Source organism: Pseudomonas sp. HMSC067G02, from assembly GCF_001813485.1.
Lineage (GTDB): Bacteria > Pseudomonadota > Gammaproteobacteria > Pseudomonadales > Pseudomonadaceae > Pseudomonas > Pseudomonas aeruginosa.
The window spans coordinates 421,121-474,012 of sequence record NZ_KV812632.1 but is presented as its reverse complement, the minus strand read 5'-3'; the positions used below and the strand labels follow the sequence as shown (position 1 = coordinate 474,012).

The 52,892-nt window shown below is 65.1% G+C and carries 63 protein-coding genes, 1 tRNA gene and 1 pseudogene (1 of these 65 cut by a window edge); 30 read left to right on the top strand and 35 right to left on the bottom strand.

The genetic code is table 11. The annotated features are described in order from the left end of the window. The 7 genes from HMPREF2914_RS06280 to HMPREF2914_RS06250 form a co-directional block, all read left to right on the top strand. Nucleotides 1-958: the 3' portion of a putative porin gene (locus HMPREF2914_RS06280; protein WP_003110840.1), read on the top strand. 749 nt of this gene lie to the left of the window's left edge; only the last 958 of its 1,707 coding nucleotides appear in the window; its start codon lies off the left edge, out of view; its stop codon occupies nt 956-958. Nucleotides 959-992: 34 nt separating this feature from the next. After that, nucleotides 993-1,655: a hypothetical protein gene (locus tag HMPREF2914_RS06275; RefSeq protein ID WP_004348169.1), complete on the top strand. Its 663-nt coding sequence runs from the start codon at nt 993-995 to the stop codon at nt 1,653-1,655. Nucleotides 1,656-1,683: 28 nt separating this feature from the next. After that, the gene (locus tag HMPREF2914_RS06270; RefSeq protein ID WP_003098446.1) at nt 1,684-2,163 is read left to right on the top strand and encodes a YbjN domain-containing protein; all 480 of its coding nucleotides are present in this window, start codon (nt 1,684-1,686) and stop codon (nt 2,161-2,163) included. A gap of 4 nt (nt 2,164-2,167) precedes the next feature. After that, nucleotides 2,168-3,112 carry a peptidylprolyl isomerase gene (locus tag HMPREF2914_RS06265; protein WP_023092210.1) on the top strand — a complete coding sequence of 315 codons (945 nt, stop codon included), beginning with the start codon at nt 2,168-2,170 and terminating at the stop codon, nt 3,110-3,112. After that, the gene (locus HMPREF2914_RS06260) at nt 3,112-3,537 is read left to right on the top strand and encodes a hypothetical protein (protein ID WP_003110838.1); all 426 of its coding nucleotides are present in this window, start codon (nt 3,112-3,114) and stop codon (nt 3,535-3,537) included. Before HMPREF2914_RS06265 ends, HMPREF2914_RS06260 begins: the two co-directional genes overlap by 1 nt. A 9-nt stretch (nt 3,538-3,546) precedes the next feature. Next, nucleotides 3,547-4,533 (top strand): LysR family transcriptional regulator, encoded by a 987-nt coding sequence (locus tag HMPREF2914_RS06255; protein ID WP_023092209.1) that lies wholly within the window; start codon nt 3,547-3,549, stop codon nt 4,531-4,533. A gap of 71 nt (nt 4,534-4,604) precedes the next feature. After that, entirely contained in the window at nt 4,605-5,270 is a 666-nt protein-coding gene (locus HMPREF2914_RS06250; protein ID WP_003085387.1) for a helix-turn-helix transcriptional regulator, read from the top strand. Here HMPREF2914_RS06250 and HMPREF2914_RS06245 read toward each other — a convergent pair. The 7 genes from HMPREF2914_RS06245 to HMPREF2914_RS06215 all read right to left on the bottom strand — a co-directional run bounded on the left by HMPREF2914_RS06245 (nt 5,253) and on the right by HMPREF2914_RS06215 (nt 12,938). Beyond that, the gene (locus tag HMPREF2914_RS06245) at nt 5,253-6,158 is read right to left on the bottom strand and encodes a sterol desaturase family protein (protein WP_023092208.1); all 906 of its coding nucleotides are present in this window, start codon (nt 6,156-6,158) and stop codon (nt 5,253-5,255) included. The genes HMPREF2914_RS06250 and HMPREF2914_RS06245 overlap by 18 nt on opposite strands. A 78-nt stretch (nt 6,159-6,236) precedes the next feature. Beyond that, nucleotides 6,237-7,553, bottom strand: coding sequence for an MFS transporter (locus HMPREF2914_RS06240; protein ID WP_003110802.1), 1,317 nt, complete (start codon nt 7,551-7,553; stop codon nt 6,237-6,239). Between the two features lie 70 nt (nt 7,554-7,623). Then, nucleotides 7,624-9,018 carry an amidase gene (locus HMPREF2914_RS06235; protein ID WP_023092207.1) on the bottom strand — a complete coding sequence of 465 codons (1,395 nt, stop codon included), beginning with the start codon at nt 9,016-9,018 and terminating at the stop codon, nt 7,624-7,626. Between the two features lie 127 nt (nt 9,019-9,145). Next, nucleotides 9,146-10,045, bottom strand: a complete 900-nt coding sequence (gene migA, locus HMPREF2914_RS06230; RefSeq protein WP_023092206.1) for an alpha-1,6-rhamnosyltransferase — start codon at nt 10,043-10,045, stop codon at nt 9,146-9,148. A gap of 242 nt (nt 10,046-10,287) precedes the next feature. Beyond that, nucleotides 10,288-10,926, bottom strand: coding sequence for a type B chloramphenicol O-acetyltransferase (gene catB, locus HMPREF2914_RS06225; protein ID WP_014603252.1), 639 nt, complete (start codon nt 10,924-10,926; stop codon nt 10,288-10,290). A gap of 92 nt (nt 10,927-11,018) precedes the next feature. Next, a complete protein-coding gene (gene toxR, locus HMPREF2914_RS06220) occupies nt 11,019-11,798 on the bottom strand; it encodes a toxA transcriptional regulator ToxR (protein WP_023092205.1) in 780 nt (259 codons plus the stop codon). Between the two features lie 285 nt (nt 11,799-12,083). Continuing rightward, nucleotides 12,084-12,938 (bottom strand): LysR family transcriptional regulator, encoded by an 855-nt coding sequence (locus HMPREF2914_RS06215; RefSeq protein WP_009315224.1) that lies wholly within the window; start codon nt 12,936-12,938, stop codon nt 12,084-12,086. A 115-nt stretch (nt 12,939-13,053) separates the two neighbouring features. Here HMPREF2914_RS06215 and HMPREF2914_RS06210 point away from each other — a divergent pair, with 115 nt between their 5' ends. Both HMPREF2914_RS06210 and gloA read left to right on the top strand, forming a co-directional pair. Next, a complete protein-coding gene (locus HMPREF2914_RS06210) occupies nt 13,054-13,350 on the top strand; it encodes a heme-binding protein (protein WP_003085421.1) in 297 nt (98 codons plus the stop codon). Nucleotides 13,351-13,394: 44 nt separating this feature from the next. Next, nucleotides 13,395-13,790, top strand: a complete 396-nt coding sequence (gloA, locus tag HMPREF2914_RS06205) for a lactoylglutathione lyase (protein WP_009315225.1) — start codon at nt 13,395-13,397, stop codon at nt 13,788-13,790. A 43-nt stretch (nt 13,791-13,833) separates the two neighbouring features. On the opposite strand, the gene HMPREF2914_RS06200 is transcribed toward gloA, so the two are convergent. Then, nucleotides 13,834-14,340 carry a GNAT family N-acetyltransferase gene (locus HMPREF2914_RS06200; RefSeq protein WP_009315226.1) on the bottom strand — a complete coding sequence of 169 codons (507 nt, stop codon included), beginning with the start codon at nt 14,338-14,340 and terminating at the stop codon, nt 13,834-13,836. 59 nt (nt 14,341-14,399) lie between these two features. Beyond that, nucleotides 14,400-14,657, bottom strand: a complete 258-nt coding sequence (locus tag HMPREF2914_RS06195; protein WP_003085431.1) for a YjhX family toxin — start codon at nt 14,655-14,657, stop codon at nt 14,400-14,402. Nucleotides 14,658-14,996: 339 nt separating this feature from the next. On the opposite strand from HMPREF2914_RS06195, the gene HMPREF2914_RS06190 reads away from it, so the two are divergent. Both HMPREF2914_RS06190 and HMPREF2914_RS06185 read left to right on the top strand, forming a co-directional pair. Then, a complete protein-coding gene (locus HMPREF2914_RS06190; RefSeq protein WP_003141121.1) occupies nt 14,997-15,290 on the top strand; it encodes a DUF2845 domain-containing protein in 294 nt (97 codons plus the stop codon). Between the two features lie 231 nt (nt 15,291-15,521). Beyond that, nucleotides 15,522-15,998 (top strand): hypothetical protein, encoded by a 477-nt coding sequence (locus HMPREF2914_RS06185; protein ID WP_023434603.1) that lies wholly within the window; start codon nt 15,522-15,524, stop codon nt 15,996-15,998. A 367-nt stretch (nt 15,999-16,365) separates the two neighbouring features. Here HMPREF2914_RS06185 and HMPREF2914_RS31235 read toward each other — a convergent pair whose 3' ends face one another. From HMPREF2914_RS31235 to HMPREF2914_RS32905, 4 genes are read right to left on the bottom strand one after another with little or no spacing between them, the layout of a single operon-like run. After that, on the bottom strand, nt 16,366-16,926 hold the full coding sequence (locus tag HMPREF2914_RS31235; RefSeq protein WP_071537913.1) for a DUF4276 family protein: 561 nt from the start codon (nt 16,924-16,926) through the stop codon (nt 16,366-16,368). Next, complete coding sequence (locus tag HMPREF2914_RS31230) at nt 16,926-18,149, bottom strand: AAA family ATPase (protein WP_023092204.1); 1,224 nt, start codon at nt 18,147-18,149, stop codon at nt 16,926-16,928. The genes HMPREF2914_RS31235 and HMPREF2914_RS31230 overlap by 1 nt, the downstream gene beginning before the upstream one ends. A 36-nt stretch (nt 18,150-18,185) precedes the next feature. After that, nucleotides 18,186-18,884 (bottom strand): hypothetical protein, encoded by a 699-nt coding sequence (locus HMPREF2914_RS31225; RefSeq protein ID WP_023092203.1) that lies wholly within the window; start codon nt 18,882-18,884, stop codon nt 18,186-18,188. A 54-nt stretch (nt 18,885-18,938) separates the two neighbouring features. Then, nucleotides 18,939-19,208: a hypothetical protein gene (locus tag HMPREF2914_RS32905; RefSeq protein WP_047925767.1), complete on the bottom strand. Its 270-nt coding sequence runs from the start codon at nt 19,206-19,208 to the stop codon at nt 18,939-18,941. Between the two features lie 130 nt (nt 19,209-19,338). On the opposite strand from HMPREF2914_RS32905, the gene HMPREF2914_RS06180 reads away from it, so the two are divergent. The 11 genes and pseudogenes from HMPREF2914_RS06180 (at nt 19,339) to HMPREF2914_RS06125 (ending at nt 27,154) form a co-directional block, all read left to right on the top strand. After that, a complete protein-coding gene (locus HMPREF2914_RS06180; protein WP_016852068.1) occupies nt 19,339-19,554 on the top strand; it encodes a hypothetical protein in 216 nt (71 codons plus the stop codon). Then, nucleotides 19,551-19,682, top strand: a pseudogene (locus HMPREF2914_RS32605) (Arc family DNA-binding protein); the annotation flags it as partial. The gene HMPREF2914_RS06180 and the pseudogene HMPREF2914_RS32605, both read left to right, overlap by 4 nt. 16 nt (nt 19,683-19,698) lie before the next feature. Next, complete coding sequence (locus HMPREF2914_RS32600) at nt 19,699-19,986, top strand: lysogeny maintenance protein PflM (protein WP_023092202.1); 288 nt, start codon at nt 19,699-19,701, stop codon at nt 19,984-19,986. Nucleotides 19,987-20,501: 515 nt separating this feature from the next. Further along, nucleotides 20,502-20,936 carry a hypothetical protein gene (locus tag HMPREF2914_RS06165; RefSeq protein WP_003115097.1) on the top strand — a complete coding sequence of 145 codons (435 nt, stop codon included), beginning with the start codon at nt 20,502-20,504 and terminating at the stop codon, nt 20,934-20,936. Between the two features lie 121 nt (nt 20,937-21,057). Beyond that, nucleotides 21,058-21,309: a hypothetical protein gene (locus HMPREF2914_RS06155; protein WP_003115979.1), complete on the top strand. Its 252-nt coding sequence runs from the start codon at nt 21,058-21,060 to the stop codon at nt 21,307-21,309. A gap of 12 nt (nt 21,310-21,321) precedes the next feature. Continuing rightward, nucleotides 21,322-21,570 (top strand): major capsid protein, encoded by a 249-nt coding sequence (locus HMPREF2914_RS06150; RefSeq protein ID WP_003125072.1) that lies wholly within the window; start codon nt 21,322-21,324, stop codon nt 21,568-21,570. Between the two features lie 135 nt (nt 21,571-21,705). Further along, entirely contained in the window at nt 21,706-22,998 is a 1,293-nt protein-coding gene (locus tag HMPREF2914_RS06145; protein WP_023092201.1) for a hypothetical protein, read from the top strand. A gap of 4 nt (nt 22,999-23,002) precedes the next feature. Beyond that, on the top strand, nt 23,003-23,359 hold the full coding sequence (locus HMPREF2914_RS06140; protein ID WP_003114150.1) for a DUF2523 family protein: 357 nt from the start codon (nt 23,003-23,005) through the stop codon (nt 23,357-23,359). Between the two features lie 3 nt (nt 23,360-23,362). Next, a complete protein-coding gene (locus tag HMPREF2914_RS06135) occupies nt 23,363-24,637 on the top strand; it encodes a zonular occludens toxin domain-containing protein (protein WP_023092200.1) in 1,275 nt (424 codons plus the stop codon). A gap of 229 nt (nt 24,638-24,866) precedes the next feature. Further along, nucleotides 24,867-26,159, top strand: a complete 1,293-nt coding sequence (locus HMPREF2914_RS06130; protein ID WP_003115206.1) for a hypothetical protein — start codon at nt 24,867-24,869, stop codon at nt 26,157-26,159. Then, nucleotides 26,159-27,154, top strand: coding sequence for a phage integrase (locus HMPREF2914_RS06125; RefSeq protein WP_023090792.1), 996 nt, complete (start codon nt 26,159-26,161; stop codon nt 27,152-27,154). The genes HMPREF2914_RS06130 and HMPREF2914_RS06125 overlap by 1 nt, the downstream gene beginning before the upstream one ends. Here the strand turns inward: HMPREF2914_RS06125 and HMPREF2914_RS32290 are convergent. From HMPREF2914_RS32290 to HMPREF2914_RS06085, 9 genes are all read right to left on the bottom strand, one after another. Next, complete coding sequence (locus tag HMPREF2914_RS32290) at nt 27,138-27,362, bottom strand: hypothetical protein (RefSeq protein WP_073675491.1); 225 nt, start codon at nt 27,360-27,362, stop codon at nt 27,138-27,140. The genes HMPREF2914_RS06125 and HMPREF2914_RS32290 overlap by 17 nt on opposite strands. A gap of 122 nt (nt 27,363-27,484) precedes the next feature. Then, a tRNA-Gly gene (locus HMPREF2914_RS06120) sits at nt 27,485-27,558 on the bottom strand. A 130-nt stretch (nt 27,559-27,688) separates the two neighbouring features. Next, complete coding sequence (gene phaG / locus HMPREF2914_RS06115; RefSeq protein ID WP_003085447.1) at nt 27,689-28,591, bottom strand: (R)-3-hydroxydecanoyl-ACP:CoA transacylase; 903 nt, start codon at nt 28,589-28,591, stop codon at nt 27,689-27,691. Between the two features lie 451 nt (nt 28,592-29,042). Beyond that, the gene (locus HMPREF2914_RS06110; protein WP_023092198.1) at nt 29,043-29,780 is read right to left on the bottom strand and encodes a murein L,D-transpeptidase catalytic domain family protein; all 738 of its coding nucleotides are present in this window, start codon (nt 29,778-29,780) and stop codon (nt 29,043-29,045) included. A gap of 79 nt (nt 29,781-29,859) precedes the next feature. After that, nucleotides 29,860-30,903, bottom strand: a complete 1,044-nt coding sequence (locus tag HMPREF2914_RS06105) for a L,D-transpeptidase (RefSeq protein WP_003134392.1) — start codon at nt 30,901-30,903, stop codon at nt 29,860-29,862. 135 nt (nt 30,904-31,038) lie between these two features. Then, entirely contained in the window at nt 31,039-31,731 is a 693-nt protein-coding gene (locus HMPREF2914_RS06100) for a pseudouridine synthase (RefSeq protein WP_015503463.1), read from the bottom strand. After that, entirely contained in the window at nt 31,731-31,943 is a 213-nt protein-coding gene (locus tag HMPREF2914_RS06095; protein WP_015503462.1) for a cysteine-rich CWC family protein, read from the bottom strand. Before HMPREF2914_RS06095 ends, HMPREF2914_RS06100 begins: the two co-directional genes overlap by 1 nt. A gap of 85 nt (nt 31,944-32,028) precedes the next feature. Further along, nucleotides 32,029-32,844, bottom strand: coding sequence for a DUF4824 family protein (locus tag HMPREF2914_RS06090; RefSeq protein ID WP_023092197.1), 816 nt, complete (start codon nt 32,842-32,844; stop codon nt 32,029-32,031). Further along, entirely contained in the window at nt 32,841-33,917 is a 1,077-nt protein-coding gene (locus tag HMPREF2914_RS06085) for a DUF2157 domain-containing protein (RefSeq protein ID WP_009315241.1), read from the bottom strand. Before HMPREF2914_RS06085 ends, HMPREF2914_RS06090 begins: the two co-directional genes overlap by 4 nt. 232 nt (nt 33,918-34,149) lie before the next feature. Between HMPREF2914_RS06085 and HMPREF2914_RS06080 the strand changes: the two genes are divergently transcribed. The 4 genes from HMPREF2914_RS06080 (at nt 34,150) to HMPREF2914_RS06065 (ending at nt 35,539) form a co-directional block, all read left to right on the top strand. Beyond that, nucleotides 34,150-34,323, top strand: a complete 174-nt coding sequence (locus tag HMPREF2914_RS06080) for a hypothetical protein (protein ID WP_073668223.1) — start codon at nt 34,150-34,152, stop codon at nt 34,321-34,323. Nucleotides 34,324-34,414: 91 nt separating this feature from the next. After that, entirely contained in the window at nt 34,415-34,864 is a 450-nt protein-coding gene (locus HMPREF2914_RS06075; RefSeq protein ID WP_023980567.1) for a hypothetical protein, read from the top strand. A gap of 118 nt (nt 34,865-34,982) precedes the next feature. Next, the gene (locus tag HMPREF2914_RS06070; protein ID WP_003085479.1) at nt 34,983-35,228 is read left to right on the top strand and encodes a DUF1145 domain-containing protein; all 246 of its coding nucleotides are present in this window, start codon (nt 34,983-34,985) and stop codon (nt 35,226-35,228) included. 122 nt (nt 35,229-35,350) lie between these two features. After that, nucleotides 35,351-35,539 (top strand): hypothetical protein, encoded by a 189-nt coding sequence (locus tag HMPREF2914_RS06065; protein ID WP_009315243.1) that lies wholly within the window; start codon nt 35,351-35,353, stop codon nt 35,537-35,539. Nucleotides 35,540-35,542: 3 nt separating this feature from the next. Here the strand turns inward: HMPREF2914_RS06065 and HMPREF2914_RS06060 are convergent, their stop codons facing one another. Continuing rightward, nucleotides 35,543-36,457, bottom strand: a complete 915-nt coding sequence (locus HMPREF2914_RS06060) for a LysR family transcriptional regulator (protein ID WP_023092195.1) — start codon at nt 36,455-36,457, stop codon at nt 35,543-35,545. Between the two features lie 102 nt (nt 36,458-36,559). On the opposite strand from HMPREF2914_RS06060, the gene HMPREF2914_RS06055 reads away from it, so the two are divergent. Then, nucleotides 36,560-38,536, top strand: a complete 1,977-nt coding sequence (locus HMPREF2914_RS06055; protein ID WP_003085484.1) for an alkyl/aryl-sulfatase — start codon at nt 36,560-36,562, stop codon at nt 38,534-38,536. 34 nt (nt 38,537-38,570) lie between these two features. On the opposite strand, the gene HMPREF2914_RS06050 is transcribed toward HMPREF2914_RS06055, so the two are convergent. From HMPREF2914_RS06050 to HMPREF2914_RS06020, 7 genes are all read right to left on the bottom strand, one after another. After that, nucleotides 38,571-39,212 (bottom strand): NAD(P)-dependent oxidoreductase, encoded by a 642-nt coding sequence (locus tag HMPREF2914_RS06050; protein WP_003098346.1) that lies wholly within the window; start codon nt 39,210-39,212, stop codon nt 38,571-38,573. 115 nt (nt 39,213-39,327) lie between these two features. After that, on the bottom strand, nt 39,328-39,972 hold the full coding sequence (locus HMPREF2914_RS06045) for a potassium channel family protein (protein ID WP_003085490.1): 645 nt from the start codon (nt 39,970-39,972) through the stop codon (nt 39,328-39,330). 56 nt (nt 39,973-40,028) lie between these two features. Next, entirely contained in the window at nt 40,029-40,925 is an 897-nt protein-coding gene (gene mmsB, locus HMPREF2914_RS06040) for a 3-hydroxyisobutyrate dehydrogenase (protein ID WP_003116513.1), read from the bottom strand. Nucleotides 40,926-41,036: 111 nt separating this feature from the next. Further along, nucleotides 41,037-42,140: an enoyl-CoA hydratase/isomerase family protein gene (locus tag HMPREF2914_RS06035; RefSeq protein ID WP_003114169.1), complete on the bottom strand. Its 1,104-nt coding sequence runs from the start codon at nt 42,138-42,140 to the stop codon at nt 41,037-41,039. A 58-nt stretch (nt 42,141-42,198) separates the two neighbouring features. After that, the gene (locus tag HMPREF2914_RS06030) at nt 42,199-43,017 is read right to left on the bottom strand and encodes an enoyl-CoA hydratase (RefSeq protein ID WP_003085498.1); all 819 of its coding nucleotides are present in this window, start codon (nt 43,015-43,017) and stop codon (nt 42,199-42,201) included. A gap of 65 nt (nt 43,018-43,082) precedes the next feature. Continuing rightward, nucleotides 43,083-44,246, bottom strand: a complete 1,164-nt coding sequence (locus HMPREF2914_RS06025) for an isobutyryl-CoA dehydrogenase (protein ID WP_070702809.1) — start codon at nt 44,244-44,246, stop codon at nt 43,083-43,085. Between the two features lie 11 nt (nt 44,247-44,257). Then, nucleotides 44,258-45,766, bottom strand: coding sequence for a CoA-acylating methylmalonate-semialdehyde dehydrogenase (locus tag HMPREF2914_RS06020; protein ID WP_003085501.1), 1,509 nt, complete (start codon nt 45,764-45,766; stop codon nt 44,258-44,260). Between the two features lie 132 nt (nt 45,767-45,898). On the opposite strand from HMPREF2914_RS06020, the gene HMPREF2914_RS06015 reads away from it, so the two are divergent. The 3 genes from HMPREF2914_RS06015 to ung all read left to right on the top strand — a co-directional run bounded on the left by HMPREF2914_RS06015 (nt 45,899) and on the right by ung (nt 48,453). Beyond that, the gene (locus HMPREF2914_RS06015) at nt 45,899-46,780 is read left to right on the top strand and encodes an AraC family transcriptional regulator (protein WP_010793852.1); all 882 of its coding nucleotides are present in this window, start codon (nt 45,899-45,901) and stop codon (nt 46,778-46,780) included. A 56-nt stretch (nt 46,781-46,836) separates the two neighbouring features. Next, nucleotides 46,837-47,658: a VanW family protein gene (locus HMPREF2914_RS06010; protein ID WP_023092194.1), complete on the top strand. Its 822-nt coding sequence runs from the start codon at nt 46,837-46,839 to the stop codon at nt 47,656-47,658. Nucleotides 47,659-47,757: 99 nt separating this feature from the next. After that, nucleotides 47,758-48,453 (top strand): uracil-DNA glycosylase, encoded by a 696-nt coding sequence (gene ung / locus HMPREF2914_RS06005; protein WP_003085510.1) that lies wholly within the window; start codon nt 47,758-47,760, stop codon nt 48,451-48,453. Nucleotides 48,454-48,578: 125 nt separating this feature from the next. Here ung and HMPREF2914_RS06000 read toward each other — a convergent pair whose 3' ends face one another. From HMPREF2914_RS06000 to HMPREF2914_RS05980, 5 genes are all read right to left on the bottom strand, one after another. Next, nucleotides 48,579-49,616 (bottom strand): AbrB family transcriptional regulator, encoded by a 1,038-nt coding sequence (locus HMPREF2914_RS06000; protein ID WP_003134364.1) that lies wholly within the window; start codon nt 49,614-49,616, stop codon nt 48,579-48,581. Beyond that, nucleotides 49,609-51,126 (bottom strand): tripartite tricarboxylate transporter permease, encoded by a 1,518-nt coding sequence (locus HMPREF2914_RS05995; protein ID WP_003110251.1) that lies wholly within the window; start codon nt 51,124-51,126, stop codon nt 49,609-49,611. The genes HMPREF2914_RS06000 and HMPREF2914_RS05995 overlap by 8 nt, the downstream gene beginning before the upstream one ends. Nucleotides 51,127-51,136: 10 nt before the next feature. Then, a complete protein-coding gene (locus tag HMPREF2914_RS05990) occupies nt 51,137-51,607 on the bottom strand; it encodes a tripartite tricarboxylate transporter TctB family protein (protein WP_003085516.1) in 471 nt (156 codons plus the stop codon). A 48-nt stretch (nt 51,608-51,655) separates the two neighbouring features. Then, nucleotides 51,656-52,639 (bottom strand): tripartite tricarboxylate transporter substrate binding protein, encoded by a 984-nt coding sequence (locus HMPREF2914_RS05985; RefSeq protein ID WP_003085519.1) that lies wholly within the window; start codon nt 52,637-52,639, stop codon nt 51,656-51,658. Nucleotides 52,640-52,668: 29 nt separating this feature from the next. Further along, nucleotides 52,669-52,892 (bottom strand): OprD family outer membrane porin (locus HMPREF2914_RS05980; protein ID WP_049262889.1); only part of this gene is annotated, 224 nt, incomplete at its 5' end.

The window sequence follows — 52,892 nt, the reverse complement described above, 5'->3', positions numbered from 1 at the left end:
GAGCCTGACCGGCGGGCGGATCGCCAATCCGTTCCTGTCCACCGACCTGTTGTATTCCAACGACCTCAACTTCGACGGCGTGGCGGCGATCTTCAACCAGCCGCTGAGCCGCGATGTCTCGCTGTTCGGCACGGTCGGCGCGTTCCCCGTGGAGTACAGCTCGGACACCGCCTCGTCGAACGGTTTCGACAAGGAAGACAGCGACAACAAGTGGATGTACGGCGCGCAATTGGGCGCCACCTGGAAGATCAACCCGCAGCACAGCCTTACCGGCGCGCTGGCCTACTACCGCTTCGACGATATCGAAGGGCGGCGTTCCAGCCCCTGCCGGCCCTGGGCGGGAGATCCGGAGTGCGACACCGACGGCAGCCGACCGACCTTCATGCAGAAGGGCAACACGGTGTTCCTCCTGCGCGACATCGTGCCCAACCCGGCCGACCCGGCGAACACGCCGAACCCGCAGTACGTCGGCCTGGCCTCGGAGTTCAACCTGCTCGACCTGAACCTCGGCTGGGATGCCGAGCTGCCCAACGACTTCAAGCTGCGGGTGGCCGGCAACTACGTGCACAACCTGGGCTACGACGAGGGCGACATGCGCAAGCGCGCCGGCGGTGTGGCGCAGATCGCCAACAACCTCGGCTCCGATGGCGACATCAAGAGCGGGGCGAACGCCTGGATGCTCCAGTTCACCCTGGGCAACGCCCTGGACATGCGCGACGCCGGCGACTGGCAGGTCTTCGCCGCCTACAAGTACATCCAGCCGGATGCCCTGCCGGACGGTTTCAACGATTCCACCTTCCACCTTGGCGGGACCAACGCCAAGGGCTACATCCTCGGCGCCAGCTATGGCTTCGACAAGCGCGTCTACGGTACCGCGCGCTGGCTCAGCTCCGACGAGGTCTACGGCGCACCGTTCTCCATCGACGTCCTGCAACTCGAGGTCAACACGCGCTTCTGAGCGCTCCTCGAGGCAGACCATGAAGAGGCAGACCATGAACACGCGACCTTTCTCATTACCGATCTGGGCCCAGGCGCTGCTCGCCGGGGCCGCCTTCGCCGCCTACGCCAGCCAGGCGGCCTACGCCGACAGCCTGGAGGAACGCCTGCGCACCCAGTTGCGCAGCACCACCCAGCAACTCCAGGCGCTGCAGACCGAACAGGCCCAGGCCACCGCGGCGAAAGCCGCGCTGGAAAGCCAGCGCGATGCGGCGCTGGCCCAGGTCAAGCAACTGAGCGCCGAGCTGGCCCGGGCCAAGGGCCAGGCCGAGCAGCTCTCGGCCCAGCAACAGGGCTTGCACGACCGGGCGCGGCAGATGGTCGAGGCGAGCAACGAGCAACTGGGCAAGTACAAGCAGGCCTACGACGAGTTGCTGGTCATGGCGCGAGCCAAGGAGGCCGAGCGGCAGAAGCTCGACCTGGCGTTCCGCGAGCACGACCAGCAGTTGCAGCAGTGCACCGCGAAGAATCGGGAGATGTATGGCGTGGCCAAGGAGATCCTCGGCGCCTACGAGAACGTCAGCGTCGCCGAGGTGATGAAGATCCGCCAACCGTTCGCCAGCGGTGCGCGGGTGAAATTCGAAGAGATGGCGCAGAAGCTCGGCGACGACCTCTACAAGACCCAGGTCGAGAACCGCCAGGCGGCGCTCGCCCAGTGAAATCCGATAGCAAACCAGGAACCCGGACATGAACGACATCACCCTGATCGAACACCTTTCCGTCGACAGCCTGACCGAGGCCTTGCAGGAGGCCGGCTATCGGGTCAACCGCAGCGAGCAGAACGGCGTCGTGCAACTGCTCAGCGCCAGCCAGGGAATCGGCTACGCGGTGCGCTTCGGCAATCCGGCGGCGACGCCGGCGAGCTACCTCGACTTCACCTTCAGCTGCGCCCTGCGCGTGCAGGGCGAATTGCCCGCCGGGCTGACCGAGCGCTGGAATCTCAGCCGGCGCTTCGGCCGCCTGTCGCAGCAGGGCGAGTTCCTGGTGATGGAAATGGACGTGATCGTCGCCGGCGGCGTCAGCCCGGCCAACCTGCGTAGCCATATCGAACTGTGGGATCGCCTGCTGCAGGAGTTCATCGCCTATCTGCGCGACTACAGCCGCCTGGCCGCGGAGCAGCAGGGCATGGCGCAGGATGCCGGTCAACCCGTCGATGGCGAGGCCTGAGCCGATGCGGCCGGCATTTCGTTGCGGCATCCTGGCGTTCGCGCTTGCCGTTCTCGCCGGCTGTGGCCAGCGCGAGGACGGCGGCGCGGGCCAGGCCCAGGCCGCGCTTGCCAAGCCATCTGCCAGCGCCGCCGCGGAGCCCGCGGTGGCCCGCCTCGGCGCCTTGCAGGTGGCGCCGGACGAACTGAAGGCGCTGCTGGCCGAGGTGCCGGCGGAAACCCGCGTGCAGTTGAGCGAGAACCGCGACGCGCTGGAGCGCTGGATGCGTGCGCGACTGGCCGAGAAGGCGCTCTACGAGCAGGCCAGCGCCCAGGACTGGCAACAGCGTCCGCAGGTGAAGACGCTGATCGATGCGGCGGCGCGGCAGATCGTCCTGCGTACCTACCTGGAGTCGGTGAGCACGGTGCCCGAGGACTACCCCAGCGATGCCGAACTGCAGGCCGCCTACCAGGCGAACAAGGCGCAACTGGCTGTACCGGCGCTGTACCGGGTCAGCCAGATCTTCATCGCCGCCTCTGCGGCCGGCGGGCTTGCCGAAGCGCGCAAGCGCGCCCAGGAACTCTACCGGCAGGCCGCGGACGGCGACTTTGCCGAACTGGCGCGCAAGCATTCCGACGACCCGCAGACCGCCCGCAACGGCGGCGACATCGGTGGGTTGCTGGCGCAGGCGCAACTGCTGCCGGCGATCCGTCCGGCGCTGGAACGGCTGAAGGTCGGCGCGGTGTCCGAGCCGATCCAGGGCGCCAACGGTTTCCACCTGGTCAAGCTGACCGAGCGTCGCGACGCCCGCCTCGCCACCCTCGACGAGGTCCGTGGTCGCCTGCGCGAAAGCCTGCGCGCGCAACGCCAGGAGCAGATCGCCAAGGCCTACCTGGATGGCCTGGTGAACAACGCTACCCTGAGCATCGACGGCGCGTTGCTCGGCAAGACCCTGGCGGAACTGCACTGATGGACGGCATCCCGGAGGCCAGGCGTGGGCCGCGGGCGAGCCGCTGGCGGCACCTGCGCAGTTGGCTGTTCGGCGAGCCCGAGCGGTTCCGCGACGAACGCCAGCGGCTCTGGGGCGCCTATGCCGCATGGCTCGGCGAGCAGGTCCAGCAGCGCCTGGGCGAAGACGCCGAAACCGCGCCGCGGCTGCTGGCCTTCCTGGAGTCGCGGCGTGCGGCGGGGCAGTTGCCGAATACCGACATCGACCTGCGGGTCTGGCTCGACGAACGCGGCTGGATCGTCCGTCTCGCCTGCCTGCGCAGCGACGCCGAGCCGATCGAGAATGAACTGCGGCGCGCGCTGATGGACCGTTCGTTGCGCCTGCCGCCGCCGGAACACATGCCGCAGCCGATCGAACTGCGGATTCGCCTCATGCCTGGACGCTAGCGAGGAAGCATGGCCCTATCGGAGTCCGCCGGGCAGCGCCCGGCACTGCTCAGGCCCGCGCAGGGACGCGACGACCGTGCCTATTGGCACGAGCTGTTCGGTTCTCTGGAGGTGGTGCATTTCTTCCTGGTCACCGCCCGTTGCGGCTGTTTCATGCAGGCTGCGCGCAGCCTGGACGTCAAGCCGACGCTGCTGCGCAAGACCCTGGCCCGGCTCGAGGAGCGCCTCGGCCTGCATCTGTTCGTGCATGAGGGCAACGCCCTCTCGCTGACCCGCGAGGGCCGCATCGTCCAGGCCGCCGGGCAGCGCCTGGTCGAGGACAGCCAGAGCCACGCCGATCTTCACCGGCAACAGCCGCTGGTGCGCCTGGCGGTGGCCGAAAGCGTCCTGCACGATGTGCTCAGTCGCGAGCTGTGGGGCTACCTGCGCAAGAACGCCAACCTGCGCGTAGCCCTCGCCGAGTTGCGCGAGGGTTGGCCGGAAAGCGCAGGGCCGGCGGAGATCGCCATCTGGATCGCCGATCCGGGGCAGCCGCATCCGCCGATGGAAGGCCACTTCGCCGCACCGGCGCGCATCGCCGAGCTGGAGTACCAGCCGCACATCGGCAAGCGCTATTCGCGCGAGCGCACGCGGCCGGCCAGCGAGGACGAGCTGGACGACTACCTGCTGGCGCAGCTCCACGGCCAGGCCACCAGCGCCGCCCTGGCGCCCTGGAACCGGCGGGTGGCGGCTCGCCAGTCGGGAGTGATCGAGGTACAGAGCCACGACCTGCTGCTACAGGCGATCCTCTGGGGCGCCTGCATCGGCCTGCTGCCGCATTACGCCGGACGCCTGGAGCGCAACCTGGCGGCGTTGCCGCAGGTCTTCGACGAGCCGATGCGGCGGGAAGTCTGGATGAGCGTGCAGCCGGAAGCGGAGAACCGCGTGGAGGTGCGTGCCTTGCTCGATCTGATCGAGCACGCCTTCGACGACCGGCGCGACTGGTTCGGACGCTGACCTTGCGGGCTTGACGGCGGTCGCCATAGCCGACACCGTTTCGCCACGGAACGGTTGACGGAAGGTACGCGATGACGGAGCGGCATTGGCAGGGCGAGGTCTGGCTGGCGCGGGACCACGCGCTGTTCGCCGGGGTCAACGGCGATACCCGCGAGCACGCTCACTATGCCCACCAGTTGCTGCTGGCGGAGACGCCGCTGCGGGTGCGCGTCGCTGGCCAGGTACTGGAGGCCCGGCGCTTGCTGGTGCCCTCGCTGCAAGCCCATCGCGTCGACGCGTCGCAGCCGTTGCTGGCGCTGTACGCCGAGCCGCTGGCGTTCGACAGCGACGACCTGCGTCAGCTTCTCGAGGACGCTCCCGGCGAGCCCGAGGCGTTGCTGGGGCGGCTTGCGCGGCTGCCTCGTCGACGGCTCGACCGCCGCGTCGAAAAGGCCCTGGCGGCGCTCGACGAGCAACTCGCGGCGCGGGTCGAGGCGGAAAGACTGGCGCGCAGCGCCAGTCTTTCGCTGAGCCAACTAGAGCGGCTGTTCGCCGTCCAGGTCGGCCTGTCGGTACGCCGCCTGGTGCTCTGGCGCCGCCTGTACCTGGCCTTCGCCCTGGCTTTGCAGGGGCGCAGCCTGACCGAGGCGGCCCATCACGCCGGCTTCGCCGACGCCGCGCACCTGTCGCGCAGCGTACGCAGCCTGCTCGGTATCCGCGCCGGCCTGTCGCTGCCGCACCTACGCCTGGCCGGCTGAACGCCCCAATCCTTCCGGCGGCTGTGGGACGTGCCTGCTGCGTGGCAGGTCGCGGAATGGCGCGAGCAACTGGCCGGCATAGTCGCGGGGATAGTCAGGCTGGTCGCCGATGCCCATGTCGGTGCTGTCCAGGCGGTAGTCGGGACGATGGAGGGCGGTGCCGAGCAGGCGGTCCCAGACGCTGAAGAACAGCGCGAAGTTGACGTCGCCGGCGCGCCCGTAGCGGATGTGGTGCAGGCGATGCAGCGGTGCCCAGGCGAACACATGGCGTAACCCGCCGATGCACATGTCGACGTTGCTGTGTTGCAGCAGCAACTGGATGCCGATGGCGAAGGCGAGCAGCGCGGCGACCGTCTGCGGCACGCCGAGCAGCAACAGCGGCAGGGTGCCGCCGAGCGCTTCCAGGCCCAGGTGCAGGGGATGTTTCATCAGACCGTTGAAACCGTACAGGCGCTGCACGCTATGGTGCACCGCGTGCAGCCGCCAAAGCAGCGCCGAACGGTGGCTGGTGTAGTGCATCAGGGTGATGCCGAGATCGGCCAGGACGATCGCCAGCAGCAGTTGCAGCCACAGCGGCCAGGCCTGCGGCCATACCGGCCAGAAGCCCAGGACTCCGGCCAGCAGTGGCAGGGCGAGGATGCCAAGTGCGTTCAGGCTTTCGTTGACCGACGCGTGCAGGACATCGCGCAGGCGGTCGGCGTGCGGCCGGTTCCAGCGTGGCTGGTAGGGCAGTCGTCGTTCGGCGAGAAAGGACAGGCCGAGCGCCCCGAGGAACAGGGCGACCAGCCAGGCGTGGGAAGCCTGGCGATAGCCGACCTGCCAGGTCGCCAGGCCGATGAAGCCGGACCAGAAGAGGGGCGCGTAGGCGTAGCGCAGGAAGAACTGCATGGTGGGACCTCCGGATGAATGAGGTCCCCAGCGTCGCTCGCGACAGGCCGGCGGCGCTTGAACGAACCGCGCAAGTTCTCAGTCGCGCAGCACCAGCGGCGCGCCTCCCATGTCCCCGCGACCCGGCCAGGTCTCGCGGGCCAGCCAGGCCCCACCCAGGCAGACCAGGTTGGCCAGCAGCAGGTAGCCCAGCGGCGACAGCGGATTGCCGGTGACGCCGATCAGCCAGGTCACCACGATCTGCGCGGTGCCGCCGAACGCGGCGACGCCGGTCGCATAGACCAGGGAAAAACCGGTGGAGCGCAGCGCCCGCGGGAAGCTTTCTACCAGCAGCACGATCAGCGCCGCGCCGCTCATGCCATGCAGGGCCGAGAGCAGGGCGAGGACGGCGAGGAAGACTGCCGGCTCGGGGTGACGGGTCATTGCCTGCAGTGCCGGGAACAGCACCGCGAGCAGCGCCAGGCGCGGCAGGATCAGCACGGCGCGGCGCCCGTAGCGGTCGCAGAGCACGCCGCCGAGCAACGCCGAGAGCGCCAGTGCGGCGCCGGCGACCAGCGTCGAGAGCATCGCGATGCCCGCCGGCAGGTGTAGCTCGGTAAGGGCGAAGGTGGTCATGTAGTTGAGGAAGTACTGGGTGATGGTGCTTCCGGAGAGGATCAGCAGGCCGAGCAGCAGGGCCCGCCGATGATTGCCGAACAACTCGCCGAGCAGGCTCCGGGTGCTGGCCTGGCGGCCGCGTCCGGAAAAGGTCTCGGCCAGGTTGAGGCGGATGTACAGGCCGATCGGCAGGACCAGCAGGCCGGCCGCGAAGGGAATCCGCCAGCCCCATTCCTGCAGTTGGCGCTCGTCGAGCCAGAGGGTGAGCAGGTAGCCCATCAGCCCGGCGGCGACCGCCGCGATGCCTTGCGCCACGACCTGCCAGCAGGCGTAGGTGCCGCGCTTGTGCGGCGGTGCCGCCTCGAGGATGTAGGTGGTCGCCGGCCCGGCCTCGCCGCCCCAGGCCAGGCCTTGCAGCAGGCGGGTCAACACCAGCAGCAGCGGCGCGGCCGGGCCGATGCTGTCGTAGCCGGGGAGCACCGCGATGCCGCCGGTGCCCAGCGCCATCAGGAACAGGGTAAGGAGCATCGCCGGCTTGCGCCCGGCGCGGTCGGCGTAGGCGCCGATAAGGATCGCGCCGAGGGGGCGGATGACGAAGCCGACGCCGAACGCGGTGACCGACAGGAGCAGGCTGACGAAGGCGCTGTCGGAGGGGAAGAAAGTCCGTCCGATCATCACCGCGAAGGTGGCATAGACCCCGAAGTCGAAGAATTCCACGGCGTTGCCGAGGACCACGGCAAAGACGCTGCGGCGGCTGGCCGGATCGGCGGCCGCCGGGGGACGGGTGGGGGAGCGCATGGCGAAGGCCCTCTCGGAGTGACGACTGAAACACTCAGGCCTGGAGCCGAGCGACGAGCGGCTGCCGGCTTCAGTCAGCCGGCGGCCGTGGCCAGCCGTGGATCGGACCGCGCCAGCCTTCGTAGGTCTTGCCGATGCGCAACAGCCAGGTATCGGCGAAGCGCGGCGCGACCAGTTGCAGGCCGATCGGCATGCCGGCGGCCGTGAAGCCGCAGTTTATCGAGAGCGCGGGCTGTTCGCCCATATTCCACGGCACGGTGAAGACGATGTGCTCGAACGGCCGCTGCGGATCGTTCAGCGACGAGGCCCAGTCGGCGGGGAAGGCCTCGACCTGGTTGGTCGGCGTCAGCAGCAGGTCGATCTCGCCGAACAGCCGGGCGGCGCGCCGGCGCATCTCGAAGGTCTGGTTGAAACCGCGCACCGCATCGACCCCGCTGACCCGTGCGCCGCCCTCGGCCCAGGCGTGGACATAGGGCAGCACCCTGGCCCGCCGCGTCTCGTCGAGGAGCAGCAGTTCGCTCCACAGGCGGGCGCGCCAGAAGTCGTTCAGGCCGTCGAGCAGGCTCCGGTCCATCAGCGGTTCGACGATCCTGAGCTGGGCGCCGTGCTCCTCGAACAGCCGCGCCGCGACCTCGATCGCGGCGCGGATTTCCGCGTCGGGCTGCAGGCCGCAGCCGGGGTCGAGTTGCAGGCCGACCCTCAGGCCGCGCACCGACAGCGGCTCGGCGCTCCAGTCCAGCACTTCCGGCGGCAGGCTGGTGGCGTCGCGGGCGTCGGGCTGCGCGAGGTAGCGCATCAGCAGCAGGCAGTCGTCCATGCAGCGGGTCATCGGACCGGCGCAGCGACCGGTGTAGTAAGGGTCGATGGGGATCCGCCCGAGGCTTGGCTTGAAGCCCACCAGGCCGCACCAGCCCGCCGGCAGTCGCACCGAGCCGCCGATGTCGGTGCCCAGGTGCAGCGGTCCGTAGCCGGCGGCGGCCGCCGCTGCCGCGCCCGAACTGGAGCCGCCGGTATTGTTGGCCAGGTTCCAGGGATTGCGGGTGACTCCGTGGAAGCTGGAGAGGCCGGATGAAAGCATGCCGAAGTCTGGAACCGTAGTCTTGGCCAGGACGATCGCGCCGGCTTCGCGCAGCCGAGCGGCCGGCGGCGCGTCGCAGGGCGCGGGTTGCAGGGCGGTGGCGGCGCTGCCCAATGGGATAGGTTCGCCAGCGGTGGCGATCAGCTCCTTGATGGTTACCGGCAGCCCGTCCAGCGGGCCTTTGGGCTGTCCCTTGCGCCAGCGCTCGGTGGCCGCCGCGGCCTGTTCGCGAACCCGTTGCGGGTCGAAGCGATACAGCGCGTTGAGATGCGGTTCCCAGCGCTGGATGTGGGCCAGCAGATGCTCGTAGTACTCGCCAGGCGAGAGTTCCCGGCGGGCGAACAGTGCCAGCAGGCGGGTTCCCGGGAGGTCGTGCAGCGCGGTCATTCAAGCTCCCTCGAAGAACGGCCGCGGGCGTCAAGCGGCCGGCCTACCCGTTGTCGGGCGGCAATTCGAAACCAAGGTGTATCCGGGAGGTATAGCCCATGCACGACGAATCTTCGCGGTGATGGACTCAGCTCTCGTGATGGAGAAGGAAGCGCTTCAACCGGCGGAAGGTGGTGCGGTTCCACTGCCGCAGCGGCAGCGAGCGGAGCAGTTGCCAGGCATGCCGCTTGTCCGCGACCACGGCGTATTTCAGGGCTTTGTTGACCAGCTCCGTCCGGCCGCGCTCGTAGGCGGGATGCGACTGGTAGGGCGCGATGGTGCGCAGGTCGGCATCGAGCAGCACCTTGTAGCGCCGCGACAGGTTGTCGGGGTGGCGCCGGTAGCGGGTGACCAGCACCGGCAGCTTGTGGATCTGGTAGCCCTGGCTGGCGATGCGCAGGGTCATCTGGAAGTCCTGCACCTTGATCTCGGGATCGTAGAAGCCGGCGGCGCGCAGGGCCTCCATGCGGTACAGGGACACCGGGGCGCCGCAGACATAGGCGTTGCCGAGCAGGTAGTCGAAGTCCAGCTGGCGGATGCGGTTGCCGTTCTGCCGCTTGGTTTCCTGGCCTTCGCTGTCGATGTAGATCACCAGGGCGCCGACGCAGCCGACCTCCGGGTGCTGGTCGAGGTACGTGGCGCGCACGCTCAACGAGTGCGGCAGCATGATGTCGTCCAGGTCCGGCGTGGCTACGTAGTCGCCGCGAGCGTGTTGCAGACCGAAGTTCAGCGCTGCGCTGACGCCCTGGTTCTGCTGGCGGTAGAGCTGGAAACCGTGGACTTTCTGCAACTGCTCCAGCATGGCGTAGCTGTTGTCGGTGGAGCCGTCGTCGACGATGATCACTTCGAAATTCGGGTAGTCCTGCTCGTAGATGCTGCGCAGGGCTTCTTCCAGGTACTTTTCCGCGTTGAAGCAGGGTGCTACGACGGATACCAGCGGGGTGTCCGTCGTGCCTGAGTGCTTGCTGGAAGTGGCTTCTTCAATCATGTGTCGTTCTTGTCACTCGTCTTGCCCGGTAGCCGTTCCAGGGGGCCGTCGGTCATGAAGTCCTGCGATCGGTGCGCGGCACGGGCTGGCGGAAATACAGCGTTTCGCTCCGCCGGTACGGTCGCTGGAGTAGCTCTGGCACGCATGCCTGGATGGCCAGGCATCGCGACAGTACACCGTTGGAAGCATAGAGGGTAGGCCATCGGGCCCGAGAAAAATCCTCGACCTCCTTCGTCCAACCGTCAGGCCGTGGCCTGGCGCTGTTTCCAGTGCCGGTACAAGGCGGGGATGTCCCCGGCGCACAGCAGCGGCATGGCTGCCTCGATATCGGCCAGTGGCCAGTCCCACCAGGCGATTTCCAGCAGGTTCTGGATATCGCCATCGGAAAAGCGCTTACGAATGGTCCGGGCCGGGTTACCGCCGACGATGGCATAGGGCTCGACATCGCCGGTCACCAGCGCGCGGCTGCCGATGATGGCTCCGTGGCCGACCCGTACGCCGGGCATGAACATCGCCTCGGTACCGATCCAGACGTCATGGCCGATCAGCGTGTCGCCGGCTGGCTGGTAGCCGTTCACGGCGTCGGCGAAGGCCGGCTCTTCGTGCATGAAGTGGAAGGGGAAGGTCGATGCCCATTCGGCGCGGTGTCCCTGGTTGCCGGCCATGATGAAGGCGGCGCCACTGCCGATCGAACAGAAACTGCCGATGACCAGCTTGTCCACGTCGTCGCGGTCCGGCATCAGGTAGCGGGCGCAGTCGTCGAAGGAATGCCCGTGATAGTAGCCGGAGTAGTAGCTGTAGCGCCCCACCCGAATGTTTGGGTTGCTGACCTGTTCCGAGAGCAGCTTGCCCCTGAAGGGGCTCTCGAAATAGTTGCCCATGACCGTCGTCCCTGTCCGTCGAAACCGCCAAGGGTAGCGCCTGGCGGGATAGCGGGCCAGCCTGGCGTGACGGCTGGCAGGCGCATCGGCGTTCAGCAGGCCGGACTGCTGAACGGCCAGGCCTGGAAAGGCTCCGAATAGTGCCTGCCGTGACGGAAGGCGAAGGGGAGTGCGTTGGCTTGTTGGTGCAGTTCCTCATTGTCGACGTTGAGGCAAAGCATCTGGATGTCCTGTGCCACCAGCAGCCGGTTCAGGTACTCGATGCTCTTGCGCTGGCGCAGGTTACGCGTCAGCGGGCCGGGGGCAAGCAGGCGCGCGTCCAGGCCCAGGTAATCGCAGAGGCCGGCGTCGACCTCGGCGAAGCACTGGCGAGCGTCGGTATCGATGCGTTGCGGGTGCAGCGCGATGCGCACGCCGCTGTCGCGTAGCCGGGCGAGGGACGCCAGGTACTCCGCCGAGGCGGGTTCCTGCTCGTCGATGGCCAGCAGCAGGCAGAGTTCAACCTGGTGCTGCTGCAATTGCCTGGCCGACGCCAGGAGCCGCTCGCAGACCCCGGCGTTGCCCAGGCTGCTGGCATGCAGGGGAATGAAGTTCTTGCCGAGCAGTTCGAGGTCGGTGTTGTGCCGGTGCACGCACAGGAGGCGCGCCAGCAGGTGCTTGACCGCCGCCTCGGCAAGCAGCGGCGGTGCGCCGGAAAGGAAGGCCGACAGGTCGACGCGCTGGCGCCGTTCGCGCAGGGAGAGCTTGCTGCCGACCAACGCGCCGTTCCTCGCATAGATGCCATGGGCGAAGAGCTCGAATCCGTCGTTCGCATCACGGTTGCCGAGGCAGAGCCATTTCAATGGCGGGGGCGTTCTGTCTGTCGCAGTCATAAGTGATGGCTCTATGGGCAAATCTCGCCAAGGCGCTCGGGCATGGAGCCCGCACGCAGGGTTGAGGGGTATCTAGCGGAGACGACCCTACCTCCCACGAATCAAGGTCTTTCGTCGGAAAACCCAGGGGGCAGGTAGGAGATCGGCTCGGCAATCGGCCGCCGAGGGTACTTCCGGTGTCGCCGCCAGGCCTGGTTGGTGGCGGCTTTTTCTCTGGTCTGTGCAGTGGTTCCGCTGTTACCGATTTTTCCGAGTGCGTTTGTGTTGCGGCATCGTTCGTTGGCGTCAGTCGGCGCCGATGCTGTCGATGAAGCCCTGGATCAGCGGTGAGGCTTGCTGTTTGCGCCAGACGAAATGGATATCGCTGGAGTCCAGGCCGGCTACCGGTTCGGCATGGAAACCCCGTCGCGTGGAGGGCCTGCGTGCAACGAAGCTCTCCGGCACGCAGGCGAAGCCGAGACCGGCCTCGATGCAGGCGAAGAGGCTCGGGTAGGACTCGATTTCCAGGGTTGCCCGCGGCTGGATAGCGCTCTCCGCCAGCCAGCGGTCGACCTGGCGGCGGTAGTGGCAAGTGTGGCCGAACACATAGAGTTCGAGGCCGGCGAGGTCCTCGGGAGTGGGCGCCGGCAGGTCGGCGGGAGTGACCCGCAACAGGCGCTCGCGGAAGGCCAGGCGGCTGGCCAGCAACGGGTGTTCGATGGGGCCGTCGGTGACGATCAGGTCCAGCTCTCCCTCCATCAGCAAGCGCTCGAGCAGCAGCGAATGCTCCGGGCGGATGTGCAGTTCAACGCCCGGCGACTCACGGCGGTAGCGGGCCAGGCGCTGGGGCAGGTGATTGGCCAGGGCCACGTCCAGTGCGCCGACCCGTAGCGCGCCGTGCGCCTGGTCGCCGGCGAACAGCGCGGCGGTCTCGTCGGCCAGCGCCAGCAGGCGCCGGGCATGGCGGTACAACAGGCGGCCCTCGGGGGTGACCAGCAGGCGGTTCCTTTCGCGATTGAACAGGGCTACGCCGAGTTGTCCTTCGAGTTCGCGCAAGCGGGTAGTGATGTTCGACGGCACGCAATGCAACTGTTCGGCCGCGGCTGCGATGGTGCCGCGTTCGACCACCGCGCAGAAGAATCCGAGTTGAGAGAGTTTCACATCATTCTCTTTAAGTGAGCGATTTGCTGATTATTGATTACTTTTAATGAGTAAAAGGCCACCCTAGCATGGACCTCGCGATCGCTTCCAACCCCATTTCACGAGGAAAGATTCCATGACCTACCACGTACTGGTTCAGTTCGACGTTCCCTCCGACAAGCGCGAAGCGTTCGCCGCGGCAGGCCTGTTCGATGCCAATGGCTCGTTGCAGAACGAACCGGGCACCCTGCGCTTCGAGGTGATCCGCGACGAGAACAACCGCAACCGCTTCTACCTCGACGAGGTGTACGAAGACGAGGCGGCGTTCCTCCAGCATTGCCGCAACGAAACCATCGCGCGCTTCTACGAACTGATCGACAGCTACGCCTTCGGTCCGCTTTTCCTGTTCAAGGGCTACCGCGTCGAGGGTTGATCCCCGCTCCGGCGGCTCGCCGCCGGACTCCACGGAGAGTTTCCATGCGAATCCTGCACAGCATGCTCCGCGTGGCCGATCTCGAGGCCGCGCTGGAGTTCTACACCCGCGCCCTGGACATGCGTCTGCTGCGGCGCCGGGACTATCCCGACGGCCGCTTCACCCTGGCCTTCGTCGGCTACCAGGACGAGTGCGCGGCCGCTGCCCTGGAGTTGACCCACAACTGGGACCGGGACGGCTACACCCAGGGCGACGGCTACGGCCACCTGGCCATCGAAGTCGGGGATGCCGCCGTCACCTGCGCCCGGGCCAGGGCGCTGGGCTATCGGGTCACCCGCGAGGCCGGGCCGATGCAGCACGGACGCAGCGTGATCGCCTTCCTCGAAGACCCGGACGGCTACAAGGTGGAACTGATCCAGAAGGGTACCCAGTTCGATTGAGCCCGCGACCAGGGGGCGACATAGCGGCTGCTGTCGTTCCGGCTCAGTCGCTGGCGTCGAATGCGGCGTGGAAGGCCACTATTCCTCGCGCCACGCGCCCACTGAAGGTCTGTGCCTGGAAGTATTCGGCGGGAACGCCGGGCAACGCCAGGCCGCTTTCCACCCGAAAGCCGAAGCGCGAGTAGTAGGTCGGTTCGCCCAGTACCACGCAGCCACCCGCGGGCAGCAGTCGCAACTCGGTAAGCAGGCGCCGGACCAACTGCGAACCGAGACCCTGGCGCTGTCGCCCGGGCGCCACCGATAGCGGCGCGAGGCCGTACCAGCCGCCCGCTTCGCCATCGATGGTCACTGGTGAGGCAGCGATATGGCCGATCACCTGGCCGTTCGCTTCGGCCACCAGCGAAAACGTCAGCGCGCCGGCACGGCGCAGGGCGTCGATGATGTACTGCTCGGTATGGCTGCTGTGCGTTTCGTTGCGGAACGCGGCTTCGGTCAGGCGAGCGATGGCGTCGATGTCGCCGGGCGTTTCCGCACGGATGGAAATATTCATGCAAGCACTCCTCGGAACCCCCGCCTTGTCCCGGCGGGGGCAATGGAAAAGGAAGAGGGTCAGCGATTGTCCGCCTGCGGGCGCACGGCTTTCAGCCCGGCCATGGATATCCGGTAGGGCCTGCCCTGGCGGGAGTGGACCAGGCCCTTGTTCTTCAGCCTGGAGAACACCGCCAGGGTGCAGTCGAGCAGCAGGTGGCCGTCGCGGTTGTAGCACTCGACGCGGGTGATCTTGCCCGAAGCGTCGCGAAGGAAGGCGATATGGCCGCCCTGGGCCAAGGCGTGAAGCGTCCGTTGTTCCGGCTTGGAAACGTTCATGTCGGTAGAACCTGTAATCATCGGTGTGACAACGCGGCCGCACTGCGCGAAAAGGCGCGTGCGAGCCATGGCGAAGGCAGATAACCGGCGACACCTCGTGCGGGATGACGAAGTGGCGGTTATCGGATGACTACTATCTCCAACATGCAAGCCTCGGATCGGGGAGGGCGCAGCCACGAAAGCGTGCTGCGATGCGGCAGTCTAACGAAGCTGGCGAAGCGACGGCAAGGAACTGCCTGCGTCGCCATGCCGCTGTGCGACGCTTGCGCCTTTGTGAGGGAGTTCGCCTCGCCCCGCGGCGGTCCGCGCTTTCATTATCGGGGGAAGCGGGAGGTATCCATGTTTCGCACGGCGCTGACGCTGTTCATGTCTTCGTTGGCAATTCCTGCCGTCGCCTCGATGAGATGTGGCACGCATCTGGTGGATGAGGGCGACAGCGTCGAGCAAGTCCTGGAAAGGTGCGGGCAACCGCTGAGCAGGATCGTCAACGAGCCTGCCCTGCGCAACAACGGCGTGCCCAAGTTGAATGCCGCACGCACCGAATTCTGGGTGTATGGCCCCAGTGGAGGCGTCTACCGACACTTGCGCTTCATCGATGGCAAGCTGGTCGAGATTCGGCTCGAGCGGAAGTGATACGAGGCTGTTGAGGAGTTATTCCTACAGATAATTACTAATTCGCTGCGGAACACCGTGAAAGAGCGCTGAGCGAGAAGACGAGCCGGGTGCGGGCCCAGGTGGACGCGTCTTCCGTCGTGTAGGAATTGCCCGATATCGGGCGGCGGGGCGGAAGGTTGCGGGCCACCCTGATCGCATACCTGAAAAGTTGGCGGCGTAATCTCCGCGATTTTCAGGCGAGGACGCGTCGTGTTGAAGTTATTGGTCGTGGTTGCTTCCCTGTTCATCGGCGGAGGCATGGCCATGGGAGAGCCCGGGGGGGCGGATGGGTTTTCCGCTGTCGCAGCGGTCGATCCGGGAGCGAACCCCGAAGCGCAACTGGACGGGGAGCCTCAGGAGGTCAGCGAAGCGCCGGCCTATCGCGTGGATGACCTCACCTTCCTGTACCTCACCCATGAGGTCTATCTGGAACCCTACGTTTCCTGCCGTCCGAAAGTCCTGGGCGAACGTTCGTATGTCGCCTGCTGGAACGAAACCTACTCCGGCCGCTCCCCGCTGAACTTCTGGGAATACGACGGGGGTGACTTCCTCGCCCTCAACGACCCGGCACGTGTGTTGGCCGAGGGGAAGTTCGCGAGCGAGCAGCACATCGGCGAAGCGCCCCTGCCGCTGCCTCTGGATATCGATCTGGACCAGTTGGAGCGGGCCTACTCGCTGATGATGTAAGGGAGAGGAACCTTCCAGCTGCGCCTCCACCGAAATCCATGGGGCGCTTCCGATCTTTCCCGGGCTTTAGGCGGGGAAAGCCTGAAAACAGAAAGCCCCTGGCACTGGTTGGTGTCAGGGGCTTTTGCATTGGGATCTGGAGCGGGCGAAGGGAATCGAACCCTTTAGACAGGAGTATCGGTGCATTGCAATGTGTTGCGATATGGCCAATTCTGTAGGCTATCAATTCGGATTCATGCTTTTGTGTTTCTTCGATTTCGACACTTTTTCGACACAGCACGCTCAATCGAGTGCGGGTATTCCGAATTTTTAAGTTTGCTCGCTGTGTTTTTCATAAATTATATAGCGTGGAGCTTAAGCTGAATAATTAAATTCTTGTGGTCACATAATTATGAAATGGTTGATATGATGGATAGTTCTCCAGTAGCGAAACATCAATTTCACTGGCGATCTTTTTATTGTGAATTGTGTTAAGGTATTTCTTTTCGCTTTGCTGTCTGACGAGTCTCTCTAGATGCTCTTTCGGGGACTTTACCTGTTCGATATCGGCGAAGGGTTTGATTTTCTTTTGGATTGCGAATACTCGCCTAATTGCCTCTGTGTCAGCTAGAAGCCATGCTTCTAGCTCTTCCCTCGGTATAATTATAAGTGTCGACGGGAATGAGCAGTTTTCAAGCTTTTTAGTAAGTTCCCGCTTTAAGTTTTCCTCCTTGTTTCTGTCAAGGTCGTGAAAGAGGAAAATGTGTTTGCACCCTTTTTTCTCTAACTGATCTACCCAGGCAGCGCATTTTGATTTTAGCTTTCCACAGCCTTTTCCTACGAAGTGCGTGATAGAGAAGGCTTCCTTTTTTAAGTATTTAGAAAGAATTTCTTTTATTACGTCTACGTCGCTATTGTCTTCGGCAATTACGCCAATTTTTGTCGCCATTATAAGTCTCCGTGTTTCCAGTACTCGCCGAGCCCGCCTACGTCGCGTAAATAGCTCTTCAGTTCTGCAAGTTCTTCGGGGCTTAAGCTATTTTTTAATGTGGAAACTTCTGTTCCTTCATTTGTTTTTGTTACTCTGAATACCTTGTTGAGTTCTAGTTGGTCTAATAACTGGTCTGAGTGGGTGGATACGATGATTTGTTTTTCTGAACTCAGGCTTTGAATGAGTTGGATGATGCTAGAGAGAAGCCCATGATGTATGCAAACTTCAGGTTCTTCAATTAGCATTATTTTGCTTTTGTCGGTTATTATGTAAAATATTAATGCTAGGATTCTGAATGTACCTTCAGATAGTTGGCTTGGAGAAAGTGAATTTTCAGAAATGTGGAAATTTGGAATGATAATGTTGTTTTTCTTCTCTTTTGATATAAGTCGTCCGCCGATTGCAACTTTATATGTGGCTGAAGATGTTTCTATTTCTTGGAACTTAATCTCATCGACGAGATTTAGACCATTCCGTCCAATGATGTCAATGAATTGTGCGTAACTTGAGCTTTTTGATTTGTAAGATGTATATAAGTCGTATAGAAATTTTTTGTGGCCTGAGATGGATATGCCTCTACGTGCGCCCATCTCGCTTTCTACTTCAAATGAAATAGGGCAATTAGATGGGTTGGTGAAGACGGATGCGCTGTAGTAACTAATTGATTTTACAAAATCCTTAATTTCTAAAAGGGTTTGAAAAACCTCTGAGGAGTTAGCGTGCGGATAGTTAGACTCTAGAAAATTCTTCAGAGGTTCAAACATATTCCGCCTGGATGACGCGTAGTCATGAAGGATATTTAAGGGAACCCCTATTTTTTTTCGTCTACCCGTAATTGAGTGTAAATACCAAGATTCTCTAGAGCTTATGATTTCGTCTTCATTTCGGTCGTTATTCGTAATGCTTATTTTGGCTTCATAGACAATCGGGTTTCCATTGTAATGGAAAGTCGCCTTTAATTCGCTATCAGAGAGGAAAGCACTGTTTTCTGTATTTTTATAGTATAGTGAGGCTCTGGTGTGTAGTAGACCACCGAGAAGTTGGATTGCGGATAGGATGTTCGTTTTTCCTGAGCCATTCCTTCCGATTAGAACAGAAAGATTTTTATTGGGTTCGAATTTTGTTGATACGCATGAGCGATAGTTGCTAATTTCGATTTTGGAGAGTGTTATTTCGGCCATGTTGTGCCTGCTTTAGTTTTTCTTCGTTTTAGGGAGTCAACCCATTGGGCTGAAGCTGCTCGCCGCAGTGCAGTAACGTGTCTTCATTCGATCACTGCTTACTTTGCGATCATTGTCATAACGTGCACGCCAGATTCTGCACTGCTCATGGAAATACTGCTTGGCAGCCTTACGACATTCGCGGTAGTCGATTGATCCGCGTCGGTGATTGGCGCAGACACTGGAGCCATCTATGTGATTGTTTACGGATAGCCATTCCGCTAGGTAGTTTGTACCGCCATTCCAGCTTTTGATCCACTTAGAGGTTCGTTCGTGGTTTGCTCGATTGGTTTGGCGTTGCTGTGTTTGCTGGGGCGCAGACACTACTCGATGGGATGCTGGCGGTGTGTAGGTATTGGCCGGTTTTTGCGGCCTGTAATTACTATCGTTATAAACAGTTTGCTTAGGCTGGTTCTGCTGATGATTGCGTGCATTAACACTTTCCCAAAAAAGCTCTTCTGATGTCTTTTGGGGCTGGTCTTGGGGAGTGTGAGCGTTAGGGGTGTGAGCAGATTTCTCAAGGTTAGAGGGTTGGCTGGGTTGTGGTTTTGGAAGGAAAGAGAGTTTATTTCCTACCATGTGTAAAGCCAACCCTGAAAGTCCTAGCCCTAGAGCAATTGCGAGCGACCATTTACCAAAGCTCTGGCTCCGCTTTCTTCTTAAGTACTCTGGTGCATCGTCCTTGTCAGCTTTCATTCTTGCCTTCCGTCCGTAGGGCATACCATCGCAGTGCTACTTTTCTAGTGATCGCTATCCCGCGTTTTGATTGGGCAAGTTTCGATTGGCTTCGTCATAGTCCGGGCTTGTTTGTCCTGCTTCCGGAGCGACTTGGCCGCTGGCGATCCATAGCGCATAGCTAGGGAACAGCTTTACCAGTACCTCAACCTCCTCGGTACTGATGCGAGCTTTCCGGTGGCGCAGATTCTTCCACCTGCTCCAAGAGATATCAGATTGCCTTACCAGTTCGTCAAGCCCAGCCTTATAGATCAAAGCTATAGCTCTATCCTGAATTGATTCCATTTTGATCTATAAAATTATCAGTTCAATATTTGAACTCTAAATCTGAACTGATAGACTCCGTTTGAGTTCAATAATTACACCGTGGATTTGCCCCTGCGGTGCTGTTGCAACGAATAGTGACGGAACGAGCATGGAACTGGAAGAGCTTAACCCCAGCGCCCTGATAGGGCCGCAACAGGATGTGGAGTCCATCGAACGGTGGGCGGAGCGCAACGGCATTAGCTATGGCACCGCCCGCGCCTGGGTTTACCGGGGTGTGCTGCCGTCCGTGAAGCTCGGAAAGCTGCGCATGGTGAATAGCGCGCTGCTTCGCAACTGGCTGTTGGAACAGGAGTGGACGGCATGAGCCGCACCGATCCGCAATTCAAGCTCCGTATGCCTCCAGCCCTTCGCGCTCGGGTTGAACAGGCTGCGAAAGCCTCGTTGCGCTCCCTGAACGCTGAACTGGTTCTCCGTATTCAGCAGAGCTTCGAAGGGGAGGGAGCTACTGATGCATCAGTGCAACTACCTACGCCAAACCCACGCCCCGGACTGCGCCTGCTCTGTGTGCTGGTCCGTAAGGCAGGCCATCCCATTGCACAGCCCGTCGCCGTGTCCGGATTGCCGGCCCCCTGGGCTGCCCTATCTGGAAGGTGGCCGCTGGATCTGCCGTCCCCGTTCCTTCTGCGCGAAACACGATCCGTCCCGGCGTCCGCCGAAGTACTGGCACGTTGTGTACGACAGCGGGAAGCCCACGCCCTTTGTGCCCGTGCGCGAAGCATTCCAACTGGAGGGCTGACCCATGCTCGCTAACACCCTGAAAGCGCTGCTCCTGCTCTGCCTGATCCGGGCCGCCCGCACTGTGGCCGATCCGGTCAAGGGCCGCGCTCCCGGCTCGTCGGAACAGCCTCACCGTTCCGGCGAACGGAAGCACGGGCGGAGCGCACCCTTGAACGCCTCCCCCCTGAAACAGCCTCCGCTGGGGAGTGTGGGGCATCTCCTCCGCCCCGCGCTCCCGAGCCCTCGGCGGCAAGAGCGGGATGACAAGGGCAGAGCCCTTGGTGTTGCTCTGCGGGTTCCAAGGGGAAGCGTTCCCCTTGGCCGTCGGAGACGACGTTGCGATAGGGGTCGTTACCCGGATGGGCTGAGACGAACACCCGTGGTTGGCTTGGTTCGCTAGCGAATAGAGCCCGGCCCGCAGGGATCGCCCGACAAATCACTTTCACCCAACACCGCTGAATGAAGGCGAAACAGCCGAATTTGCAGCAGCGGGACAACTCACGCCGAAAAAGGCGAATTGAAGGAGAAACACCGATGAACATGTTTGCAACCCAAGGCGGCGTCGTCGAACTGTGGGTCACCAAGACCGACACCTATACCTCGACCAAGACCGGGGAAATCTACGCCTCGGTCCAGTCCATCGCCCCGATCCCGGAAGGCGCCCGTGGCAACGCCAAGGGCTTCGAGATCAGCGAATACAACATCGAGCCGACCCTGCTGGACGCCATTGTCTTCGAAGGCCAGCCGGTGCTCTGCAAGTTCGCCAGCGTGGTCCGCCCGACCCAAGACCGTTTCGGTCGGATCACCAATACCCAAGTCCTTGTGGATCTGCTGGCCGTGGGCGGCAAGCCGACCGCGCCGACCGCCCAAGCCCCGGCCCGCCCGCAAGCGCAAGCCCAAGCCCCGCGCCCGGCCCAGCAGCCGCAGGGCCAGGACAAACAAGACAAGTCCCCGGACGCCAAGGCGTAAGCCGTAGGAGGCCGCGATGCTCCGCTATCTCTCGCTGTTCGCGGTAGGTCTGGCCACCGGCTACGCCTGGGGCTGGATCGACGGCCTAGCGGCCTCCCTGGCTGTTTGAGGACTGATCGCTATGTCAGGCGTTGTCGCTGTGCAGGTGTGTACCGCGTGGACCTCGACCCCCGAGGGCTTCATGGCGTGTCGCGAACTCGCATGGCAACAGGCCTACCTGATTCCGCCCGAGGCCGCTGGATACGTGGACATCCTGGTCAACGGTGGTTTCTCCCCGGAAGCCTTCGGCATCGGTGCCGCTGGCGTCCTGGGATCGTTCGTGACGGGGCTTTTGATTGGCTGGGTCGCGTCACTTCTTCGTAAAGCCAAGTAGAGAGGAAACACCATGAAAGCAATGAAGCAACGCATCGCCAAGTTCAGCCCGGTCGCCTCGTTCCGCAACCTGTGCATCGCCGGTTCCGTCACTGCCGCGACTTCGCTGCCGGCCTTCGCCGGGGTGATCGACACCAGCGCGGTGGAATCGGCGATCACCGATGGGCAGGGCGATATGAAGGCCATTGGCGGCTACATCGTCGGCGCCCTGGTGATCCTGGCCGTTGCCGGCCTGATCTACAGCATGTTGCGCAAGGCGTAACGGGTGCTCTGGTCGGTGTGGTTGGGGGCGTTCTTCGCCGGCGCCTTCATCACCGGGTACCGGACCGGCGAATTCTTCTAACCGAACAGACCGAGGCGGAAGCCCCCTCCGGAGTTTCCGGCAGGGGGCTTTTTCATGGGTGACTGGATGAGTAACAACGCACGTTCCGGCTTTGGCCGAATTCTTCCGCTGCTGGGCCTGCTGGTCTCGTTGCTGTGGCATTCCTTGGCGAGCGCGGACTTCTACCAATGGAAGATTTCCATCCCCGGAAAGCCCACGGCCTTCTTTCCATCCTATACGGCGGCGTGCCAGTACTACTTCGATAACACGTCGGCCAACTGGCTAAAGAAAATCAACAAGCTGAGCTACGACGTAGTTCAGTGCAGTGTTTCGGGTTCTGGCGGAATTACCTGGGAGCCGTCGGCTGCCATCTTGACTGGCGATAGCTGCCCTCCGGAACAAGAGATCGATCCCGCCGACGGTGCCTGCAAACCGCCGCCCGAAGAATGCAAGGAAGGCGAACTGTTCCCGGCCAAGGGGCCGGACTCGCCGGTAGTCACCTCGGGCGGGCGAAACTATGTCGGTGACGGTGGCGCTCCGACTGCCTGTTATCAAAGCTGCCAGTACGGCGGCAGTCCCAGCCCGGCCAGTTGCTATCTGGTCAAAGGCTCCACCACGACGGGCTTCTGCAATTACATCCTCAAGGGCACCGGGCAAAGCTGCGGCGCCGACTCCTATACCTTCGCGCAGACCGGCGACTCGCTGAACCCACCCGACACCCCGAACACCGATCCTTCCGACCCGAACGACCCCGGCTGCCCGCCCGGCTGGTCGTGGTCGGGGACTACCTGCGTCAAGACCCCGACCGATCCCACGGATCCAACCGACCCGACCACGCCGGGCGGTGATGGCGATGGCGGCGGCGATGGCAATGGCGGTGGAGACAACAACGGCGGCGGCAACGATGGCGGCACCGGCAATGGCGGCGACGGCAGCGGGGGAGGGGACGGCAACGGCGGGGGCGATGGTAGCGGCGACGGTGACGGCAGCGGCACGGGCGGCGATGGCAACGGCACCTGCGACCCGGCGAAAGAGAACTGCTCCACCGGCCCCGAAGGCCCCGGCGGCGAACTCAAGGAACCCACGCCCGGCAGCTGGGATGACGCTATCGCCACCTGGGAAAAGAAGGTCGAGGAAGCCAAGCAAGAACTCAAGACCAAGGTGAAGGCCAACGTCGATCAGATGAAGGGCGCGTTCGACCTCAACCTGGCGGAAGGCGGCGGGCAACTGCCCTGCGAGCCCATGACCATTTGGGGCAAGTCCTACTCCCTCTGTATCTCCGACTACGCCGGCCAACTCTCCAGCCTGCGCGTGGCGCTGCTGCTAATGGCCGCGCTGATCGCCGCCCTCATTCTGCTGAAGGACTGACCCTATGGAATGGCTCTCCGGTTTTCTCGATCAGATCATCGCCTTCTTCCAGTGGATCTGGGATTTCTTCGCCCAAGGCATCTATGACTTCGTGCGCGACGGACTGGTGGTCGCCACCAAGGCGTCGATGTACGCCGCGCTCCAGACCCTGATCCTGCTGATCGATGTCAGCTACACCGCCGCCCGCGAACTGATCGACAGCCTCGGCGTGCCGCAGATGATCCGCAGCATGTACGCCGCGCTGCCGGGGCCGATTGCGGCGGGTCTGGCCTTCTTCGGCGTGCCGCAGGCGCTGAACATCATCATGGTCGCGGCGGCGACGCGCTTCTGCATGCGCTTCGTGCCGTTCATTGGGAGGTGATCCGTGTCGATCAAGATCCACCACGGCCCCAATGGCTCCTACAAGACCTCCGGCGCTATCCAGGATGACGCCGTGCCCGCGCTGAAAGACGGGCGGGTGATCATCACCAACGTGCGCGGCTTCACCCTGGAGCGGGCCTATCAGGTCTTTCCGGACCTGCCCAACACGGCGGAGATCATCAACCTCGATCTGGAGTCGCTGGAAGACCTCGAAAAGATGCGCACGTGGTTCCAGTGGGCGCCCCGCGGGGCCTTCCTGATCTTCGACGAAACCCAACTGCTGTTTCCCAAGTCCTGGCGGGAAAAAGACCTCGAGCGCTTCGACTACCCCGGTGGACCGGAAGCGGCCCATGCGGCCGACCGCCCCATGGGCTGGCTCGACGCCTGGACCCGGCACCGGCATTTCAACTGGGACATTGTCCTCACCACGCCGAACATCTCCTACATCCGCGACGACATCCGCATGACCTGCGAGATGGCCTACAAGCATTCCAACCTCGCGGTGATCGGCATCCCTGGCCGCTACAAGGAGGCCCAGCATGACGCCCAACTCAACCGTCCGCCCGCCGATGGCACCATCATCGAGTACAAGCGGATCCGAAAGCAGACCTTCGCCCTCTACCAGTCCACGGCCACCGGCAAGACCCAGGACACCAAGGCGGGCAAGAGCCTCTTCCGGTCGCCTAAGCTGGTTCTTCTACTGGCATTGCTGGCCGGCACTATTGGCTTTGTCTGGTATATGGGGCCTCTGCGCACGATTGGCGGTCCGGCTGCTGCGACACCTGCCGACGCTCCTGGCGACCCTGCTCAAGCCCCTGCTGCGCCCGCTGCTGTGGCTGCTCCAGCGCGTCCTGCTGCGAATAGCTTTCTTCCTCCTGGGCTTGTACCTGATGGGCCTGCTGCTGCGCCTGTTGATCTGAACGCCCATCCCTTCGCCGATCGGCGGATCTCCATCCTTGCCCACGCCTACCGCAAGTCGCGGGGCGATATCTACATGTTCGCCCTGGACGATCCCACGGGCCGGCACCTGGAACTCACCAGTTGGCAACTGATCGGCTCCGGCTACCGGGTGACGCCCAAGGGCGAGTGCGTCGTAGAGCTTCGCTATGAGGACTGGAAACAGACCGTCACCTGTGCCGGGAGGCAGGCCGGCGCGGTGGCCAGCATCGCTCCGGCAGCGCCTGTCGCCGCGTCCGCAGACGCACCGGCCAGGGGTCAGTCGCCGCTGACCATCGTCCCCGATTCCGAATACGCCTCGCGGCCCTGGAGGCACAAATGATCGATTGGGAATTCCTCGTTCCGGTGGCGATGGGCTGGGCGCTGCATCACTGGTGGACGGTGATGACGGCGCTAGCGGCGGTAGGGGTGCCGCCATGAGGGGCGGGCCGCGCCGCCGGCCGGGAGCGCAAGGCATGAGCGATAGGCCGAAGGCGCGGCCGACGCCCCTGTAACACGTCAGATAAGCCACCTATTGCGGTTTCAATTCGTACCAATTTGGATCGTTAAAGATGAAGAAAATCAGCCATCAAATTCGCGTCAGTATCGAGTCGGACGGTCAGGTCTTGGAAAGCCCGAAAGGGCGGTTGTTCTTCGACGACACCACGGCTCAATTCACCGATCTGTCAGGCGTGCGCATTCTGCGTTGCGGCGTGGATACGGTGCGGCAGTTGTACAACGGCAAGCTCCGGCCGGAAGTCATGGCGCTGTTTGACCTGTCGGTGGATGTGGTCGAGTTCGCCGGCTACGAATGGTCCAAGGGCCGTATCGGTCGCGACTCCGGCTATCAGTACCGCCTGCAGAACGCTGAAATGGGTCTGATCCTGCTAATCAAGAATCACAACATCAAGGTCGACACCATTGGCTCGCACCTCAAGATCGAGGTATCGCCTCACGCCCTCGATGGCGCCGATCCGCGCATCCTCCAGGGCGTGCTGGATGATTTGGCCGCTGCCGTGCTGAGTCACTGCGAAACCAACCAAGCCGCTGTGCATATCGCCCTGGACGTACAAGGCTGGAAACCGCCTCGCGATCTGGTGGATCGCATGCATTGTCGCTCGCGTCGGGTGCGCCAGATCAGCGGGATCGAGCGGATCGAGTTCGACGGCAACGCCTCGGTCTACGGGCGTGGCGAGACGTACATGTTCGGCTCGGCCAACGGTCTGCAACTGTCGATCTATAACAAGACCCTCCAGGCTCGGGCCACCGACAAGCTCGACTATTGGGAAAGCGTGTGGGCAACCCTGAACGGGGATCCGTTCGGCGATGGCGACCCGGCCTATAACCCCCTGGAAACGGTCTGGCGGCTCGAATTCCGCTTCCATCACTCCATCGTCCAGCAGTTCTCCGAAGGCTCGCGTATGGCCTCGGGGGAGGTCATTGGCTGCCGCACCTATGAGGGCCTCTGCCCGCATCTGCAAGGACTGTGGAACTACGCCTGCGAAAGCTTCAAGCTGCTGAGCCGGACGGCGGTCTACGATCCGTTCTGGAGCCTGATCAGCCAGGACGCCCGTGTCCAAGTCGAGTGCGATCCGCTGATCGAGCGCACCGAGTATCGGCGCTACTACAAGACCGCCAAGGGCTTCAGCGGGCGCAACTGCGAGATGTTCCTTGGCCAGTTCGTGAGCCTGATCGCGCGGGAGCGTGTCCCGGCAAAAAAGGCTATTGAGTCCGCCCGCAAATTGGAGTTCTGGCACGTTATCGAAGACCACTATCTCGCCAAGGGTTGGACTCGTCGCGATCTGGAAAGGCACATACACAAGCTGATGTGTGATCGGTATCTGCGGCGGGGGTATGCCGTCTAATGTCGATCACCAAGCTCCCCGATGGCCGTTGGTTCGTCGATGTAGAACCGATCAAGGGCAAGCGCTTTCGCAAGCGGTTCAAGACCAAGATGGAGGCGCAGCAATTCGAGGCCACCGCGCGTCAGAAGTGTGCGGAAAATCCCTGCTGGACGCTCAGGCCGAAGGACCGTCGGCGTCTCTCGGAGTTGGTCGAACTCTGGTATGAACTGCACGGCCAGACCCTGAGCAACGGGCATCGTTGCGTGGCGATTCTGCGGTTGGTGGCAAAGGACCTGGGCGACCCGGTCGCTGTCTCCCTGGAGCCTGCGAAAGTGGCTCGGTTGCGTAGCCGACAGATAGCCAATGGCATGTCGGGCAAGACCGCGAACAACCGTCTTGGCTACCTCAAGTCCATGTACAACGAATTGCGCCAACTCGGCGTCATTGACTATGAGAATCCGGTAGGGCGCATGCGGCCGCTCAAGCTTCAGGAAAGACCGCTGTCGTACCTGACCAAGCATCAGGTGTCCGAACTGCTTACGGCCCTGGATGCGCGCACCACGTCGCCACATCCGAAGATGGTCGCTCGTATCTGCCTCGCGACAGGGGCTCGATGGGGTGAGGCTCAGGCGCTGACGCCGGAACGTCTGAAAGGTAATACGGTGATCTTCGCCAACACTAAGTCCAAGCGTGTGCGCTCGGTGCCGATCTCGGAAGAATTGGGCGCCGACCTTCGCCGGCATTGGCAGACCCACGGGCCGTTCACGAACTGCCTTGGCGTGTTCCGCCTGGTGCTGCTGTCGACCTCCATCAAGCTGCCGAAGGGGCAGGCCAGCCACGTACTGCGCCACACGTTCGCCAGTCACTTCATCATGAACGGCGGGCACATCGTGACGTTGCAGCACATCCTGGGGCACGCCTCGTTATCGATGACGATGCGATATGCGCATCTATCGGAAGAGCATCTATCCGAAGCTGTGAAATTGAATCCGCTTAACGTTATCCGTGTTGGGTAGGCTGCAATAGCACAGGGTCGGGATCGCTCTGTGGCCAGAATACAAGGCCAAACGGGTCTGCTTTAACGAGAATTCCTGGCTCGTTGACTTGCCATTGGTTCATGTCTTCGGCTGTGACGATTATTGCCTCAACGGTTCCAGTTGTTTGGCCGGATTCAATTAAGACTGCATCGCCGATCTTTATCTGTTTGCCGCAAAGGTAATGCATGTGGGGATTCCTTTTCGCGATGGCTACGGATGCATTATCGACACTTTTTCGACACGTTTCCGATCCCCAAAAAAGCAAAGCCCCCGAAACGCTAGGCATTTCAGGGGCTTGGCAGGGTGATCTGGAGCGGGCGAAGGGAATCGAACCCTCGTCATGAGCTTGGGAAGCTCAGGTAATGCCATTATACGACGCCCGCTCGGACGGCTTTTGCGGCCAGGGCGCCTTTTTACCAGATGCGCGGCGGCAGGTGAAGCCCGGGGCGGGGTTTTTGTTGATTTCGCTGGGTTTTTCCGCCAGGGGAGCGGGGCTCCCCGTGGCGGTGGCGGTTAGCTGGCGAGGGCGGCGAGGGGGACGCTGGCGCCGTTGGGCTGGGGGCGGTAGATCGGGTTGAGCGGCTGCGTGCGCTGCGGGCGGAGGAAGGCCAGCAGGGCGTCCTGGGTCTGTTGCCAGGCGGCCTTGTGCTCGACGTCGATGAAGTGGCCGGCATTGCGGATGGTGTGAAATTCCGCGCCGCGGATCAGTTGGCCGAACTGGCGGGCTTCGTGGGGCGTGGTGTAGATGTCCAGCTCGCCGTTCATGAACAGCACCGGGATCTCGATGCCGGCGAAGCTCTCGGTATAGCTATCGGCGTTCAGGCGCAGCACTTCGCGGATATGGAAGTGCATCTGGTGGTATTCGTGCTCGTCCAGGCTGCTGACGTGGCGGAAGTTGTAGCGCTTGAACAACTGCGGCAGGTAGCGGCCGATGGTTTCGTTGACCAGGTTGCCGACCTGGGTGCGATCGCAGGCGGCGAGGTAGTCGAGGCCGCGATGCAGGTAGTCGAGCATGGCCGGGTTGAGCTGAGGCGAGAATGAGTTGACCACCGCCCTGCGGATCCGTCCGGGACGCTGCGCCAGGGCCAGCAGGGTGGCGACGCCGCCCCACGAGAACGACATCACCACGTCGGCGCGGAAGCGTTCGATCAGTTCCAGCAGGATCCTGGCCTCGCATTCCTTGCTGATCGGCGTGCGGTTTTCGTTATGGGGTTTGGACTGGCCGGCATACGGCTGGTCGTAGAGCACCACGTTGTAATGCGGCTGCAGGTACTTCACGGTCTGGGCGAAGGACGCTGTGGTCGACAGCGAGCCGTTGACCAGGATGATGGTCTGCTGCGCCGAGGGGTTGCCGTAGAACTCGGTGTGAATCCTGTATTGCCCGTGGATCTCGATGATGGCTGTTTCCGGCCTCATGTCGCTTCCTCCTGGAATCGTTCGATGGGAACGCGGCGACCTGCTTGTCGCGGCGAATACAAAATGCTCATGGGCAGATGAAAGCGCCTCCCAATGACAGTTGAATGTCATTCGGATGGATTTAATAAACTTTTAATTTTCAACGACTTACAGGCAAATAGAGTTCGTCAGAAACCCTTTCGGGTCTTGGCGATGCGGCTATTGGCCGGGCAGGAAAGGCCGGCGCCGAAGCGCGGGCAGTCACGCGGGCTTTCTTGGAAGTCGTTTGTGACCGATCGGTCACAACGTGAGCGTCAGTTAAGCAGCCGGCGTGCCGGGCTGCAAGCCCTGTTTCGCTTGTGGATGGGGGAAGAAGGGAAGGAATCCGACGAAATGCCGCCGGGCAAGCGCCGATGCCGCGATTTCGGGGGGCCGGGAAGGAGAGGGGCGGCGCGGCCGCCGCCCCGGTGGTTCACTTGAGCAGGCTGGCGATGACTTCCGACGTGCGTGCCGCACGTGCCACGGCGCAGCTCTGCGGAGCGAGGAAGCGCGAGGTTTCCAGCCACTTCGGCTGTGGGTAGTAGGCGAACACGTAGCTGCCGCGCTTGAGGGTGTTGATCAGCCGGGCGGCCACGGCCGGGCGTACCGCAGGGCAGCCCTGGCTGCGGCCCAGGCGGCCGAGCCCGGGAACCACCCTGGGATCGGCGTAGGCGGCGGAGTGCATGACGATGGCGCGTTCTTCGCTCTTGTCGTTGAAACCCGGCTCCAGGCCAACCAGGCGCAGCGACTGGCCGTGCTTGCCGGTATAGAGCTGGCCGGTCTGGAACAGCCCGATCGACGACTGGTAGCTGTTCGGCCGGTTGGAGAAGGAGGTGGCAAGGTCATCGCCGCTGTTCTTGCCGTGGGTCACCCACTCTTCGAAGAGCAGCTTGCGGGCCTTCAGGTCGAATACCCAGAGGCGCTTGTCGCGCGACGGCCGCGAGTAGTCGATCACCGTCAGCAGGCCGTTGTCGTCACCCTGGCTCGCACTCGCGCAGGCATAGGCGGTGAGGGCCAGTTCGAGGGTCGGCAGGCTGGCCTGGGGAGCGAGTTTCTGAAGGTCCTTGGCGGAGGGAAGTGGCATGGCGAACACCGGCCCGCTGGCCATTGCGCAAAGGGTGGCGCCCGCCAGGCTCAGCCTGCGCAGGGCGGCACGGAGGAAGGTTGGCATACGAGCAGTATTCCCATCGGTTCAGTGTGGTTTTTACCGGATGAGAGGCATTGTGCTCGATTTTTGAACAACTTGCCGACTACTTTTTAAGCGATTTCGTCGGATTGTTCGGTGTTTCCGTGGCGATCACCGTGAAATCGGAGTCGCTGTGGGTGTCCCGGGTCGAGGCCCAGTCGGTGATCACCAGGGTACTGCCGACGTCCATGGCGCTCAGCATTTCGCGGACGAAGGTCGGGTCCATGCGGATCTTGCCCAGTTGCTCGGAGGGTGTCAGGCCCTGTCCCGGGTTGCTCACCTGGACCACCGACCAGCGCAGGTTCGGCGAGGTCTCGCCGATTTCGTCCAGGGTCGGCTTTTCCAGCAGCGAGAACACCGCCATGCCGGTTTGCGGGCGTGCCGGCAACTGCACCGGTGCGGTGCCTATGCGCTGGCCGCCACGGTAGACATAGGCGCGCTGGTCGGCGCGGCTGATCAGCACCGACAACGGACCGCGCTCCGCGCCGGGGTCGTTCCAGGCGATCTCTCCGGGCTCTACCGGCAGCGTCACCGGTCGCCCGTCCGCTACCGTCGGCGCCAGCAGGCCGGGGTGGTCGACTTCCTTCGGCGCGCTGCTGGCGTTGGAAATGATTACCGTGGTGGAGCTGAATCCGGTGATGCCGTAGAGCTTCTTGGCGAACGCCATAGGCAGGCGGATGCAGCCGTGGGAGGCGGGATAGCCGGGCAGGTTGCCGGCGTGCAGGGCGATGCCGTCCCAGGTAAGGCGCTGCATGTAGGGCATGGGCGCGCTGTTGTAGAGGTCGGACTTGTGGTCGACGCTCTTTTGCAGGATCGAGAACACTCCGGTCGGGGTCTCCCGGCCCTTCTTGCCGGAGCTGAGGGTGCTGACCCCGATGGCGATACCGTTGCGGTAGATGTAGGCCTTCTGTTCGGTAAGGCTGACCACGATGGTCACCGGTCCCTGCGGGGAAACCTCCGGGTACCAGAGGTACTCGCCGGGCTTCATGCTCTTCAGCCGCGCCTTGATGTCGGCCGGCGGCAAAGGCGCGTTCGCTGGGCTGGCGGGCGCCGCGTGGAGGCTGCCGACGGCGAAGGCCAGCAGCAGTACGGCAAGGGATCTTTTCATCGGCGCTTTCTCTTGCTCCATGCGGGAAAGGCTGTCGCTCCGACAGACGCCATTCAGCTTAGCGTCGCTCGCGACGGCCGGCCAAACCCCTGCGGTCCGGCCTCTTTCGGTGGACAGGCGGCGGGCGGCGGGGTTTCACACCGAACAGATTTCTTCAGCATTCAGGGGGCGCCAGGCACCCGGCGGCAACTGCGGGTCGAGACAAATATCGCCCATGCGCTCGCGGTGCAGGCGCAGCACCTTGTTGTCGAAGTGGCCGAACATGCGCTTGACCTGGTGATAGCGGCCTTCGTGCAGGGTCAGGCGGGCGCAGCGTGGGCCGATCGGTTCGAGCTGCGCGGGGAGGGTGATCAGGTCTTCGAAGCGGAAGTGGAGGCCGGCGGCGAAGGCATCCACGTAGCGTTGGTCGATGGGCGCCTCGGTTTCCACGTAGTAGACCTTGTCGCGCCGGCTGCCCGGCAGGGTCAGGCGGCGCGACCACTGGCCGTCGTTGGTCAGCAGCATCAGGCCGGTGGTGTTGTAGTCGAGACGACCGCCAATGTGCAGGTCGTCGCGCTGGTCTTCCGGGAACAGGTCGAGGACGGTCGGGTGTTGCGGGTCGCGGGTGGCGCTGACGCAGCCCATCGGTTTATGCAGCATGTAGTAGCGCGCCGGCTTGCCAGCCTGGAGCAGCCGCTCGTCCAGTTCCACCCGGCTGAAGACACGCACTTCGTGGGTGCCGTCGCGCACCACCTGGCCGTCCACGCGCAGGCGTCCACCGGCGATCAGCATCTGCGCGTCGCGGCGGCTGAGTTCGGGCAGGTTGGCGAGGAAGCGGTCCAGGCGCATCAGTCGTCGGCGTCGGGCGGCAATAGTTGCGCGCAGCGCGGGCAGAGGCAGGCACGGCGGCGCAGCTCGGCGGGAATCCGCTCCAGTGCGGTCGCATCGATTTCCGTGGTGAAGCACCAGCAAGCCTGGGCGGCGCTAGCGGGATCGGCCAGGGTGCAGCGGTTGGATTGCTGGCACAGCGGGCAGCGGCCGGGGTCGATTTCGCTGTTCATGGCGCGGCGCGGTGGATGGCTGGCGGGTGCCCAGGGTGCAGCGCCCGGCGCGCGGATGCAAGCATCGCGCGCCGGGCGGGGCGTTTCAGCGGCGAACGGCGTTGGTGATCCAGGGCTCCAGGCGCTGGCCGAAGCTGAGGTGCAGTTCCAGCGGCGCTAGCCGGTAGTTTTGTCCGTCGACTTTGGCGAATACCGCGTGCCATTGTCGTGGCACGTTGATCGCGGCGAGGTCGGTACGGCTGATGTAGCCGCCGATCAGCGTCCTGCCTTCGTCGACCGCGGACCAGGGACGCACCCGGCCCTTGACGATGGCGTAGCGCTGGCGCTCGGGGTAGCGCTGGCGCAGGGCGGCCAGGTCGAGGCCGGTGTCGACGATGAACAGTCGGCTGGCCTCTCCCTGCTCATGCTTCAGTTGGTGGCGAGCGGCCTCCATCTGGCTGGACAGCATTTCGTCCTTGGGCAGGGCCTTGCTGCGGGCGCGGGCCTCGGCCAGGCGCTCCTCGGCCAGGCGTACTTCGCGGCGATAGGCCGGGCCGTCGAGCTCCAGGACCAGTAGCACCTGTTTTTCCTGTTGGCGGCGGTAGCGCCGTACGCTCTCTTCGTCGAGCGCGTCCGGGATGCTGAAACCGAGGGCGCGCATCTGCTCGGGCGGCAGCGGGGGCGCGAGGTCATTGGGCGGCTCGCCGTTCGGCGAGCGAAGCTCCAGGCGCAGTTCGACGCCACTGTTCTCTTCGCTCCAGAAGCCGTAGGACCAGTTGCGCTGGAGTTCGCGCTGACTGAGCACCAGCTTGCTTTCGGCCTCGCCGGACCGGTTCCAGGCGACGCCACCGAGGGCGGCCAGGTTCGCCGCCAGCAGCAGGAGGCTGCCGGCGATCAGGGCGTTGCGACGGTTGCGATTCATGCGTCAGTCCTCGCGGCGATGCCCAGGGGCGTGCGCAGGCGGCGCAGGACCAGCAGGATCAGCAAGGCGCTGAGGCCGAGCACCAGGAAGAACAGGTACTTCGGCATCGCTTCCCACCACCAGTCGAAGAACTTGGTGTAGAGGAAGATGACGAAGAAGGTGATCCCGGTATTGCTCACGTCGGCCCAGTTGCGTCGCGCGCCGAGCCAGATCACCAGGGCGGCGGCGACGAAGCCGGCGACCTGGTAGAGCCCCTCGATGAGCGCCGACGGCAGCGCCAGGTAGCTGCCTGAGCCCCAGTTGGCCAGCACCAGCATCGGCAGGAACAGGCCGAGCAGGGCGAACACCCGGTAGATCACGGCGAAGCCGCTGAAGTTGCGCTGCTCGAAGCACAGCGGCACGGCGAAGATCAGCGCGGCGGCGGGGAAGAAGTTCTCCGGTCGCTCGCCTACGCCCAGCCAGTAGCCGCCGCCCCAGGTGCCGACGCGCGCGGCGATGAAACCCATCACGCAGAGGATCGCCGCCGCCAGCAGCAGGCGGGCGTTGCACAGGTAGGCCAGGAGCAGGGCGTAGAGCGCCCAGGGCACCAGGGCCAGGTCGCTGGGGGTGACGTTGAATATCTGCCCGAGCATGGTCAGGTCGAGGACGAAGCAGGCGAACGCGACCATCGCCGCCAGCTTGCTGAAGTAGCCAGAGGTGTCCTTGGCCTGGACCCAGAGTGTGGCGAAGAACGCGACGAAGGCGCTGCCGACCAGGATCGCCACCTGGGCGACGGTAGGGAACAGGCCCCAGAAGCGATAGAACAGCAGGAACACGCTGGCGGCGAAGGCCAGGGCGCCGAAGAACGAGGCCACCCGCATGCCCAGCGAAAGTTGCTGGCTGCGCAGGTCGTGGTCGATGTCGAAACGGTCGCGGTAGCTGTCCAGCAGGGCCAGGTGATAGTCGGCGAGTTGCCGGGCCTGGGTCGGTTCGAGGCGGAACGCCTGCTCCTGGTCGAGGCGTTGCAGCTCGCGCTGGAACACCAGGATGTCGTTGGCGCGCTGCTGTGCCTGGGCGCGGTCGATGGGTTGCATGCATGCTCCTTGAGCCTTGCCGGCGGGGCCGACAGTCCTTGATCCGCGCACTCTACCGAGAAACGCCGGCGGCGGTCACGCCCTGGAGGGGCCTGTCGTTGGTCGGATTCAGGGAATTTCCGTTTTTCCCTTCGGTCTCTAGTGCAGCCGGGTTGCAACCGCCGCAACCGGCTTCCCGCTCCATCGGGATCTTGTCCAGGCGTGGTTCGGCTGCGTTCTGCGATGAAGGAGAATGCTGATGGTCATGCGATTGATCGGGCTGCTGCCGGCGGCCTTCCTGGGGAGCGGTTGCAGCGGGGGGCCGGGCGACTGCGGCGAACTGGACTTCGACCAGGGTTACTACGGCTACCATCGCGGCGGCCCGCCCCATTGTCCTCCAGGCCAGGCCAAGAAAGGCTGGTGCTGAGCCCGCTCCCTTTTCCCGAGTCTTCACGTCGTATGCGCGCCTCGTAGCGTCGCCGGTCGTCCGGCTGGCGGCGGGGCCGCAGGAGGCTGCCATGTGGCGCACATTCCTGAGAGTCCCGCTTCTTCTGCTTCTCGCCAGCCTAGGTGGCTGCGCGGTGTATGACTACGACTACGATGACGGCGACTGGCGCCGCTATCGCGGCCAGCCCTACGCCTACGAAGTGCCACGCTATCGCGTCTACGACGATGGCTGGCGTAGCGAACGGCGCTACTACTCGACGCGCTACTACGACCAACGCTACTACCCGGCGCCACGCCGCTACGATGGCCACCGCGACTACCGGCGCGAGCAATATCGCTACCCGCAGCGCCACCACGAATCGCGCCCGGCCCATCGCGGCGAGCGGCATCCGGGCAACTGGCAGCGCGGTGGCCAGCCGCAATGGCGCGGGCATTCTCCGCAACGCTGGCAGCAACACGGTGGGCGGGATCGTCCGCGGCACCGGGGCCAGCAGGGCGGGGCGCCTCGCTGGCGCAACTGAGGTGCGCAAGCAAAGACGGCGCCTGCGGGCGCCGTCGTGCTTTCCAGTCGAAAGTGCGGACCCCCTCGGCGCATTTGCTCGGCACACTCTGCCGACATCGAAACGAGGAGGTTCCCCCATGAGTCATTTCCTGTCGTTCGCCAAGGGCGCCCTGGCGATGTTCTGGCTCGTCGCGCTGGTCAACCTGGCCTACCCGCTGGGCGAGTTGCATCGACCGATCCTGCTGTTGTCCGGCGTGCTGGTGCTGGTCCATGCCGCCGAGATCCTGCTGCTCAACGGGCGTCTCAAGGCGCGCCCGGCACCTTGGCTGGAGCGCCTCCAGGTGCTGCTGTTCGGCGTCCTGCACCTGCGTAGCCTCGGCTGATTTACCCAGGCTTTACCCTCGCCGCGGGCACCGCCCGCGCGCCGCGCAGTCCGATGTGCAGGCTCCGGAACAGGCATTCCTCCGGCATCCGCAGGAGAGGCCGGAGCCGCACAGGAGGCGCCATGCGTCGTTTGCTTTCCTTGCTGATCCTCGTCCTGCCGTTGTCGGCCTGCGTGGTCTACGACCGCGACGACCACCGGTATCGTCCCGACTACCGCTACGAGCGCTATCACGACCGTGACCGTGACAACCGCGGGCGCGACTGGAACCGTACCTGGCAGGAGCGCCGCGACGACGCTCGCTGGCGCTGAGCCTCAGGTGGCGGCGAAGCGCCGGTCCTGTTCCAGCACCCGCTCGACGAACACTGCCGCGGCCGGCGACAGGCTGCGGCCGGCACGGCTGACCAGACCGTAGGCGGAGCCCTTGGCGCGGGCGGGCTCGGCGCCGGCGGGCCAGGGCAGCAGCGCCAGGCGGCCGGCCTCGACGTCGGCGGCAACCACGTCCCAGGGCGCCAGGCTGATCAGCTCGCTGGAGCCGACCAGGCCCTTGAGCATCAGCACATCGTCGCACTGTATGCCGAGCGGTTCGTCGCGTTGCAGCAGGCGCGCCAGGTCGCCGCGGACTTCCGCGGGCAGACGCGGGCCGGCCAGCGGGTAATCGGCCAATTGCCCGGCGCTCGGCCGCTCCAGACCCAGCAGCGGATGGCCGGGGCGGCAGAAGAGTACGCCGGGATGCTCGCGTAGCGGGTGGATGCGCAACTGCGGATCGCCTTGCAGCTCGCGGATATCGGCGACGAAGAGTTCGACGGCGTCATCCAGCAGGCGCTGGCGTAGGGTCTGCCAGTCTTCGATGAGCAGTACGACGCGCACGCGTGGGTGGGCGCTGGAGAAACCGGCCAGTGCCTCGGGCAACAGCCGTGCGGCGGGGAAGGGACCGCCGCCCAGGCGTAGCTCGCCGCTGTCGAGATTGCCCAGTTGGCTTACCGCGTTGTGCAGTGCGCGATGCCCGGCCAGCAGGCGCCGAGCGTGTTCCAGCACCAGCCGGCCGTGGGCCGTGAGGGCCACGCCGCGGCTGCCGCGCTCCACCAGGGTGCAACCCAACTGTCCCTCCAGCGCCTGGATGCTGCGTGACAGCGCCGGCTGGCTGAGATTCACCGCTTCGGCGGCGCGGGCATAGTGGCCGTGCTCGGCGAGGGCGACGAAGTGGCGGAACTGGCGTAGATCGCTCATGCGGACTCCGCATCGAATGTGGACCTGGAATGCATTGGAATTATTGACGTGCCGCTCGGCATAGTGCCAGCCGAACCTCACAACAATAAAACGGAGCATCCGATGAGCCGTCTGCTCGCACTCCTGGCGCTCGCCCCGCTACTCGCCGGCGCCGCCGAACCCTCCGCGTCCAAGCCGCCCAGCGCCTTCACCGTCGAGGCCCAGCGGCGGGTCGAAGCGGAATTGCCGTTCGCCGACCGTGCCGACTTCGAGCGCGCCGAACGCGGCCTGATCCGGCGCCCGGAGCGGGTGCTCATCCGCAACCCCGACGGCAGCGTCGCCTGGCAGCTCGGCGGCTACGACTTCCTCCTCGACGGCAAGCCCCGGGACAGCATCAATCCCAGCCTGCAACGCCAGGCCCTGCTCAATCTCAAGTACGGCCTGTTCGAGGTTGCCGAGGGTATCTACCAGGTGCGCGGCTTCGACCTGGCCAACATCACCTTCATCCGCGGCGACAGCGGCTGGATCGTGGTCGACACCCTGACCACCCCGGCCACCGCCAGGGCGGCCTACGAGCTGGTCAGCCGCGAGCTGGGCGAGAGGCCGATCCGTACGGTGATCTACAGCCACGCCCACGCCGATCACTTTGGAGGCGTGCGCGGTCTGGTCGAGCCGCAGCAGGTCGCCAGCGGCGCGGTGCAGATCATCGCTCCGGCCGGCTTCATGGAGGCGGCGATCAAGGAGAACGTCCTGGCCGGCAACGCCATGATGCGCCGCGCCACCTACCAGTACGGCACGCAACTGCCCAAGGGGCCGCAGGGGCAGGTCGACATGGCCATCGGCAAGGGATTGGCGCGCGGACCGCTGAGCCTGCTGGCGCCGACCCGCCTGATCGAAGGCGAGGGCGAGGACCTGGTGCTGGACGGCGTGCCGTTCACCTTCCAGAACACGCCGGGCACCGAGTCGCCGGCGGAGATGAACATCTGGCTGCCGCGGCAGAAGGCCCTGCTGATGGCCGAGAACGTGGTCGGTACCCTGCACAACCTGTACACCCTGCGCGGCGCCGAGGTACGCGATGCGCTGGGCTGGAGCAAGTACATCAACCAGGCGCTGCATCGTTTCGGCAGGCAGGCCGAGGTGATGTTCGCGGTGCACAACTGGCCGCGCTGGGGCAACGCGGAGATCGTCGAGGTGCTGGAGAAGCAGCGCGACCTGTACGGCTACCTGCACGACCAGACCCTGCACCTGGCCAACCAGGGCGTGACCATCGGCCAGGTGCACAACCGCCTGCGCCTGCCGCCCAGCCTCGACCAGGAATGGTACGACCGCGGCTACCACGGCTCGGTCAGCCATAACGCACGGGCCGTGCTGAACCGCTACCTGGGCTACTACGACGGCAACCCGGCGACCCTCGACCCGCTCAGCCCGGAGGACTCGGCGGGCCGCTACGTGGAATACATGGGCGGCGCCGAGCGCCTGCTGGAGCAAGCGCGGGCGTCGTACGCCAGGGGCGAGTACCGCTGGGTGGTCGAGGTGGTCAACAGGCTGGTCTTCGCCGAGCCGGATAACCGGGCCGCGCGCGAGCTGCAGGCCGACGCCCTGGAGCAGCTCGGCTACCAGGCGGAGAACGCCGGCTGGCGCAACAGCTACCTCAGCGCCGCCTACGAACTGCGCCACGGCGTACCGCGCGACCAGCCGACGATGAAGGCCGGCAGCGCCGATGCCCTGGCGGCGATGGACACCGGCCTGCTGTTCGACTATCTCGGCGTGCGCCTGGACGCCGGCGCTGCGGAGGGCAAGGCGCTGAGCATCAACCTGCGCCTGCCGGACATCGGCGAGAACTACCTGCTGGAACTGAAGAACTCGCACCTGAACAACCTGCGCGGCGTGCAGAGCGAGGACGCCGGGCAGACCGTGAGCATCGACCGCGCCGATCTCAACCGGCTGCTGCTCAAGGAGGTATCGGCGGTACGCCTGGTCTTCGAGGGCAAACTGAAGAGTTCCGGCAATCCGCTGTTGCTGGGGCAACTGTTCGGCATGCTCGGCGACTTCGACTTCTGGTTCGATATCGTCACGCCGGCGGCGAAGTCCGAAGGCTGACGACGAAGGCGCCCGAGAGGGGCGCCTGGTCTTTTCAGTAGGCCACGGTGAAGCGCTGGCGATGATGACGGGGCTGCTCGGCCTCGTCGAGCATGGCTACCGCCAGGTCTTCCAGGGAAATCCGGCTCTCGCCCTTGGCGTCGAACAGGACCTGGTCGCCGCCGAGGCGGAACTTGCCGCTGCGCTGGCCGGGTTCGAGGAGCATCGCAGGGCTGAGGAACACCCAGTCCAGTCGTTGCTCGCCGCGCAGTTGGTCGAGGGCGTCGGCGGCGCCGAGGGCGCCCTGCTTCCACTGCTCGGGGAATTCCGGGCTGTCCACCAGGCGCTGGCCGGGGGCGATCTCCAGGCTCCCGGCGCCGCCGAGAACCAGCAGGCGCGGCACGCCGGAGCGTTTCACGCCGTCGAGAATGGCCTGGCTGCCGGCGGCGTGGCGGGCGCGGAGGTCGGCGCTGCCCCAGCCGCCGTTGAAAGCGCTGATGACCACCTCGTGGCCTGCCACGGCGCTGGCCACCTGGGCCGGGTCGCTGACGTCCGCCTGCACTACGCCGAGGCCGTCGCGCGCCGCCAGCTTGCTCGGGTCGCGGACCAGGGCGGTTACCGCGTGGCCGCGTTGCAGGGCTTCGTTGAGGAAATAGTGGCCGACGTGGCCGGTGGCGCCGATCAGGGCGATTTTCATGCTGCACCTTCCGTTCGAGAAATGCCGCAGAGCGGCGTCGATCAGCATCATCCGCCCTGCGCTCGCCGGGATAAACCGCTGCGAGGGGGATGCACTCGTTAGCCCAGCTTAATAATCAGACCTCCTCGCTGTCGCTCATCAGGGTCAGGCTGCGGGCCACGGCGAGGGCGATGAACAGGACCCCGATCACTCCTTCGCTGCCGGCCAGCAGGCGCGCCAGCGGGTTGATCGCCTGGATGTCGCCGTAGCCCACGGTGGTCAGGGTCACCAGGCTGTAGTAGACGAAGGTATCCAGGCCGAGTGCGCCATGGCTGGCGATGAAGCTGGCAGGCTGCATCTGTTCGACCATGTAGTAGGCGAGAGCGAAGGCCAGCGCCATCTGCAGGTAGAGCGCGCAGAGTCCGTAGAGCAGCTCGTGGGTCACCGGGCGCTCCTGGGTGACGCGGCGGAACAGCGCGGCGAACAGGGTCAGGTACAGCAGGATCAGGCTCAGCCCGCGCAGCAGGCCGGGCGGCAGGCTGGAGTAGGGACTGCTGAAGTCCGCAGTGGTGTACAGGGCCAGGCTGAACAGGCCGAAGAAGGCCGTCAGGTAGACCAGCGGGCTGCGTCTGCGCAAGGTGTTCATCCCGGCCAGCACCAGCAGCAGGAGGCTGCCGAGCACCCGTGGCTTGGTGCTCGACGGCAGGCCGAGGATCGCCGTGAACAGCACGGTGGAAAAGAACAGCAGGCGGAAACGGTAACGCAGCAGCAGGGCGTTCAAGGCGGGCTCCTCGCATCGTCGAATCGACCAGCCTGGGCGCGGACCCGCCTGCCTGTCTATTGGCCTTGTGTCGGATCGAACAATTTCTGCACCACGGAAAAGTCCCGCTCCGCATAGCCCTGCTTCAGCAACAGGCGGTACAGGCTCAGCGCCAGGCTGCCCATCGGCGTGCTGCTGGCGCTGGCCTGGGCGGCTTCCTGGGCCAGGCCGAGGTCCTTGGCCATCAACTGGGCCATGAAGCCGCCGCTGTAGTCGCGCGACGCCGGAGCGTTCTCCATCACCCCCGGCCAGGGGTTGTAGACTTCCAGCGCCCAGTTGCCGCCGGAGCTGCGGCGCATGATCTCGGCCAGCACCTTCGCCTCGAGGCCGTTGGCCACGCCCAGGGCCATGGCTTCTGCGGTACCGATCATCAGCACCGCGAGGAGTTGGTTGTTGCACACCTTGGCGACCTGGCCGGCGCCGTCGGGGCCGGCATGGAAGATGTTGCGACCCATGGCCTCGAACAGCGGCCGGGCCTTCTCCAGGGCTTCGGCGTCGCCGCCGACCATGAAGGTCAGGGTGCCGGCTGCCGCGCCGGCAGTGCCGCCGGACACCGGCGCGTCGAGCATCGCCAGGCCGCGCTCGCGGGCGGCGGCGTGGACCTTGCGCGCCGAGGTCGGGGCGATGGTCGAGCATTCCAGCACCAGGGTGCCGGGGGCGATGTGCGCGAGCAAGCCATCGTCGTCGAGGTACAGGCCTTCGACGTGCTGGCTGGCCGGCAGCATGCTGATGACCACGTCGGCGCCCTGCACCGCGTCGCGGGCGCTGCGGGCGGCGCTGGCGCCGGCGGCGACCAGGCCGTCGACGGCGCTCTGCACCAGGTCGAAGACGTTCAGCAGGTAGCCGGCCTTGAGCAGGTTGGTGGCCATCGGCGCGCCCATGTGGCCGAGGCCGATGAAGGCGATCTGTTTCATGGAGCTCCTCCTATGGTGGCCGCGAGGCCTCTTGGGGATGCTGTGAAACAGCTTAGACGCTATGGACGTGGCGGGCCCGCGCCCTCCTTCGGCAGAGGGCGGCGCGGCGGATCAGAGCCCCGCCAGCGGATGCTCGCCCTCCCAGGTCGGCTCGAAGTGCGCCTCGATCACCGCCTGCGGGATCGATTCCACCTGCGGCCAATGCCAGTTCGGTGCGTTGTCGCGATCGATCAGCCTTGCGCGTACCCCCTCGGCGAAGTCCGGATGGCGTGTGCAGTTCAGGCTCATGGCGTATTCCAGGCGGAACACCTCGGCCAGCGACAGGTAGCGCGCACGCTCGATCTGCTGCCAGACCAGATGCGCGGTCATCGGGCAGCCCTCGGCCAGGGTCTTCGCGCCACGCGCAAGCAGCGGGTCGGCGTCGTCGCGCAGCGCCACCAGCGCCTGCCAGGCGCTCGCCAGGTCCGGCTGGTCGAGCAGTGCGTCCAGGCGCGGCCGGCGCGGGAGCAACTGGGCCTCCGGCAGTTCGCCGCGGGCCTCGTGTTCGAGGGCGCGAAGCAGGCTGTGAAGTTGCACCTGGGGCGACTCGTTCCAGTTCATCTGCACCAGGCCGGCGAGCAGGGCGTCCTGCTGGTCGTCGAGAAGGAAGCGGTCGGCCAGGTCGAGGTCGAGAGCGTCGCGGGCGTTCATCTGCGCCGCGCTCAGGCCGAGGAACAGGCCGAGCCTGCCGGGCAGGCGGGCGAGGAACCAGCTGGCGCCGACGTCCGGGTACAGGCCGATGCCGATCTCCGGCATCGCCAGGCGGCTGGACGGGGTGACGATGCGAATCCCGGCACCCTGCATCAGCCCCATGCCGCCGCCCATTACATAGCCGTGGGCCCAGCAGATGAAGGGTTTCGGGTAGGTGTGGATGCGGTAGTCGAGGCGGTATTCATCGGCGAAGAAGCGTCGCGCCAGGGCCGGTACCTCGCCGGGTTGCTCACGGCAGGCGTCCACCAGCTTGCGCACGTCGCCGCCGGCGCAAAAGGCCTTGGCGCCGTTGCCGCGCAACAGCACGCAGGCGATGCCGGCGTCCTCGGCCCAGGCGTCGAGTTTCGCCGCCAGGGCCTCGATCATCGGCAGGGACAGGGCGTTCAGGCTCTTTTCCGCATCCAGGGTGGCAATGCCGATGCGGAAGCCATGCAGGCTCGGGCGTTCTTCGAAAAGCACGTTCATGTCGGGGCTCTCGGCTCGGGCGGGCTGTGGCGCAGCCCGCCGGGTTCGATGGGAAGGCTCAGCAGTTGCGCCACTTGGGATCGCGCTTCTCGAGGAAGGCGTTGACCCCTTCGCGGGTGTCCTGGGCGTCGAACAGATCGACGAAGCGCTCGCGCTCCTCCGGCAGCCAGGTGTTCGGCGCGCGTTCGCGGGCACCCTGGATCAGCGGCTTGATGGTGCGGATCGCCACCGGGCTCTGGCGTGCCACCTTGGCCGCCAGCAGCAGGGCGGCGCCGCGCGCCTCGCCGCTGTCCACCACCTGTTCGACCAGGCCGATGCGCAGGGCGGTTTCCGCATCCACCCGCTCGTTGCAGAGGATCATCCGCTTGGCCCAGCCTTCGCCCACCAGCCAGGGCAGCGCCTGGGTCCCGCCGGCGCAGGGCAGCAGGCCCACCGCGGCCTCCGGCAGGGCCATCTGCGCCTGGCGCTCGGCGATGCGGATGTCGCAGGCGAGGGCGCACTCCAGGCCGCCGCCCATGGCGTAGCCGTTGATCGCCGCGATCGACACCCCGCGGAAATCGCGCAGCGCCTCGAAGGCTTCGCCGAAGCGGCGGGCCATCTCGCGAGCGCGGGCCTTGTCGCCGTCGGCGAACATGTTCAGGTCGGCGCCGGCGGAGAAGAACTTCGGCCCCTGGCCGGTCACTACCAGGGCGTAGATATCGTCGTCGCGGTTGAGGTGCTCGATCAGTTGGCGCAGGCCGATCAGCGAGTCGCGGTCCCAGGTGTTGGCCGGCGGGTGGTTGATGGTGATCAGCGCGGTGTGCCCGTGCTTTTCCACGGTGAGCTTGTGGGTCAGGTCGAAGGAGGAAGCCTTGTAGGGTTCGACGGCAGTGTTCATGAAGTCCCTCACTGGATCATGGGCCGGGGCGTCCCGGCACTATCGGATGCGATGGTTCGCGGCGTTCACAGCAGGCGATCGAGCATGCCGCCCTGCTCCAGCAGGCGGCGGGCGACGATCACCCGCATGATTTCGTTGGTGCCTTCGAGGATCTGGTGCACGCGGGTGTCGCGTACCCAGCGCTCCAGCGGATAATCGTTGAGATAGCCGTAGCCGCCGTGCAGTTGCAAGGCCTCGTTGCAGACATCGAAGCAGCGGTCGGTGGCGAAGCGCTTGGCCATTGCGCAGTACAGGGTCGCCTCGGCGTCGCCGCGGTCCAGCCGATGGGCGCCGAGGCGGACCATCTGGCGGCTGGCGGTGAGTTCGGTGAGCATGTCGGCGAGCTTGAACTGCAAGGCCTGGAAGGTCGCCAGCGGCTTGCCGAACTGCTCGCGCTCCTCGACGTAGCGCATCGACTGCTCCAGCGCCGCCTGGGCGGCGCCCAGGGAACAACTGGCGATGTTCAGGCGGCCGCCGTCGAGGCCTTTCATGGCATAGACGAAGCCCTGGCCCTCCGGGCCGATGCGGTTGCCGGCGGGGATGCGCACGCCTTCGAAGGTGATGGTGCGGGTCGGCTGCGCGCGCCAGCCCATCTTGTCCTCGTTGCGGCCGTAGCGGATGCCGGGCGCGTCGGCCGGCACCAGGAAGCAGGAGATGCCCCTGGCGCCGTCCTCGCCGGTGCGCGCCATGACGATCAGCACCTGGGTGCTGCCGGCGCCGGAAATGAAGCACTTGCTGCCGTCCAGCACGTATTCGTCGCCCTCGCGGCGGGCGCGGGTGCGCAGGCGCGCGGCGTCGGAGCCGGCATCGGGCTCGGTCAGGCAATAGGAGGCGAGCGACTCGCCGCCGATCAGGCCGGGCAGCCAGGCCTCCTTCAGCGCCGCGTCGCCGAACGAGGCGAGCATCCAGGCGGCCATGTTGTGGATGCTGATGTAGGCGGTAGTGGCCACGCAGCCGGCGGCCAGTTGCTCGAAGATCAGCGAGGTGGACAGCCGCGACAGGTCCAGGCCGCCGTCTTCCTCGGCGATGTACAGGCCGAGGTAGCCCTGTTCGGCGGCGGCGCGGATGACTTCCACCGGGAAGTGATGGTCGCGGTCCCAGTCGGCCGCCTTCGGCGCCAGTTCGTGGCGGGCGAAGGCGCGGGCGCTCTCCACCAGCAGGCGTTGTTCTTCGGTGAGGTCGAAATCCATAGGTCCTCGGGTCACTTGAGATGGATGGTCATGTTCGGGCCGGCCGACGATTCGTCGGTCGTCGGTTCATCGTCGAACCAGCGGCTGGTGACGGTCTTGGTCTCGGTATAGAAGCGCACCGCCTGCTTGCCGTAGGCGTGCAGGTCGCCGTAGAAGGAACCCTTCCAGCCGGTGAAGGAGAAGAACGGCAGCGGTACCGGGATCGGCACGTTGATCCCCACCTGGCCGACCTGCACCGCGTGCTGGTAGCGCCGAGCGGCGCCGCCGGAGCGGGTGAACAGGCTGGTGCCGTTGCCATAGGGATTGGCGTTGACCAGGGCAATCGCCTCTTCCAGGGTATCGACCTCCAGGCAAGCCAGCACCGGGCCGAAGATCTCCTCGCGGTACAGGCCCATCTTCGGCGTCACTGCGCGGAACAGGGTGGGACCGAGCCAGTTGCCGTTGGGATAGCCTTCGACCTGGCACTGCGAGCCGTCGAGCAGGCACTCGGCGCCTTCTGCCTTGCCTTCGGCGATCAGGCGCAGCACGCGCTGGCGCGCCTGCGGGCTGATCAGCGGACCATAGGCGGCGTCCGGGTCCTGCCAGTGGCCGGGGCGCAGGGCGGCCATCCGCTCGGCCAGCTCGGGAATCCACTCGCGCGCCGCGCCGACGAACACCGCCGCGCTGATCGCCATGCAGCGCTGGCCGGCGGCGCCGCAGCTGGCGCCGACCAGGTTGCCGAGGACCTGGGCCTTGTTCGCGTCGGGGAGGATCACCATGTGGTTCTTCGCCCCGGCGAAGGCCTGCACCCGCTTCAGGTGCGCGGTGCCGGTGCGGTACACGTGCTGGCCGACGGCGACCGAGCCGACGAAGGAAATCGCCCGGATGTCCGGGTGGGTGAGGAGGGCATCGACCTGCTCGCGGCCGCCATGGATCACCTGCAGCACGCCCTTCGGCGCGCCGGCCTCGAGGAACAGCTCGGCGAGGCGGTTGGGTGTCAGCGGATCCTGTTCGGAGGGCTTGAGGACGAAGGTGTTGCCGCAGGCGATGGCCAGCGGGAACATCCACAGCGGGATCATCGCCGGGAAATTGAACGGGGTGATCCCGGCGCACACGCCGAGGGGCTGGATCCAACTGGCGGTGTCGATCTCGCGGGCGACGTTTTCCACCGTCTCGCCCATCATCAGGCTGGCCACGTTGGCGGCGTGTTCGACCACCTCGATGCCGCGCCACACGTCGCCCTTGGCATCGGCGAGGTTCTTGCCGGTCTCCCGGGCCAGCAGTTCGCCGAGTTCGTCGTGGTGTTCCTTGAGCAGGTGCTGGTAGCGCAGCATCAACCGCGCTCGCTCGGGAGCCGGGACTTCGCGCCAGGTCTCGAAGGCGCGCTGGGCGCTGGCGATGGCCTGCTCGATCTCGTCGGCGGTGGCCTTCGGCGCCAGCGCGAGGACGTCCTGGGTCGCCGGATCGGTGACTTCGATCAGTTCGCGGGAACGGCTGCCGCGCCATTCGCCGTCGATCAGCTGGGGGATTGCCTTGGCCATCGTCGCCTCCGCTTCCCGGTGGACCGGGATGTTGTTTTGAGTCGTTATAGCCGGCCGCAAGCCGCCTGTGGATTGACGATCTTGCGCAAGGGATGGACGATCTTGGGATTCAGACTGCCGAGTCGCGTCGCCGTGAAGCGTTCCGTACAGACCTCCGCCTGGCCCCTGCCCAACCAGGGGGTGCGTTTCATCACGCCGCCCCGCCTGCGTCGCGCCCTGGCCCGCCATCCGCTCGGCCAGGCCTGCTACCCACTGGCCCTCGGCTACTACCCGGAGGCGCATGGCCACCACATGCAGCGGCGCGCGCCGGACGACCATCTGTTGATCTACTGCCGTGCCGGACGCGGCTGGCTGGAGTGCGCCGACGAGCGCGTCGAGGTCGGCGGCGGCGACCTGCTGGTCCTGCCCAAGGGCCTGGAACATGCCTACGGCGCCGACCCGCAGCGGCCCTGGAGCATCTACTGGGTACATTTCGAAGGCCTCCTGGCGGAGGACTTCCTGCGTCCGCTGGGCAGCGCTCCGCGCCTGCGCCTGGGCATGCAGCCGCGCCTGCTGGCGGAGTTCGACGCGCTGCTGGCGCTGCGCCGCCAGGGCCTCAGCCTGCCGCACTTCATCCATGCCGCGCACCTGTTGCAGGGCCTGCTCACCTCGCTGGCGGTGCGTCCGGCGCGGGCCAGCCTGAAGTCCGGGCGGGTGCTGGACATCGATGCGGTGCAGGCGCTGATGCGCGCGCACCTGCACGACAGCCTCAACCTCGACGAGCTGGCGGCGCAGTTCAAGCTGTCGCGCTTCCATTTCGCCAAGACCTACCGCGCCCTGACCGGCCAGGCGCCGATCCAGGACTTCATCCAGATGAAGATGGCCCACGCCTGCCGCCTGCTCGACGAGGGCGCGCTGGAGGTGCGGCAGATCGCCGAGCAGCTCGGCTACGCCGATCCCTATTACTTCTCGCGGCTGTTCCGCAAGGTGGTGGGCATGGCGCCCAGTCACTACCGGGCGCTGCACCAGGGCTAGTGCTCCGGGCATAATGCTGCCTCCGGCCCGTGGGCCGAGACCGACAAGGATCGTCGATGCGCAAACCCCTATCGCTCTACCACCCCTGGCTCTACTGGCTGCGGGTCTGGCAACGACGTCTCTGGCGGCACTGCCGCTGGCGTCTTGGCGGCCGTCGCTACGTGCGGCTGCCATCGGTCGACGAGCGCCTGCCGTACCGCTACATCAAGCACACCTCGAAGTTGATCCGCCGCCTCGGCGACAGCGACCTCGCCCTGCAACGCAACAAGGTGGTCAACCTGCGCCTGGCGGTGGACTGCATGAACGGCGTGCGCATCGGCCCCGGCGAGTACTTCTCGTTCTGCCGGCTGGTCGGTCGGCCCAGCGCCCGGCGTGGCTTCGTCGAAGGCATGGAGTTGTCCTTCGGTGAGGCGCGCAGCGGAATCGGCGGCGGCATCTGCCAACTGAGCAACCTGATCCACTGGATGGCCCTGCATTCGCCGCTGCGCGTGGTGGAGCGGGCCAACCACAGCTTCGACCCGTTTCCCGACGAGGGACGGATCCTGCCGTTCGGCTCGGGCGCGGCGATCTTCTACAACTTCATCGACCTGGTGCTGCACAATCCGACGGCGGATACCTTCCAGTTGCGCTTCCATATCGCCGCCCACCAACTGGAAGGCGAACTGCTGTGCAGTGCGCCGCGCCCTGTGCGCTACCACGTCTACGAGAGGGCCCAGCGTTTTGTCCGCGACGGCGAGGCAGTGCTGAGGCTCAACGAGATCTGGCGCGACATCCGGGGAAAGGGCCAGGCCGGCACCTTGCTGGCCAGCGAGTGCCTGTACCGCAACCGGGTGCGCGTGAAGTATCCGGTGGAAGAGGCCCGCCTGTCCCGAGATTGACAAGCGCGGCGCGCTTTTCTACGGTTCCGCGGCCACAGGCTGTCGGCGACCTTCTGAAAAAGGCCGGACGACTTTTTCAGTACCGAGACAGGGGGTTCCATGACCGATAACGACGACCGCATCAAGCTCGAGGCGAGCTGGAAGGAAGCGCTGCGCGAGGAATTCGACAAGCCCTACATGAAGCAACTGGGCGAGTTCCTGCGCCAGGAGAAAGCCGCCGGCAAGGCGATCTTCCCGCCCGGGCCGTTGATCTTCAACGCGCTGAACACCACGCCGCTGGAGAACGTCAAGGTGGTGATCATCGGCCAGGATCCCTACCACGGGCCGGGCCAGGCCCACGGCCTGTGCTTCTCGGTGCAGCCCGGCGTGCCGACGCCGCCGTCCTTGCAGAACATCTACAAGGAACTCAACCGCGACCTGAACATCCCGATTCCCAACAACGGCTACCTGCAGCGCTGGGCGGAGCAGGGCGTGCTGTTGCTCAACACCTCGCTGACCGTCGAGCAGGCCAAGGCCGGCTCCCACGCCAATGCCGGCTGGCAGCCGTTCACCGACCGCGTCATCGAGGTGGTCAACGAGCGTTGCGAGCGCCTGGTGTTCCTGCTCTGGGGCAGCCACGCGCAGAGCAAGCAGAAGCTGATCGACCCACAGCGTCACCTGATCCTCAAGTCGGCGCACCCGTCGCCGTTGTCGGCCTACCGCGGTTTCCTCGGCAACGGTCACTTCAGCCGCACCAACAAGTTCCTCGAGCAGAACGGCAAGACGCCTATCGACTGGTCGCTGCCGGACCTCTGACCACTGTCGCCCAGCTCTTCACATGGCGGGCGCCGCTGTGTGCCCTCTGGCCGCGCGCGGAATAAAAAAGCCCGCACGAGGCGGGCTGGAAAACGCCACACATCCAGTGTGGCGGCGTGGCTCGATCAGCCGGCGCGCTTCCTCCAGTAGCGGAAGCACGGCTCGGCGAGGAACAGCACCAGCAATAGCCGCAGTACCTGCAAGGCGGTGACCAGCGGCACCGAGAGCTGCAAGGCTTCGGCGGTCAGGCTCAGCTCGGCGATGCCGCCGGGCATCATGCCGAGCATCAGCGACTGGTGGTCGAGGGTGGTCAGCCAGCCGAGCAACTCGGCGGCGAGCGCCGCGGCGAACATCATCCACAGCGTGCAGACCAGGGTACGACTGACGAAGGCTGGAGCGCTGCGGAAGAAACTGCGGTTGAAATGGCAACCCAGGGCGCTGCCGATCAGCCATTGGCCGACGCCGCTGGAACCGGCCGGCAGGCCGATATGCAGGTCGAAGCCGAGGCTGACGCTGGCCGCCAGCAGCAGCGGGCCGAGTAGCCAGGGATTGGGTTGGCGCAACTTCTGCCAGCCCAGCGCGACCAGCGCCCCGGCCGGGAACAGCAGGGCCAGCCAGCGCCAGTCCACCGGCGCGGCCTGGTGCGGGCCCGGCTGGCCGCCGCCGAGCAGGTACTGGAACGCCGCCGGCACCAGCAGCACCACCAGCAACAGGCGCAGGCTCTGCGCTGCGGCGACGCGGCTGAGCACCGCGCCGTGGCGCTGCCCGAGGTTGACCATCTCGCTGGCGCCGCCGGGCATGCTGGCGAAGAACGCGGTGGCGCGGTCCTCGCCGCTGCGGCGCATGAAGGCGATCGCCAGTACGCTGGAAAGCGTGGTGGCCACGGCGCCGAAAACGATGATCGCGCTGTGCGCCAGCACTTGCTCGATCACTGCCGGAGTGAAGTGCAGGCCGATGCCGATGCCGACGATCCATTGCCCGCACTTGCGTGCCCCCGGCACTTCGGCCAGCGGCAGGTCGGCCAGGCAGCGCACCAGCATCACCGCCAGCAGCGAGCCGATCATCCACGGCAGCGGCCAGCCGACCAGGCTTGCCAGCCAGCCGCCAAGGGCGCCGACCAACGGCGTCGCCCAGTACAGCCTCCAGGTGACGCGCTCAGGCATCGGCCAGCCCTGTCGTGCGACGGGCCGCGCGGCGGCGCCAGGCGCGGACCAGCGGCAACAGCAGCATCACCACCACCAGGGCCCAGGTCACCAGGCTGATCGGGCTCGACCAGAGGATGCCCAGTTCGCCGTTGGAGATCGACAGCGCGCGGCGCAGGTTCTGTTCCATCAGCCCGCCGAGGATGAAGCCCAGCAGCAGCGGCGAGAGCGGGAAGTCGAGCTTGCGCAGGATGTAGCCGAGCACGCCGATGCCGACCATCAGGAACAGGTCGAAGGTAGTCGCGTGCACGCCGTACACGCCGATCCCGGTGATGATCGCGATGGCCGGCACCAGGGCCCAGTTCGGCACCGCGAGGATGCGGGTGAACACACGGACCATCGGCACGTTGAGGATGATCAGCATGACGTTGGCGATGAACAGCGAGGCGATCAGGCCCCAGACGATGTCCGGTTGCTGCTGGAACAGCAGCGGGCCGGGAGTGATGTTGTACAGGGTCAGGGCGCCGATCATCACCGCAGTGGTGCCCGAACCGGGCACGCCGAGGGTCAGCATCGGCACCATGGCGCCGCAGGCCGCGCCGCCAATGGCGGTCTCCGGGGCAGCGAGGCCGCGCATGTCGCCCTTGCCGAACTCGCCCTTGGCGCCGGCCAGCTTCTTCTCGGTCATGTAGGCCACGGCGCTGGCCAGGGTCGCGCCGGCGCCGGGCAGCACGCCCATGACGAAGCCGAGCACGCCGCAGCGCAGGTTGACCAGGAATACGCTGGCGGCTTCCTTGAAGTTGAACATCATCCGCCCGGTGGCCTTGACCGCTTCCTGGCCGTGGTGGGTCTTTTCCAGCAGCAGGAGAATCTCGCTGACCGAGAACAGACCCAGTACCAGGACCACGAACTGGATGCCGTCGGCGAGGTGGATGCTGTCCCCGGTGAAGCGGTACACGCCGCTGTTGGCGTCGATCCCGACGCAGGACAGGAACAGCCCGAGCAACGCCGCCAGCAGCGTCTTCAGTGGCTTGTCGCCGGCCATGCCGCCGAGGCAGACGATGGCGAAGACCATCAGTACGAAGTATTCCGCCGGACCGAAGGCGATCGCCCACTTGGCCAGCAGCGGGGCGAACAGGACCATCCCGCAGGTGGCGATGAAGGCGCCGATGAAGGAACTCCAGGCCGACAGCGACAGGGCCACGCCGGCCAGGCCCTTGCGTGCCATCGGGTAGCCGTCGAGGGTGGTCATCACGGTCGAGGCTTCGCCGGGGATGTTGAGCAGGATCGAGCTGATCCGCCCGCCGTACTCGCAGCCCAGGTACACGGCGGCGAGCAGGATCAGCGCGGTTTCCGGCGGCAGGCCCAGGGCGAAGGCCACCGGGATCAGCAGCGCCACGCCGTTGATCGGGCCGAGGCCCGGCAGCAGGCCGACGATAGTGCCGATCAGGGTGCCGATCAGCGCGGTGATCAGGTTGGTCGGGGTCATCGCGACGCCGAAGCCCTGGCCGAGGTAGTTCAAGGTTTCCATCGCGAAGTCCTCACAGCGGCAGGAAGTCGAGAACGCCCAGCGGCAGCGGGACGTCCAGGGCGCGGTCGAACAGCCAGTAGAGGCCGATCCCGAGCAGGCTGGCGGTGATCACCGCGGGCAGTGGCCGGGCGCCGTAGAGAATGGCCATGCAGGAGCCGACCAGGGCGGCGCTGAGGATGAAACCGAGCGCTTCGAACAGACCGGCGAACACCAGCAGCAGGGCGATGCAGGCGAGCACCTTGAGCAGCACGGCGCCGCTCAGCGGCTGTTCGTCCTCGGCGTGGCGGATCGGCGTCGGCCGCACGATCAACCAGGCCAGGCCGGCGCCCATCAGCGCCAGGCAGAGCAGCGGGTAGGCGCGCGGGCCGACCGGTTCGTAGGAAAACGGCGCCTGGTAACGCCAGCCGGCGACCGCCAGGCCGACGCAGGCGAGCAGCCAGAGCCCGGCGAACAGGCGCTGGTACAGGTTGGAACGGGTCATGGGACTATCCTCGTGGCGCGGCCGGGGCCCGGCCGCGCGCGGGCTGGCTTACTGGATCAGGCCGAAGTCCTTGGCCAGTTGCTTGTACTGCTGGACCTGCTGCTTCACGTAGCCGTCGAGTTCCTCGCCGGTCATGGCGAAGGGGAACAGCTCGCGCTGGTCGCGCAGCTTGGCGAAGTCCTCGGAGGCCAGCAGTTGGTCGAAGGCGTTCTTCCACCAGGCGTAGTCTTCGTCGCTGACCTTCGGCCCGAGGTAGAACCCGCGAACTACCGGCCAGACGATGTCGTAGCCCTGTTCCTTGGCGGTGGGGATGTTGGCCATCGCCGCCTCCGGCAGGCGTTCTTCGGAGAACACCGCGAGCAGGCGCATGTCGCCGCTGAGGATGTGCGGCATGGAGTCGGAAATGTCGGTGCTGCCGACCTGGATGTGCCCGCCGAGCAGCGCGGTGGCGATCTCGCCGCCGCCTTCCAGGGCCACGTAGCGCAGGTCGCGCGGATTGATCCCGGCGGCCTTGGCGATCAGCGCGGTCTGCATCCAGTCCTGGCTGCCGACGGTGCCGCCGGAGCCGATCACCACCTTGCTCGGGTCGGCCTTGAGCGCCTTCACCAGGTCGTCGAGGTTCTTGTAGGGCGAATCGGTGCGCACCGCGATGGCGCCGTAGCTGGTGCCGATGGCGGCCAGCCATTTCACCGCGTTCTCGTCGAAGCGGCCGAACTTGCCCTGGGCCAGGTTCAGCAGCGAGCCGCTGGAGAAGGCGGTGATGGTGCCGGCGTCGCCCGGGCGTTGGGCGACCACCGCGTTATAGGCGACCGCGCCGACGCCGCCGGGCATGTAGGTGACACGCATCGGCTTGCTCAGCAGCTTGGCCTCGACCAGGGCGCTCTGCGCCAGCTTGCAGGTGAGGTCGAAACCGCCGCCGGGGGACGCCGGGGCGATGCATTCGGGACGCTTGGGTTCGGCCACGGCGGCGCCGGCCAGCAGCAGGCCGGCGGCAACCAAGGCGAGGGGACGAAAAGACAGTTTCATCATCATCGGTGCTCCTGTGGAGTTCTTGTTCTGGCTTACCAGATCGGCAGGGTATAGCTGACGATCAGGCGGTTCTCATCGATGTCGCGGGTGAAATTGGAACGGAAGGTCGCGTTGCGCCAGCGGATTCCGAGGTTCTTCAGCGCGCCGCTCTGGAACACGTACTGCAGTTCGGTGTTGCGTTCCCATTCGCGGCCTTCGCCGCTCTGCCCGGCGAGTTCGACATTGTCGCCCTTGACGTAGCGGGTCATGAAGGTCA

Bases quoted from the DNA above. Each gene is read 5' to 3' on its own strand.
- HMPREF2914_RS06085 (WP_009315241.1), bottom strand. From the start codon at position 33,917: ATGCAACCCATCGACCGCGCCCAGGCACAGCAGCGCGCCAACGACATC.
- HMPREF2914_RS06195 (WP_003085431.1), bottom strand. From the start codon at position 14,657: ATGAACGTTTCCAAGCCGGAACAACGGACGCTTCACGCCTTGGCCCAG.
- mmsB (WP_003116513.1), bottom strand. From the start codon at position 40,925: ATGAAACAGATCGCCTTCATCGGCCTCGGCCACATGGGCGCGCCGATG.
- HMPREF2914_RS32600 (WP_023092202.1), top strand. From the start codon at position 19,699: ATGCATCAGTGCAACTACCTACGCCAAACCCACGCCCCGGACTGCGCC.
- HMPREF2914_RS06075 (WP_023980567.1), top strand. From the start codon at position 34,415: ATGTGGCGCACATTCCTGAGAGTCCCGCTTCTTCTGCTTCTCGCCAGC.
- HMPREF2914_RS05995 (WP_003110251.1), bottom strand. From the start codon at position 51,126: ATGGAAACCTTGAACTACCTCGGCCAGGGCTTCGGCGTCGCGATGACC.
- HMPREF2914_RS06200 (WP_009315226.1), bottom strand. From the start codon at position 14,340: ATGAATATTTCCATCCGTGCGGAAACGCCCGGCGACATCGACGCCATC.
- migA (WP_023092206.1), bottom strand. From the start codon at position 10,045: ATGATTGAAGAAGCCACTTCCAGCAAGCACTCAGGCACGACGGACACC.
- ung (WP_003085510.1), top strand. From the start codon at position 47,758: ATGACCGATAACGACGACCGCATCAAGCTCGAGGCGAGCTGGAAGGAA.
- HMPREF2914_RS06210 (WP_003085421.1), top strand. From the start codon at position 13,054: ATGACCTACCACGTACTGGTTCAGTTCGACGTTCCCTCCGACAAGCGC.
- HMPREF2914_RS31235 (WP_071537913.1), bottom strand. From the start codon at position 16,926: ATGGCGACAAAAATTGGCGTAATTGCCGAAGACAATAGCGACGTAGAC.
- HMPREF2914_RS06110 (WP_023092198.1), bottom strand. From the start codon at position 29,780: ATGCCAACCTTCCTCCGTGCCGCCCTGCGCAGGCTGAGCCTGGCGGGC.
- HMPREF2914_RS31225 (WP_023092203.1), bottom strand. From the start codon at position 18,884: ATGAAAGCTGACAAGGACGATGCACCAGAGTACTTAAGAAGAAAGCGG.
- HMPREF2914_RS06105 (WP_003134392.1), bottom strand. From the start codon at position 30,903: ATGAAAAGATCCCTTGCCGTACTGCTGCTGGCCTTCGCCGTCGGCAGC.
- HMPREF2914_RS06090 (WP_023092197.1), bottom strand. From the start codon at position 32,844: ATGAATCGCAACCGTCGCAACGCCCTGATCGCCGGCAGCCTCCTGCTG.
- HMPREF2914_RS05985 (WP_003085519.1), bottom strand. From the start codon at position 52,639: ATGATGATGAAACTGTCTTTTCGTCCCCTCGCCTTGGTTGCCGCCGGC.
- HMPREF2914_RS06180 (WP_016852068.1), top strand. From the start codon at position 19,339: ATGGAACTGGAAGAGCTTAACCCCAGCGCCCTGATAGGGCCGCAACAG.
- HMPREF2914_RS06140 (WP_003114150.1), top strand. From the start codon at position 23,003: ATGGAATGGCTCTCCGGTTTTCTCGATCAGATCATCGCCTTCTTCCAG.
- HMPREF2914_RS06150 (WP_003125072.1), top strand. From the start codon at position 21,322: ATGAAAGCAATGAAGCAACGCATCGCCAAGTTCAGCCCGGTCGCCTCG.
- HMPREF2914_RS06270 (WP_003098446.1), top strand. From the start codon at position 1,684: ATGAACGACATCACCCTGATCGAACACCTTTCCGTCGACAGCCTGACC.
- HMPREF2914_RS06275 (WP_004348169.1), top strand. From the start codon at position 993: ATGAACACGCGACCTTTCTCATTACCGATCTGGGCCCAGGCGCTGCTC.
- gloA (WP_009315225.1), top strand. From the start codon at position 13,395: ATGCGAATCCTGCACAGCATGCTCCGCGTGGCCGATCTCGAGGCCGCG.
- HMPREF2914_RS06050 (WP_003098346.1), bottom strand. From the start codon at position 39,212: ATGAAAATCGCCCTGATCGGCGCCACCGGCCACGTCGGCCACTATTTC.
- HMPREF2914_RS06070 (WP_003085479.1), top strand. From the start codon at position 34,983: ATGAGTCATTTCCTGTCGTTCGCCAAGGGCGCCCTGGCGATGTTCTGG.
- HMPREF2914_RS06260 (WP_003110838.1), top strand. From the start codon at position 3,112: ATGGACGGCATCCCGGAGGCCAGGCGTGGGCCGCGGGCGAGCCGCTGG.
- HMPREF2914_RS06065 (WP_009315243.1), top strand. From the start codon at position 35,351: ATGCGTCGTTTGCTTTCCTTGCTGATCCTCGTCCTGCCGTTGTCGGCC.
- catB (WP_014603252.1), bottom strand. From the start codon at position 10,926: ATGGGCAACTATTTCGAGAGCCCCTTCAGGGGCAAGCTGCTCTCGGAA.
- HMPREF2914_RS06165 (WP_003115097.1), top strand. From the start codon at position 20,502: ATGAACATGTTTGCAACCCAAGGCGGCGTCGTCGAACTGTGGGTCACC.
- HMPREF2914_RS06060 (WP_023092195.1), bottom strand. From the start codon at position 36,457: ATGAGCGATCTACGCCAGTTCCGCCACTTCGTCGCCCTCGCCGAGCAC.
- HMPREF2914_RS06095 (WP_015503462.1), bottom strand. From the start codon at position 31,943: ATGAACAGCGAAATCGACCCCGGCCGCTGCCCGCTGTGCCAGCAATCC.
- HMPREF2914_RS06190 (WP_003141121.1), top strand. From the start codon at position 14,997: ATGTTTCGCACGGCGCTGACGCTGTTCATGTCTTCGTTGGCAATTCCT.
- HMPREF2914_RS32905 (WP_047925767.1), bottom strand. From the start codon at position 19,208: ATGGAATCAATTCAGGATAGAGCTATAGCTTTGATCTATAAGGCTGGG.
- HMPREF2914_RS06265 (WP_023092210.1), top strand. From the start codon at position 2,168: ATGCGGCCGGCATTTCGTTGCGGCATCCTGGCGTTCGCGCTTGCCGTT.
- HMPREF2914_RS06240 (WP_003110802.1), bottom strand. From the start codon at position 7,553: ATGCGCTCCCCCACCCGTCCCCCGGCGGCCGCCGATCCGGCCAGCCGC.
- HMPREF2914_RS06130 (WP_003115206.1), top strand. From the start codon at position 24,867: ATGAAGAAAATCAGCCATCAAATTCGCGTCAGTATCGAGTCGGACGGT.
- HMPREF2914_RS32290 (WP_073675491.1), bottom strand. From the start codon at position 27,362: ATGCATTACCTTTGCGGCAAACAGATAAAGATCGGCGATGCAGTCTTA.
- HMPREF2914_RS06245 (WP_023092208.1), bottom strand. From the start codon at position 6,158: ATGCAGTTCTTCCTGCGCTACGCCTACGCGCCCCTCTTCTGGTCCGGC.
- HMPREF2914_RS06125 (WP_023090792.1), top strand. From the start codon at position 26,159: ATGTCGATCACCAAGCTCCCCGATGGCCGTTGGTTCGTCGATGTAGAA.
- HMPREF2914_RS06055 (WP_003085484.1), top strand. From the start codon at position 36,560: ATGAGCCGTCTGCTCGCACTCCTGGCGCTCGCCCCGCTACTCGCCGGC.
- HMPREF2914_RS05990 (WP_003085516.1), bottom strand. From the start codon at position 51,607: ATGACCCGTTCCAACCTGTACCAGCGCCTGTTCGCCGGGCTCTGGCTG.
- HMPREF2914_RS06255 (WP_023092209.1), top strand. From the start codon at position 3,547: ATGGCCCTATCGGAGTCCGCCGGGCAGCGCCCGGCACTGCTCAGGCCC.
- HMPREF2914_RS06030 (WP_003085498.1), bottom strand. From the start codon at position 43,017: ATGAACACTGCCGTCGAACCCTACAAGGCTTCCTCCTTCGACCTGACC.
- HMPREF2914_RS06080 (WP_073668223.1), top strand. From the start codon at position 34,150: ATGCTGATGGTCATGCGATTGATCGGGCTGCTGCCGGCGGCCTTCCTG.
- HMPREF2914_RS06035 (WP_003114169.1), bottom strand. From the start codon at position 42,140: ATGAACGTGCTTTTCGAAGAACGCCCGAGCCTGCATGGCTTCCGCATC.
- HMPREF2914_RS06025 (WP_070702809.1), bottom strand. From the start codon at position 44,246: ATGGATTTCGACCTCACCGAAGAACAACGCCTGCTGGTGGAGAGCGCC.
- HMPREF2914_RS06235 (WP_023092207.1), bottom strand. From the start codon at position 9,018: ATGACCGCGCTGCACGACCTCCCGGGAACCCGCCTGCTGGCACTGTTC.
- HMPREF2914_RS06250 (WP_003085387.1), top strand. From the start codon at position 4,605: ATGACGGAGCGGCATTGGCAGGGCGAGGTCTGGCTGGCGCGGGACCAC.
- HMPREF2914_RS06145 (WP_023092201.1), top strand. From the start codon at position 21,706: ATGGGTGACTGGATGAGTAACAACGCACGTTCCGGCTTTGGCCGAATT.
- HMPREF2914_RS06020 (WP_003085501.1), bottom strand. From the start codon at position 45,766: ATGGCCAAGGCAATCCCCCAGCTGATCGACGGCGAATGGCGCGGCAGC.
- HMPREF2914_RS31230 (WP_023092204.1), bottom strand. From the start codon at position 18,149: ATGGCCGAAATAACACTCTCCAAAATCGAAATTAGCAACTATCGCTCA.
- toxR (WP_023092205.1), bottom strand. From the start codon at position 11,798: ATGACTGCGACAGACAGAACGCCCCCGCCATTGAAATGGCTCTGCCTC.
- HMPREF2914_RS06010 (WP_023092194.1), top strand. From the start codon at position 46,837: ATGCGCAAACCCCTATCGCTCTACCACCCCTGGCTCTACTGGCTGCGG.
- HMPREF2914_RS06000 (WP_003134364.1), bottom strand. From the start codon at position 49,616: ATGCCTGAGCGCGTCACCTGGAGGCTGTACTGGGCGACGCCGTTGGTC.
- HMPREF2914_RS06100 (WP_015503463.1), bottom strand. From the start codon at position 31,731: ATGCGCCTGGACCGCTTCCTCGCCAACCTGCCCGAACTCAGCCGCCGC.
- HMPREF2914_RS06155 (WP_003115979.1), top strand. From the start codon at position 21,058: ATGTCAGGCGTTGTCGCTGTGCAGGTGTGTACCGCGTGGACCTCGACC.
- phaG (WP_003085447.1), bottom strand. From the start codon at position 28,591: ATGAGGCCGGAAACAGCCATCATCGAGATCCACGGGCAATACAGGATT.